The organism is Rhodovulum sp. YNF3179 (genome assembly GCF_050586465.1).
Classification (GTDB): domain Bacteria; phylum Pseudomonadota; class Alphaproteobacteria; order Rhodobacterales; family Rhodobacteraceae; genus CAJXYS01.
Map to the genome: position 1 here is coordinate 215,033 of NZ_JBOCEG010000006.1, position 53,510 is coordinate 268,542.

General features: G+C 69.0%; 59 protein-coding genes (2 of these 59 running past the window's edge). 32 read left to right on the forward strand and 27 right to left on the reverse strand.

The window, feature by feature from the left end:
- A protein-coding gene (locus ACQ5SP_RS12710; protein ID WP_430938756.1) for a UbiA family prenyltransferase crosses the window boundary here: on the forward strand, positions 1-1,090 show its 3' portion. The gene continues 272 nt to the left of window position 1, outside the view; the window shows 1,090 of its 1,362 coding nt (coding positions 273-1,362); the start codon falls outside the window, past its left edge; its stop codon occupies positions 1,088-1,090.
- 9 nt (positions 1,091-1,099) lie between these two features.
- Here the strand turns inward: ACQ5SP_RS12710 and ACQ5SP_RS12715 are convergent, their stop codons facing one another.
- From ACQ5SP_RS12715 to ACQ5SP_RS12725, 3 genes are read right to left on the reverse strand one after another with little or no spacing between them, the layout of a single operon-like run.
- Positions 1,100-1,837 carry an SDR family NAD(P)-dependent oxidoreductase gene (locus tag ACQ5SP_RS12715; RefSeq protein WP_430938757.1) on the reverse strand — a complete coding sequence of 246 codons (738 nt, stop codon included), beginning with the start codon at positions 1,835-1,837 and terminating at the stop codon, positions 1,100-1,102.
- Positions 1,834-3,150 carry an FAD-binding protein gene (locus ACQ5SP_RS12720; protein WP_430938758.1) on the reverse strand — a complete coding sequence of 439 codons (1,317 nt, stop codon included), beginning with the start codon at positions 3,148-3,150 and terminating at the stop codon, positions 1,834-1,836. Before ACQ5SP_RS12720 ends, ACQ5SP_RS12715 begins: the two co-directional genes overlap by 4 nt.
- A complete protein-coding gene (locus ACQ5SP_RS12725) occupies positions 3,131-4,156 on the reverse strand; it encodes a lysylphosphatidylglycerol synthase transmembrane domain-containing protein (protein WP_430938759.1) in 1,026 nt (341 codons plus the stop codon). Before ACQ5SP_RS12725 ends, ACQ5SP_RS12720 begins: the two co-directional genes overlap by 20 nt.
- 179 nt (positions 4,157-4,335) lie before the next feature.
- Between ACQ5SP_RS12725 and ACQ5SP_RS12730 the strand changes: the two genes are divergently transcribed.
- The 4 genes from ACQ5SP_RS12730 (at position 4,336) to ACQ5SP_RS12745 (ending at position 7,594) form a co-directional block, all read left to right on the forward strand.
- Positions 4,336-4,884, forward strand: coding sequence for a YeeE/YedE thiosulfate transporter family protein (locus tag ACQ5SP_RS12730; RefSeq protein WP_430938760.1), 549 nt, complete (start codon positions 4,336-4,338; stop codon positions 4,882-4,884).
- A gap of 3 nt (positions 4,885-4,887) precedes the next feature.
- The gene (locus ACQ5SP_RS12735; protein WP_430938761.1) at positions 4,888-5,478 is read left to right on the forward strand and encodes a YeeE/YedE thiosulfate transporter family protein; all 591 of its coding nucleotides are present in this window, start codon (positions 4,888-4,890) and stop codon (positions 5,476-5,478) included.
- A gap of 116 nt (positions 5,479-5,594) precedes the next feature.
- Positions 5,595-6,587 (forward strand): XdhC family protein, encoded by a 993-nt coding sequence (locus ACQ5SP_RS12740; RefSeq protein WP_430938762.1) that lies wholly within the window; start codon positions 5,595-5,597, stop codon positions 6,585-6,587.
- Positions 6,587-7,594, forward strand: coding sequence for a molybdopterin-binding protein (locus tag ACQ5SP_RS12745; RefSeq protein WP_430938763.1), 1,008 nt, complete (start codon positions 6,587-6,589; stop codon positions 7,592-7,594). Before ACQ5SP_RS12740 ends, ACQ5SP_RS12745 begins: the two co-directional genes overlap by 1 nt.
- A gap of 120 nt (positions 7,595-7,714) precedes the next feature.
- Here ACQ5SP_RS12745 and ACQ5SP_RS12750 read toward each other — a convergent pair whose 3' ends face one another.
- A complete protein-coding gene (locus ACQ5SP_RS12750; RefSeq protein WP_430938764.1) occupies positions 7,715-8,416 on the reverse strand; it encodes a DUF899 domain-containing protein in 702 nt (233 codons plus the stop codon).
- Between the two features lie 191 nt (positions 8,417-8,607).
- Between ACQ5SP_RS12750 and ACQ5SP_RS12755 the strand changes: the two genes are divergently transcribed.
- The 4 genes from ACQ5SP_RS12755 (at position 8,608) to ACQ5SP_RS12770 (ending at position 13,376) form a co-directional block, all read left to right on the forward strand.
- Positions 8,608-9,093 carry a (2Fe-2S)-binding protein gene (locus tag ACQ5SP_RS12755; RefSeq protein WP_430938765.1) on the forward strand — a complete coding sequence of 162 codons (486 nt, stop codon included), beginning with the start codon at positions 8,608-8,610 and terminating at the stop codon, positions 9,091-9,093.
- A gap of 71 nt (positions 9,094-9,164) precedes the next feature.
- Positions 9,165-11,540, forward strand: a complete 2,376-nt coding sequence (locus tag ACQ5SP_RS12760; protein WP_430938766.1) for a xanthine dehydrogenase family protein molybdopterin-binding subunit — start codon at positions 9,165-9,167, stop codon at positions 11,538-11,540.
- Positions 11,541-11,554: 14 nt separating this feature from the next.
- A complete protein-coding gene (locus ACQ5SP_RS12765; RefSeq protein WP_430938767.1) occupies positions 11,555-12,346 on the forward strand; it encodes an FAD binding domain-containing protein in 792 nt (263 codons plus the stop codon).
- A 100-nt stretch (positions 12,347-12,446) separates the two neighbouring features.
- On the forward strand, positions 12,447-13,376 hold the full coding sequence (locus ACQ5SP_RS12770) for a hypothetical protein (RefSeq protein WP_430938768.1): 930 nt from the start codon (positions 12,447-12,449) through the stop codon (positions 13,374-13,376).
- A 6-nt stretch (positions 13,377-13,382) separates the two neighbouring features.
- On the opposite strand, the gene ACQ5SP_RS12775 is transcribed toward ACQ5SP_RS12770, so the two are convergent.
- Genes ACQ5SP_RS12775 through ACQ5SP_RS12785 form a run of 3 tightly spaced genes read right to left on the reverse strand, consistent with a single transcriptional unit; the run spans position 13,383 to position 15,122 of the window.
- Positions 13,383-13,814 (reverse strand): DUF6691 family protein, encoded by a 432-nt coding sequence (locus tag ACQ5SP_RS12775; protein WP_430938769.1) that lies wholly within the window; start codon positions 13,812-13,814, stop codon positions 13,383-13,385.
- Positions 13,814-14,239, reverse strand: coding sequence for a YeeE/YedE family protein (locus ACQ5SP_RS12780; RefSeq protein ID WP_430938836.1), 426 nt, complete (start codon positions 14,237-14,239; stop codon positions 13,814-13,816). Before ACQ5SP_RS12780 ends, ACQ5SP_RS12775 begins: the two co-directional genes overlap by 1 nt.
- 19 nt (positions 14,240-14,258) lie before the next feature.
- Positions 14,259-15,122, reverse strand: coding sequence for an MBL fold metallo-hydrolase (locus tag ACQ5SP_RS12785; RefSeq protein WP_430938770.1), 864 nt, complete (start codon positions 15,120-15,122; stop codon positions 14,259-14,261).
- Between the two features lie 139 nt (positions 15,123-15,261).
- Here ACQ5SP_RS12785 and ACQ5SP_RS12790 point away from each other — a divergent pair, with 139 nt between their 5' ends.
- The 3 genes from ACQ5SP_RS12790 to ACQ5SP_RS12800 all read left to right on the forward strand — a co-directional run bounded on the left by ACQ5SP_RS12790 (position 15,262) and on the right by ACQ5SP_RS12800 (position 16,198).
- On the forward strand, positions 15,262-15,582 hold the full coding sequence (locus tag ACQ5SP_RS12790) for an ArsR/SmtB family transcription factor (protein ID WP_430938771.1): 321 nt from the start codon (positions 15,262-15,264) through the stop codon (positions 15,580-15,582).
- 72 nt (positions 15,583-15,654) lie between these two features.
- Complete coding sequence (locus tag ACQ5SP_RS12795) at positions 15,655-15,975, forward strand: TraR/DksA family transcriptional regulator (RefSeq protein ID WP_430938772.1); 321 nt, start codon at positions 15,655-15,657, stop codon at positions 15,973-15,975.
- Positions 15,976-15,985: 10 nt separating this feature from the next.
- Positions 15,986-16,198 carry a hypothetical protein gene (locus tag ACQ5SP_RS12800; RefSeq protein WP_430938773.1) on the forward strand — a complete coding sequence of 71 codons (213 nt, stop codon included), beginning with the start codon at positions 15,986-15,988 and terminating at the stop codon, positions 16,196-16,198.
- Between the two features lie 9 nt (positions 16,199-16,207).
- On the opposite strand, the gene ACQ5SP_RS12805 is transcribed toward ACQ5SP_RS12800, so the two are convergent.
- Positions 16,208-17,431: an acyl-CoA dehydrogenase family protein gene (locus tag ACQ5SP_RS12805; protein WP_430938774.1), complete on the reverse strand. Its 1,224-nt coding sequence runs from the start codon at positions 17,429-17,431 to the stop codon at positions 16,208-16,210.
- A gap of 84 nt (positions 17,432-17,515) precedes the next feature.
- On the opposite strand from ACQ5SP_RS12805, the gene ACQ5SP_RS12810 reads away from it, so the two are divergent.
- The 3 genes from ACQ5SP_RS12810 to ACQ5SP_RS12820 all read left to right on the forward strand — a co-directional run bounded on the left by ACQ5SP_RS12810 (position 17,516) and on the right by ACQ5SP_RS12820 (position 19,956).
- Positions 17,516-18,553 carry a phosphotransferase family protein gene (locus ACQ5SP_RS12810; protein ID WP_430938775.1) on the forward strand — a complete coding sequence of 346 codons (1,038 nt, stop codon included), beginning with the start codon at positions 17,516-17,518 and terminating at the stop codon, positions 18,551-18,553.
- Positions 18,550-19,134 (forward strand): hypothetical protein, encoded by a 585-nt coding sequence (locus tag ACQ5SP_RS12815; protein ID WP_430938776.1) that lies wholly within the window; start codon positions 18,550-18,552, stop codon positions 19,132-19,134. The genes ACQ5SP_RS12810 and ACQ5SP_RS12815 overlap by 4 nt, the downstream gene beginning before the upstream one ends.
- 99 nt (positions 19,135-19,233) lie before the next feature.
- Positions 19,234-19,956, forward strand: coding sequence for an alpha/beta fold hydrolase (locus tag ACQ5SP_RS12820; protein ID WP_430938777.1), 723 nt, complete (start codon positions 19,234-19,236; stop codon positions 19,954-19,956).
- Here the strand turns inward: ACQ5SP_RS12820 and phaZ are convergent.
- Entirely contained in the window at positions 19,953-21,206 is a 1,254-nt protein-coding gene (gene phaZ / locus ACQ5SP_RS12825; protein ID WP_430938778.1) for a polyhydroxyalkanoate depolymerase, read from the reverse strand. The genes ACQ5SP_RS12820 and phaZ overlap by 4 nt on opposite strands.
- A 106-nt stretch (positions 21,207-21,312) precedes the next feature.
- Between phaZ and phaC the strand changes: the two genes are divergently transcribed.
- The 4 genes from phaC to phaR all read left to right on the forward strand — a co-directional run bounded on the left by phaC (position 21,313) and on the right by phaR (position 25,029).
- Positions 21,313-23,112 (forward strand): class I poly(R)-hydroxyalkanoic acid synthase, encoded by a 1,800-nt coding sequence (gene phaC, locus ACQ5SP_RS12830; protein ID WP_430938779.1) that lies wholly within the window; start codon positions 21,313-21,315, stop codon positions 23,110-23,112.
- Positions 23,113-23,239: 127 nt separating this feature from the next.
- Entirely contained in the window at positions 23,240-23,695 is a 456-nt protein-coding gene (locus tag ACQ5SP_RS12835; protein WP_430938780.1) for a phasin, PhaP, read from the forward strand.
- A gap of 201 nt (positions 23,696-23,896) precedes the next feature.
- Positions 23,897-24,325 carry a phasin family protein gene (locus tag ACQ5SP_RS12840; protein WP_430938781.1) on the forward strand — a complete coding sequence of 143 codons (429 nt, stop codon included), beginning with the start codon at positions 23,897-23,899 and terminating at the stop codon, positions 24,323-24,325.
- Between the two features lie 128 nt (positions 24,326-24,453).
- Entirely contained in the window at positions 24,454-25,029 is a 576-nt protein-coding gene (gene phaR / locus ACQ5SP_RS12845) for a polyhydroxyalkanoate synthesis repressor PhaR (protein ID WP_430938782.1), read from the forward strand.
- A 27-nt stretch (positions 25,030-25,056) separates the two neighbouring features.
- Here phaR and ACQ5SP_RS12850 read toward each other — a convergent pair whose 3' ends face one another.
- The 13 genes from ACQ5SP_RS12850 to secG form a co-directional block, all read right to left on the reverse strand.
- Positions 25,057-26,421 carry a glutamine synthetase family protein gene (locus ACQ5SP_RS12850; RefSeq protein WP_430938783.1) on the reverse strand — a complete coding sequence of 455 codons (1,365 nt, stop codon included), beginning with the start codon at positions 26,419-26,421 and terminating at the stop codon, positions 25,057-25,059.
- 10 nt (positions 26,422-26,431) lie between these two features.
- Positions 26,432-27,115: a type 1 glutamine amidotransferase gene (locus ACQ5SP_RS12855; RefSeq protein WP_430938784.1), complete on the reverse strand. Its 684-nt coding sequence runs from the start codon at positions 27,113-27,115 to the stop codon at positions 26,432-26,434.
- 67 nt (positions 27,116-27,182) lie between these two features.
- Positions 27,183-28,529: a glutamine synthetase family protein gene (locus tag ACQ5SP_RS12860; RefSeq protein WP_430938785.1), complete on the reverse strand. Its 1,347-nt coding sequence runs from the start codon at positions 28,527-28,529 to the stop codon at positions 27,183-27,185.
- Positions 28,530-28,535: 6 nt separating this feature from the next.
- Positions 28,536-29,342, reverse strand: coding sequence for an ABC transporter permease (locus ACQ5SP_RS12865; RefSeq protein WP_430938786.1), 807 nt, complete (start codon positions 29,340-29,342; stop codon positions 28,536-28,538).
- Positions 29,339-30,223 (reverse strand): ABC transporter permease, encoded by an 885-nt coding sequence (locus tag ACQ5SP_RS12870; RefSeq protein WP_430938837.1) that lies wholly within the window; start codon positions 30,221-30,223, stop codon positions 29,339-29,341. Before ACQ5SP_RS12870 ends, ACQ5SP_RS12865 begins: the two co-directional genes overlap by 4 nt.
- Before the next feature lie 77 nt (positions 30,224-30,300).
- Positions 30,301-31,026, reverse strand: a complete 726-nt coding sequence (locus ACQ5SP_RS12875; protein ID WP_430938787.1) for a transporter substrate-binding domain-containing protein — start codon at positions 31,024-31,026, stop codon at positions 30,301-30,303.
- A gap of 38 nt (positions 31,027-31,064) precedes the next feature.
- Positions 31,065-31,865, reverse strand: a complete 801-nt coding sequence (locus ACQ5SP_RS12880) for an ABC transporter ATP-binding protein (protein WP_430938788.1) — start codon at positions 31,863-31,865, stop codon at positions 31,065-31,067.
- A 78-nt stretch (positions 31,866-31,943) separates the two neighbouring features.
- Positions 31,944-32,702: a phosphate/phosphite/phosphonate ABC transporter substrate-binding protein gene (locus tag ACQ5SP_RS12885; RefSeq protein ID WP_430938789.1), complete on the reverse strand. Its 759-nt coding sequence runs from the start codon at positions 32,700-32,702 to the stop codon at positions 31,944-31,946.
- A gap of 5 nt (positions 32,703-32,707) precedes the next feature.
- Positions 32,708-33,154, reverse strand: a complete 447-nt coding sequence (locus ACQ5SP_RS12890) for a TerB family tellurite resistance protein (RefSeq protein WP_430938790.1) — start codon at positions 33,152-33,154, stop codon at positions 32,708-32,710.
- A 46-nt stretch (positions 33,155-33,200) separates the two neighbouring features.
- Complete coding sequence (locus tag ACQ5SP_RS12895) at positions 33,201-33,503, reverse strand: DUF1330 domain-containing protein (RefSeq protein ID WP_430938791.1); 303 nt, start codon at positions 33,501-33,503, stop codon at positions 33,201-33,203.
- A gap of 19 nt (positions 33,504-33,522) precedes the next feature.
- The gene (locus ACQ5SP_RS12900) at positions 33,523-34,227 is read right to left on the reverse strand and encodes a hypothetical protein (RefSeq protein ID WP_430938792.1); all 705 of its coding nucleotides are present in this window, start codon (positions 34,225-34,227) and stop codon (positions 33,523-33,525) included.
- Between the two features lie 7 nt (positions 34,228-34,234).
- Positions 34,235-35,878: a CTP synthase gene (locus ACQ5SP_RS12905; protein ID WP_430938793.1), complete on the reverse strand. Its 1,644-nt coding sequence runs from the start codon at positions 35,876-35,878 to the stop codon at positions 34,235-34,237.
- Positions 35,879-36,044: 166 nt separating this feature from the next.
- Positions 36,045-36,419, reverse strand: coding sequence for a preprotein translocase subunit SecG (gene secG / locus ACQ5SP_RS12910; RefSeq protein ID WP_430938794.1), 375 nt, complete (start codon positions 36,417-36,419; stop codon positions 36,045-36,047).
- Positions 36,420-36,595: 176 nt separating this feature from the next.
- On the opposite strand from secG, the gene ACQ5SP_RS12915 reads away from it, so the two are divergent.
- Together ACQ5SP_RS12915 and ACQ5SP_RS12920 are read left to right on the forward strand one after the other, a co-directional pair.
- On the forward strand, positions 36,596-37,891 hold the full coding sequence (locus ACQ5SP_RS12915; protein ID WP_430938795.1) for an adenylosuccinate synthase: 1,296 nt from the start codon (positions 36,596-36,598) through the stop codon (positions 37,889-37,891).
- Positions 37,892-37,900: 9 nt separating this feature from the next.
- Positions 37,901-38,131, forward strand: a complete 231-nt coding sequence (locus ACQ5SP_RS12920; RefSeq protein ID WP_430938796.1) for a DUF2842 domain-containing protein — start codon at positions 37,901-37,903, stop codon at positions 38,129-38,131.
- A gap of 61 nt (positions 38,132-38,192) precedes the next feature.
- Here ACQ5SP_RS12920 and ACQ5SP_RS12925 read toward each other — a convergent pair whose 3' ends face one another.
- Positions 38,193-40,103, reverse strand: coding sequence for a hypothetical protein (locus tag ACQ5SP_RS12925; protein WP_430938797.1), 1,911 nt, complete (start codon positions 40,101-40,103; stop codon positions 38,193-38,195).
- A gap of 140 nt (positions 40,104-40,243) precedes the next feature.
- On the opposite strand from ACQ5SP_RS12925, the gene ACQ5SP_RS12930 reads away from it, so the two are divergent.
- Complete coding sequence (locus ACQ5SP_RS12930) at positions 40,244-40,909, forward strand: thiamine diphosphokinase (RefSeq protein ID WP_430938798.1); 666 nt, start codon at positions 40,244-40,246, stop codon at positions 40,907-40,909.
- A 3-nt stretch (positions 40,910-40,912) separates the two neighbouring features.
- On the opposite strand, the gene ACQ5SP_RS12935 is transcribed toward ACQ5SP_RS12930, so the two are convergent.
- On the reverse strand, positions 40,913-42,286 hold the full coding sequence (locus tag ACQ5SP_RS12935) for an L-serine ammonia-lyase (protein WP_430938799.1): 1,374 nt from the start codon (positions 42,284-42,286) through the stop codon (positions 40,913-40,915).
- 187 nt (positions 42,287-42,473) lie between these two features.
- Between ACQ5SP_RS12935 and rpiA the strand changes: the two genes are divergently transcribed.
- The 7 genes from rpiA to ACQ5SP_RS12970 all read left to right on the forward strand — a co-directional run bounded on the left by rpiA (position 42,474) and on the right by ACQ5SP_RS12970 (position 49,598).
- On the forward strand, positions 42,474-43,262 hold the full coding sequence (gene rpiA / locus ACQ5SP_RS12940; protein WP_430938800.1) for a ribose-5-phosphate isomerase RpiA: 789 nt from the start codon (positions 42,474-42,476) through the stop codon (positions 43,260-43,262).
- A gap of 6 nt (positions 43,263-43,268) precedes the next feature.
- Entirely contained in the window at positions 43,269-44,627 is a 1,359-nt protein-coding gene (gene gor, locus ACQ5SP_RS12945; RefSeq protein WP_430938801.1) for a glutathione-disulfide reductase, read from the forward strand.
- 63 nt (positions 44,628-44,690) lie between these two features.
- On the forward strand, positions 44,691-45,851 hold the full coding sequence (hflK, locus tag ACQ5SP_RS12950) for an FtsH protease activity modulator HflK (protein ID WP_430938802.1): 1,161 nt from the start codon (positions 44,691-44,693) through the stop codon (positions 45,849-45,851).
- On the forward strand, positions 45,851-46,741 hold the full coding sequence (gene hflC / locus ACQ5SP_RS12955; RefSeq protein WP_430938803.1) for a protease modulator HflC: 891 nt from the start codon (positions 45,851-45,853) through the stop codon (positions 46,739-46,741). Before hflK ends, hflC begins: the two co-directional genes overlap by 1 nt.
- Entirely contained in the window at positions 46,738-46,932 is a 195-nt protein-coding gene (locus tag ACQ5SP_RS12960; protein ID WP_430938804.1) for a DUF2065 domain-containing protein, read from the forward strand. Before hflC ends, ACQ5SP_RS12960 begins: the two co-directional genes overlap by 4 nt.
- 91 nt (positions 46,933-47,023) lie before the next feature.
- Entirely contained in the window at positions 47,024-47,935 is a 912-nt protein-coding gene (locus tag ACQ5SP_RS12965) for a hypothetical protein (protein WP_430938805.1), read from the forward strand.
- A gap of 235 nt (positions 47,936-48,170) precedes the next feature.
- Positions 48,171-49,598 carry a Do family serine endopeptidase gene (locus tag ACQ5SP_RS12970; RefSeq protein ID WP_430938806.1) on the forward strand — a complete coding sequence of 476 codons (1,428 nt, stop codon included), beginning with the start codon at positions 48,171-48,173 and terminating at the stop codon, positions 49,596-49,598.
- Positions 49,599-49,665: 67 nt separating this feature from the next.
- Here the strand turns inward: ACQ5SP_RS12970 and ACQ5SP_RS12975 are convergent, their stop codons facing one another.
- On the reverse strand, positions 49,666-50,199 hold the full coding sequence (locus ACQ5SP_RS12975; RefSeq protein ID WP_430938807.1) for a peptidoglycan-binding domain-containing protein: 534 nt from the start codon (positions 50,197-50,199) through the stop codon (positions 49,666-49,668).
- 71 nt (positions 50,200-50,270) lie between these two features.
- Positions 50,271-50,630, reverse strand: a complete 360-nt coding sequence (locus tag ACQ5SP_RS12980; protein ID WP_430938808.1) for an OB-fold nucleic acid binding domain-containing protein — start codon at positions 50,628-50,630, stop codon at positions 50,271-50,273.
- Between the two features lie 143 nt (positions 50,631-50,773).
- Here ACQ5SP_RS12980 and ACQ5SP_RS12985 point away from each other — a divergent pair, with 143 nt between their 5' ends.
- Together ACQ5SP_RS12985 and ACQ5SP_RS12990 are read left to right on the forward strand one after the other, a co-directional pair.
- The gene (locus ACQ5SP_RS12985; RefSeq protein ID WP_430938809.1) at positions 50,774-51,097 is read left to right on the forward strand and encodes a 2Fe-2S iron-sulfur cluster-binding protein; all 324 of its coding nucleotides are present in this window, start codon (positions 50,774-50,776) and stop codon (positions 51,095-51,097) included.
- Positions 51,097-51,837 (forward strand): FG-GAP repeat domain-containing protein, encoded by a 741-nt coding sequence (locus ACQ5SP_RS12990; protein WP_430938810.1) that lies wholly within the window; start codon positions 51,097-51,099, stop codon positions 51,835-51,837. Before ACQ5SP_RS12985 ends, ACQ5SP_RS12990 begins: the two co-directional genes overlap by 1 nt.
- 66 nt (positions 51,838-51,903) lie before the next feature.
- Here ACQ5SP_RS12990 and purD read toward each other — a convergent pair whose 3' ends face one another.
- Complete coding sequence (gene purD / locus ACQ5SP_RS12995; protein WP_430938811.1) at positions 51,904-53,169, reverse strand: phosphoribosylamine--glycine ligase; 1,266 nt, start codon at positions 53,167-53,169, stop codon at positions 51,904-51,906.
- Between the two features lie 73 nt (positions 53,170-53,242).
- Here purD and xseA point away from each other — a divergent pair, with 73 nt between their 5' ends.
- Positions 53,243-53,510, forward strand: the 5' portion of a protein-coding gene (xseA, locus tag ACQ5SP_RS13000; RefSeq protein ID WP_430938812.1) for an exodeoxyribonuclease VII large subunit. Its footprint extends 1,310 nt past the window's final position; 268 of the gene's 1,578 nt are visible here — the first part of the coding sequence; its start codon is at positions 53,243-53,245; its stop codon lies beyond the right edge, outside the window.

Sequence of the window (53,510 nt, forward strand, 5' to 3'; positions counted from 1 at the left end):
CGATGCGCGCATGGCGACGGCGCTGCGTGACGCGATGGGACTGGATGCCGAGGTCATGGCCTCCGACGGCGCAACGCATCTGCGCGGGGCCGCGCGGCGCCGGGCGCTGGACGCCGCCTTCGGCCGCGACGGCTATGACTACATCGGTCCGCCGCGCCGTGATGACGGGCCTGGCCCTGCCCAATCCGCCGGCTGGCAGTGGCGGGCTCTTCTCCGGGCGCTCCGGCCGCACCAGTGGGTCAAGAACGTCCTTCTGCTGCTGCCGCTGATCGCGGCGCATGACTTCGGGTGGAGCCTGCTCGGCCCGGTCCTGCTGGGGATGGTGGCGTTCTCCGCCGCGGCCTCGTCCATCTACATCGTCAACGATCTTCTCGACCTCGAAGCGGACCGGCTGCACCCGACCAAGCGCCACCGTCCCTTTGCGGCGGGGGCGGTTCCGATCGCCGTCGGCATGATCGCTGCCGCGTTGCTGGCGCTCGGCGCGCTGGGACTGGCGCTGGCCATCGGCCCGGCGCTTCTGGGGGTGCTCGCGCTCTATATGGGGCTGTCGCTCTCTTATTCCCTGCGGCTGAAACGCATGCGCTGGGTGGATATCGCGACGCTGGCGGGGCTCTACACCATCCGGGTGCTGGCGGGCGCCGTCGCGGCGGGCGTTCCGGCGACGGGGTATCTCATCGCCTTCATCTACCCGATCTTCATCACGCTGGGCTGCGTCAAGCGGCTGACCGAGCTGACCCTCGCCACCAGCGACGAGAGGTTGCCGGGGCGCGGCTATGGCCGGCCCGACCGCGGCGACCTGCTGAACGTCGCGGGGCTGGGCACCTTCGGCGCGCTGCTGGTTTTTTTCCTTTACGGTTTCAGCGAGACGGGCACCGAACTCTATCCGCGCCGATGGCTGCTCTGGCTGGCGCTGGTGCCGGTGGCGGCCTGGTTGATCCGCATGGTCTGGCTGGGCTGGACGGGCAAGCAGGATTACGACCCGATCGTTTTCGCGCTGCGCGACCGCTACGGGCTTGCGCTGATCTTCTTCACGCTGACGCTCATGTTCTACGCCGCCGGGCTGGTCTGGCCCGACTGGATGCGGCCCTGACCCGGGCGCTCAGATCGAGAGTTTCTTGAAGATCGGCTCCGGGATGCTGCGGATCACGGCCATGATCCAGCGCCAGAAACGGGGCGTGTAGATCACGTTGCGCCGTTTCTCGACGGCCCGCCAGATGTCGTCGGCGACGGCCTCGGGTTCCGCGACGAGGAACATGCCCTCGATGCCCCAGGTCATGGCGGTGTCCGTGAAGCCCGGCTTGACGGTGACCACATGCCCACCGGCCCGCGTCAGCCGGTTCCGCAGACCCGAGAGATAGGTGTGAAACCCCGCTTTCGCCGCGCCGTAGACGTAGTTGCCGATCCGCCCGCGGTCCCCCGCGACCGAGCCCACGCCGACGACCGTGCCGCCGCCGCGCGCCTCCATCAGCGGCGCGAGGCCCTGCAGGAACCGGGCCGGCCCGGTGAAGCTGTCGGTGACCACGCCCTCGATCAGCGCCGGGTCGGCGTCGATCTTGGCCTGCGGGGGCATCGAGCCGACGAAAACGGCGGCGCTGATCTGCCCCTCGGTTCCGCCGAGCCGGTCGAGGATCGGCCCGAAGCTGTCCGCGTCGCGCGCATCGAAGCGCACGGCCTCCGCCGCGGGGGCGCCGCGCAGGCGGCAGTCCTCGGCCATCAGGGCCAGTTCCTCCAAATCCCGTCCGGCCAGCAGAACGGCGCGCCCCTCGGTGGCGAGCCGCCGGGCAAAGGCGCGCGCCATGGACGAGGTCGCGCCGAGGATGATCCAGGTCTCACTCATGTCGCCTCCCTCAGCCGGAGCCGCCGCACCAGGTCGGTGGCGAAATGGCCCGCGGGATCGACCTCGGCCGCGGCGGCGGCGAAGTCGGGCAGGTCCGGGTACATGCCGGCCAGGCGCTCGGGTGCGGCCAGCGCATCCTTGGCCAGGTAGAGCCGCCCGCCCGCGTCGCGTGCCAGTCCCTCCAGCCCCGCGATCAGGGCGCGCGCCGGCGCGCGGTTGGGAAAGTCGACCGCCAGCGTCCAGCCCTCCATCGGGAAAGAGAGGTGCCCGGCCCGGCCGGGTCCCATGCGTTTCAGAACCGCCAGCGGCGAGGCCAGGCCGGCCGTGCCGATCCGGTCCAGCATCTCGCGCAGCGTGTCGGTCGCCGCGGGCGGCACCACGCATTGAAACTGGTGGAAGCCCGGCTTTCCGTAAAGACGGTTCCAGTCATGCAGGCGGTCGAGCGGGAAGAAGAAGCGTTCGAGCGGGCGGGCGACGCTGCGCCCCCCTGCCGGCACGCGCCGCCAGTAGACGGCGTTGAAGGCCCGCACGACCGGGCCGGAGAGCAGCGCGCGCGGTGCGTCCAGCGGCACGCGGCGCGCGGCCCCGGGTGCGTGGCCGGCGTCGTGCGGGGCGATGCGGCCTTCCTCGAATATCCCGCGCCCGAGCGCCGCGCCGCGGGCGGTGGCGTCGATCCAGCCAACGGAGTAGGGCGCGTCCGAGTCCTCGAAATGGCCGAGGAACTCGTCCAGCGTCTCGATCCGGCGCTCGCGCACCCGCATGGTGGTCGAGGGGCAGGGGATCAGCCGGATCCTCGCCGAGAGGATGACGCCGGTCTGCCCGACGCCGCCGATCGTGGCCCGCCAGAGCCTCGCGTCGCTGTCGGCCGTGAGCGTCCGGCGCCCGGCGGGGGTCAGCAGGTCGATGGCGACGACGTGCTGGCCGAAGCTGCCGGCGACATGGTGGTTCTTGCCGTGCACGTCGTTGGCGATCGCGCCGCCAAGCGTGGCAAAGCCGGTGCCCGGCATCACGGCCGGCAGCCAGCCGCGCGGGGCGAAGACGCGGGCGATCTCGCCGATGGTCGCACCGGCCTCGGCCTCGAGGATGCCGGTCTCGGGATCAAACCCGATCAGCCGGTCGAGCCGGGTCATGTCGATGCTGCGCCCGCCATGGTTCAGGGCCGCGTCGCCGTAGGACCGGCGGTTGCCCATCGCCGGGGCGGGGGTCTCGGTCATCAGGCGGTGCAGCGTTGCCCGGTTTTCCGGGCGCGCGATCTCCTCGGCGGCGCGGAGCGCCCGGCCCCAGCCGGTGGTTTCAGCGCGGTTCCAGCGCATGGGCTCCCCTCCTGGCATGGGCCTCGGCCAGCGGGAAGACCGCCATGCCGATCCCGATCGCGAACCAGAGCGTGGTGACGCGGATGATCGCCGTCGCGGGCAGGCTGACCTCGAGCGGGATGCCCTCGAGGCTGAGCAGCGCGATCATCGCTGCCTCGGCTCCGCCAAGCCCGCCGGGCGCCCCCGTTGCCCCGCCCGCGAGCGTGGCGAAGATGAAGATGGCCGTAGCCGTCCAGAAGCCCGTGTCGGCGCCCATCCAGACCAGCAGCAGGTAAAAGGCATATCCCTCGGCCGCCCAGCCCACGAGCCCGAGCGCCAGCGCCCCCAGCGCCACCGGGGCCGGGGTGAAGCGGTCGAGCGACAGCGCCGCGCGGCGGATCCGGCCGAAGATCCGGGGCCAGAGCCCGAACAGCTTCCAGGCGCGGGTCACCGCCCAGCGGAAGAGCCGCGGGCGCGTGACCGTGACGGCCACCGCGACGGCGAGCAGCGCCACCGGCACCGCCCCGGCGATGCCCGTGGCCGAGAACGCCAGCGCCGCGCCCAGCATCAGCCCCATCGCGGCAAGGTCGGCGGCGCGGTCGACCAGCACCAGGGGCGCGGTGCGTTCCAACGGCCAGCCGGTTTCGCGGCGGATCCAGCGCATCCGTACCAGCTCGCCCACGCGGCCGGGCGTGACCGTCATGGCGAAGCCGCCGAGGAAATGCCGGAGGTCCTGCATGAGCGTCGTCCCGAGCCCGAGTCGACCCGCGTAGACATGCCAGCGCACCCCGCGCAGCAGGTAGTTGACCAGCGACAACACGAGCAGCGCGGCCATTTCCGCCGGGCCGAGCCGGGCCAGTTGGCGGGTGGTCTCTTCCCAGCCGGTGACGGCGGCAAGCCCCGCCAGCCCGCCCAGGAACAGCAGCGCCAGCCCGCCCAGCAGGATCGCGTCGCGGCGCGCGGTTCCGGCGGGCAGGGCGGCCGCGGGGGCGGCGGCGCTCTCGTCTCTGGTCTCGGCCTGTTTCATCGGCTCCCGGGTATCAACTGAATTGGGCGACAATATGATGTTGTTTCGGATTTGTGGACAATCCCGTGCCGGTGCCCGTGCCGGCGCGGACCCGCGCGTGCTTGATGCAGATCAAGGCAGCATACATGCGCAGATCATTACATTGCCGTATAGATATTCTTGCGAATGTGGAGATGCACATGACTCTATCGTGGAAATCGGGCGGCGTCTTGCTCGGTGTCGTCTTCTTCCTTGCGGTGCTTCTCGTCAAGCCGATCGGGGTCTCGACCCAGTTCGTGATCTTCGACGGGATCCTGTGGAACGCCGTCGACAGCGCGGTGGTGACCCAAACCGCCGAGGGCGTCACCTCGTCCAACGCCTACCTGGCGAAGTCGGACGGCAAATACGCCAAGGCGGTCGCGAACCCGCTGAATTACAGCTTCGTCTTCGTGATCGCGATGATGCTCGGCGCGGCCGTGTCGGTCTGGGCCCGCGGCGGTCTCGACCGGGCCGAACGGACCATGCCCGCGCTCTGGCGGGCCAATTTCGGCGACGGGGCCGGAAAGCGCTATCTCGCGGCCTTCATCGGCGGTTTCGTGGTGCTCTACGGTGCGCGTCTCGCGGGGGGCTGCACCTCGGGGCACATGATGTCGGGCATGATGCAGACATCGATCTCGGGCTACATCTTCGCGCTCGGGGCCTTCGCCGCCGCGATCCCGACCGCAATGATGCTCTACAAGGAGGGCTGAGACATGGAAATCCTTCTCGCGATCGTGATCGGCGCGGCCTTCGGCGCGGTGCTGGACCGGATCGGGGCCTCGAACCCGACGGTGATCGGCAAGATGCTGAACCTGACCAGCCTGAAGCTGATGAAGACCATCCTGCTGGCGATCGGCACGGGATCGATCCTGATGTTCGGCGGCCAGATGCTGGGTCTGGTCGACGTGGCCCACATGTCGGTCAAGACGGCCTATGTCGGCGTCTTCATCGGCGGTCTGCTGCTCGGCGCGGGCTGGGCGGTGGCCGGGTTCTGCCCGGGCACCGGGCTCGTCGCGGCGGCCTCGGGGCGCAAGGACGCGCTCTTCTTCATCGCCGGCGGATTGCTGGGCGCGGCCGCCTACATGGCGAGCTTTCCCTGGGTCGAGTCGACCGGCGCCCTGCAGGGCGTGCTGGGGGGCAAGGTAACCATCGGGGCGGTGCCCGGATCGGGTTATGATGGCCTCTTCTCGGCCCTGCCGGGCGATATCGCCGGGCTGGTCATGGGGGCGGCCTTCGTGGTCATCGCCTTCGCCCTGCCGGAACGGCTGAACCCGCGCGGCGAGAGGCTCGCCCGCGCGCACTGATCTCCCCGTCGCGCAAGCGACCCCTGGGGCCGTGCATGCCACGGCCCCTTTTTTCATGTGCCTTTCCGCTGGCGTCCGCCCGGCGCCGGCCCCATATTCCGGGGAGGGAGGCACATATGAGCACGGCAGATTTCGATCGGATTCCCGAGCAGGCGCTGGACTGGCACCGGGCCGGCGCCGGCGCGGCGCTGGCCACGGTGGTCGAGACCTGGGGCTCGGCGCCGCGGCCGGTGGGCAGCCAGCTCGCGATCTCGGGCGCGGCGGAAATCGCCGGATCCGTCTCGGGCGGCTGCGTCGAGGGCGCGGTGGTCGTCGAGGCGCTGGAAGCGCTGGAGGACGGCACCCCGCGCATCCTGGAATTCGGCGTCTCGAACGAGGAAGCCTTCGCCGTTGGCCTGGCCTGTGGCGGCACGATCCGCGTCCTGGTGGACCCCGTCGGCGGCGCCCGGGGACTGTCCGAGCGGATGCTGGCCGATCTGGTGGCGGCGCGCGCGGCGCGCCGCCCGGCGGCGCTGCTGATCGACACGCAAGGCTGGGACCGGCGCCTGACCGAGGGGCCAGGCGACCCGCTGGAGCAGGAGATCCGGTCCCGGTTCCGGTCCGACAGGTCCGGCTTCGAGGGCGACTGGTTCATCGGCATTCACAACCCGCCGCTGCGGATGGTCGTCGTGGGCGCGGTGCATATCGCGCAGCCGCTCATGCAGATGGCGCGGCTCGCGGGCTACGACGCGACGCTGGTCGACCCGCGCGAGACCTTCGGGTCGGCCGAACGCTTCCCGGGCGAGACGCTGGTGGACGACTGGCCCGACGCGGCGCTGCGGACCCACGGGCTCGATACGCGCACCGCCGTGGTGACGCTGACCCACGACCCCAAGCTCGACGATCCCGCGATCATGGAGGCGCTGCGCTCCGACATCTTTTATCTCGGCTGCCTCGGCTCGACCCGAACCCATGCCAAGCGGGTCTCCCGCCTGCAGGAGGCCGGGTTCAAGACTGCCGAGATCGCGCGCATCCACGCGCCGGTGGGCCTCGATATCGGTGCGAAATCCCCGGCCGAGATCGCGATCGCCGTGATGGCGGAAATCACGCAGACGCTGAGGCGCGGCTGATGGAGTTCGGCCCGGTCCCCGTGCGCGACGCGACCGGCGCTGTGCTGGCCCATTCGCTGATGCTGGAGGGCCGCAGGCTGCGTAAGGGCCGTGTGCTGGCCGAGACCGACATCGCCGCGCTCGCCGCCGCTGGCATCGCCGAGGTCACCGTCGCGCGGCTCGGCCCGGGGGATGTCGGCGAAGACAGCGCCGCCGGGCGCATCGCGGCCGCGCTCGCGCCCGCGCCGGCCGAGGCCGGGCTGCGCCTGACCGAGCCCTTCACCGGCCGCGTCAACCTGCATGCCGAGCGTCCGGGCGTCCTGGGGCTCGACCGGGCGGCGGTCGACCGGCTGAACGCGCTGGATCCGGCGGTGACGCTGGCCACGCTGCCGCCGCTGGCGCGGGTGACGCCGGGGATGATGGTCGGCACGGTGAAGATCATTACCTACGCGGTACCGGGCGACGTGGTGGCCCGGGCCGAGCGGCTGGCCGATGCCGCGCTGACCGTGCATCCCGTGACGCTGCGGAGCGCGACCCTGATCCTGACCGCGACGCCGGGCCAGCCGGACAAGCTTGCCGAAAAGGGGCGCCGGGCGGTGGCGAGCCGGCTGGACGCGCTGGGCATCGCGCTGCTGGCGAGCCCGCTCGTGGCCCATTGCACCGCCGAGCTGTCGGCGGCGCTTGCCGCGGCGGAGGGAGACCTGGTGCTCGTGCTGACGGGATCGGCCACCTCGGACCCGAACGACGTCGGGCCGGCGGCGCTGGTCGCGGCGGGCGGGCGGCTGACGCGCTTCGGCATGCCGGTCGATCCGGGCAACCTGCTCTTCCTGGGCGGGCTCGGCGGGCGCCCGGTGATCGGGCTGCCCGGCTGTGCGCGATCCCCGGCGCTGAACGGGGCGGACTGGGTGATGGAGCGGATCGCCTGCGGGCTTGCCGTCACCGATGCCGATATCGCCGCGATGGGGGTTGGCGGGCTGCTGACGGAAAGCCCGGCCCGGCCGCACCCGCGCGACCAGCGCCCCGGCTGAGCGGCGACCGGACCTCGCCGGCGCGCGCGGTTTTTTGCCCGGCGTGTCGCGCCCGACCCGCGGCCCCAGGGGAACCGCTGCAATCAGGCGGTATCGATCCCCGCGGCTGGCCGCACCGGGCTACGCGCCGCGCGGGTGGCGGCGGACCCACGCCATCGGGAAGGGCAGGTCCGCCTCGTCGCGGCCATGCGGCATCAGATCCAGCAGGCCGTAGGCGGCGTTGAGCGGTTCCAGCCCGCGCGCATAGGCGGAATAGCAATGGTAAACGCTGCCATCCGCATCGCGTTCGAAGGCCGAGAAGCCGGGGGCCTCCGCCCCGGGGGCGCCGCCCTGCTGGTAATTGTAGCTCACGTCGCCGGCCGCGATCTCGTCCGCGGGGAAGGTCACGCCCATGTCCCGGCTGAAGGCGCCGTCCACCGCCGATACCCAGGGAATGGCCCAGCCCATCTGCCGGCGATAGGCCTCGAGCTTGGAGACCGGCGCGTTCGAGACCAGCACCAGCGCCACGTCACGCGCCGCCAGATGCGGCACGAGCCGGTCGAGATTGTCGGCCCAGAAGGAACAGATCGGGCAGCCCTCGGTCCAGTCCGGGGCGAACATGAAATGGTAGACGGCCAACTGCGTTGACCCGGCGAAAAGATCGAACAGCCTGAGCGGCCCGTCCGGTCCGTCGAAGCGGTAATCGGCCTCGACCCGCACCCGCGGCAGCGCGCGCCGTGCCGCGGCCAGCTGGTCGGCCGCGCGCGTCAGCGCCTTTTCCTCTTTCAGAAGCTCGGTCCTGGCGGCTGTCCAGGTTTCTCGATCCACGGTCTCGCGTGACATCGGCATACTCCTTGCACTCATACCGGGCACGGGCCACGTGCCGTGCCACCCATCATGTTGCGCACGCCCCGAGGTAACGTCAACATGGACGGCCGGGGGCGAGGACCGAAAGCTGCGCCCCACCCGAAAAGACCGGTTCTCAAGCCGCTCGAGCCGTGCTTAACTTCGTGCAAATCTCAAGGGAGGACTTCATGACATCCGTAACGATGACCGTGAACGGCAAATCCGTTTCCGGCGAGGTCGAAGGCCGCACGCTGCTGGTGGATTTCCTGCGTGAAGGCCAGGGGCTCACCGGAACGCATGTGGGCTGTGACACCAGCCAGTGCGGCGCCTGCGTCGTGCATGTGGATGGCGAACCGGTCAAAGCCTGCTCGGTCTTCGCCGCCGAGGCCGATGGCGCCGAGGTCACCACGATCGAGGGCATGGCCAACCCGGACGGGTCGCTCGGCACGATCCAGCAGGCCTTCCAGGACCATCACGGCCTGCAGTGCGGCTTCTGCACGCCGGGCATGGTGATGTCCGCGGCCGCGCTCCTGCAGGAGAACCCCAAACCGAGCGAGGCCGAGATCCGCGACTATCTCGAGGGCAATATCTGCCGCTGCACGGGCTATCACAACATCGTCAAGGCGATCATGGCGGCCAGCGGTCAGGACGTGAGCGCCGTCGCGGCCGAGTAAGGATTTTCGAGGAGAATTCTTGAGGCATCGGTTCCGGCAGGACTCCAGGTGCCCACAGGGAGGAGAAAAAAATGCCGAAAGATCATGGAATTGGTGCCAGTCCGACGCGCCGCGAAGATGTCCGTTTCCTGACGGGCCGAGGCAAGTATACCGATGACATCGCCCTTCATGGACAAACCTACGCGGTCTTTGCCCGCAGCCAGGTCGCCAATGGTGTCATCAAGTCCATCGACACGTCCGAGGCCGAGGCCATGCCCGGCGTGCTGGCGGTGTTCACTGGCGAGGATTTCGTCGATGTCGGCGGAAACCCGGCCGGCTGGCAAATCAACAGCCGCGACGGCCAGCCGATGAAGGAACCCAAGCGCCCCGTGCTGGCCCATGGCAAGGTGCGTCACGTGGGCGATGCCTATGCCGCCGTCATCGCCGAGACCGAGGAACAGGCCCGCGACGCCGCCGAGGCCATCGTCGCAGAGATCGACGAAGAGCCCGCCGTCGTGGATATGGGCAAGGCACTGGCCGATGGCGCGCCGCTGGTGCATGACGAGATCGGCACCAACCAGTGTTTCGACTGGGGTTGGATCGAGGACAACCGTGCCGCCACGGACGAGGCGATCAAGAACGCCCCGCATGTCACCACGCTGGAACTGGTCAACAACCGGCTGGTGCCCAACGCGATGGAACCGCGTGCCTCGACGGCCGACTACGACCCCGGCACGGGCGAGTACACGCTCTACACGACCTCACAGAACCCGCACCTGACGCGGCTGCTGATCTCGGCCTTCGTTCTGGGCATTCCTGAAAACAAGCTCAAGGTGGTGGCCCCCGACGTGGGCGGCGGCTTCGGGTCGAAGATCTATCACTACGGCGAGGAGGCATTGGTGCTGGCCGCCGCCAAGAAGATCGGGCGCCCCGTGCGCTGGACGGCAAGCCGCAGCGAAAGCTTCCTGACCGACGCCCATGGTCGTGACCACGTCACGAAAATCGAACTGGCCTGTGAAAAGGATGGCACATTCATCGCTTTCCGGACCGAGACCATGGCCAATGTCGGCGCTTACCTGTCGAACTTTTCGACCGCGACGCCGACCTTCCTGCACGGGACGCTGATGGCGGGCAACTATGCCGTGCCCAATGTCTATGTGAACGTGAAGGCGGTCTTTACCAACACGGCACCGGTCGATGCCTATCGTGGGGCCGGGCGGCCCGAGGCGACCTATTCGCTGGAGCGCGTGATCGACATGGCCGCGCGTGAGCTGGGGATCGACCCGCTGGAGATCCGGCGCAGGAACTTCGTGCAGCCCGACCAATTCCCGTTCACCAGCGCCGCCGGGCTGGAATACGATACCGGCAATTACGGCGCGCTGGTCGACAAGCTGGAAGAGATGATCGACCGCGACGGCTTCGAGGCGCGCCGCAAGGCAAGCGAGAAGAACGGCAAGCTGCGCGGCCTCGGCGTGAACACCTACATCGAGGCCTGCGGCATCGCCCCGTCCAACCTCGTAGGCGTGCTGGGGTCACGGGTCGGCCTTTACGACGCCGCGACCGTACGGGTGAATGCCACTGGCAACATCGCCGTCATGGTGGGGGCCCACAGCCACGGGCAGGGGCATGAAACCGCCTTCCCGCAGGTGGTGGCCGACATGCTGGGCATTGATGAAAACAGCGTCGAGATCGTCCATGGCGACACGTCCAAGATCCCCTTCGGAATGGGCACCTACGGGTCGCGGTCGCTGGCGGTCTGCGGCTCGGCCGTGGTGCGCGCGACCGAAAAGGTGATCAACAAGGGCAAGAAGATCGCCGCGCACATGCTGGAAGCCTCCGAGGCGGATATCGAATTCGCCGACGGCCAGTTCAGCGTGGCCGGCACGGACAAGTCGGTGGGCTTCGGCGAGGTGGCGCTCAAGGCTTATATCCCGCATGACTTCCCGCTCGAGGATCTCGAGCCGGGGCTGGAGGAAACCGCCTTCTACGATCCGGCGAACTTCACCTATCCCGCCGGCGCCTATGCCTGCGAGGTCGAGGTCGATCCCGAAACCGGCAAGGTCACGGTTTGCAGCTTTGCCGCGGCGGATGATTTCGGCAACGTGATCAACCCGATGATCGTCGAGGGCCAGGTTCATGGCGGGCTTGCCCAGGGGATCGGGCAGGCCCTGATCGAGGGCACGGTCTATGATGAGAACGGGCAGCTTCTGTCCGGCACCTACATGGATTACGCCATGCCGCGGGCCGACGACTTCCCGATGTTCAAGGTGGACCATTCCTGCCAGACACCCTGCACCCACAACCCGCTCGGGGTGAAGGGCTGCGGCGAGGCCGGGGCCATCGGGTCGCCGCCGGCGATCGTCAACGGGGTGATCGATGCGCTGCAGCGCGGCGGCATCGACGTGACCCATATCGACATGCCGCTTTCGCCGGGCCGGGTCTGGCAGGCGATCAACGGCGCACAGTAAGGAGGAGCTGACCCATGTATAACTTCGATTTGATACGGCCCTCCACGCTGGAGGAGGCGGTCAAGGCGCTGGGCCAGGACGAGGCCCAGGCGCTGGGCGGCGGCCAGACGCTGATCCCGACGCTGAAGCAGCGCCTCGCCATGCCGGAGACCCTCGTCAGCCTGTCCGGCATCGACGCGATCAAGGGGGTCTGCGTCCATGACGACGGACGCCTGTCCATCGGGGGCGGCACGACCCATGCCACCGTCGCCCGCGAGGCGGCGGCGCATTACCCGGGGCTGGCCGCGCTGGCGGCCAGTATCGGCGACCCGGCGGTCCGCGCGCGCGGCACCATCGGCGGCAGCCTGGCCAATAACGACCCCTCGGCCTGTTACCCGGCGGCGGCGCTGGGGTCCGGTGCGACCATCGTGACCAACGCGCGCGAGATCGCGGCGGACGACTATTTCCAGGGCATGTTCACGACGGCGCTCGACGACGGCGAGATCATCACCGAAGTGCGTTTCCCGGTGCCCGAGGCCGCGGCTTACCAGAAGTTCGAACAGCCGGCCTCGCGCTTCGCGCTGGTGGGGGTGTTCGTCGCCAGATACGCCGACGGCGTCCGGGTCGCTGTGACCGGGGCCAGCGAGGAAGGCGTCTTCCGCTGGTCCGAGGCCGAGGCGGCCCTGTCGTCGAATTTCGCCGCCGACGCGCTGAAGGACCTGTCAGTGCCCGCCGACGGCATGATCGGGGACCTGCACGGAACGCCGGATTACCGGGCGCATCTCGTGAAAGTGCTGACCGGCCGCGCGGTCGCGGCCGCGTCCTGAGACTCGAGTTCGGGGGCCGCCCAGGCGGCCCCCGGCTGACCGGACGGCCCGGCAGGATCGGGCTTACAACCTGCGGGCCGCCCCTTTACGGGAGAGGCCCATGCGCTTTGTGATTTCCGTTTTCCTTGCCGCGCTGCTGCTCGCGGCGCCCCCCGCCCGGGCCGCGGACCCGGTGCCGGGCCAGGACGATGCCGGGTTCGTTTCCGCCGTCGAGACCTGGCTGGAGGGCGACGAGGCCGCGGCGCTGCCGGTGCTGGCCGATCTCGCCGCCGAGGGCAACACGGCCGCGCAGATGCTGCTGGCGCTTGTTGACAAGATGCCCGAGCTGCAGGGCCCCTGGCTTTCCGACCGCTCGCGCGACGAGCGGGTGGCGCTCCTGCGGGCGCCGGGCGGCATGTCTGGCAAGAGCTGGATGCGGGCCGCGGCGGCAGAGGCGCCGCTCGCCCGGCTCTGGGTGCAGCTCTGGTCGCCGGATGCCCCGGCGTCGCTTGCGCTGGGGTTCGCGCGGGCGGGCGAGGCGCGCGCCGCCCGCGAGGCGCTCGTCTTCGCGGCCGCGCGCCAGGCCGGTGGCTTCGACGCGATCGCCGACGATCCGGACTACCCGGCCGGGATGCGCTACCTGGTCTGGAAGGACTGGCGCGCGGCCGGGCAGGGGGACCGCGTGGCCGATGACGCGGCGCGGCTGTCCCCGGGAGATCCGCAGCGGGTCGTCGCCGGGCTCGATTGGGATGCCGGCGCCTGGCCGGACGGGCACGTGCTGGCGGCCCCGCTCGAGGCGCTCTGCGCCGGGATCTGTCCCGATGCCGCGGCGGACTGTGCGCGCGCGGGGCTCGCGCGTCTCGGCGGGTACGAGGTGCTGGCCCAGCTCGGCACGCCGGCGGCGGTGCTGATCCCCCGGGCGCGCTTCCTCGACAGCGCGAAGGGGCGCGAGACGGTGCTCAGGCGGATGCTGCTGTCGGGCCGGGAGCGTCCCGCGCCGGGCGAGAGCTGTCTCGACGGGCGCCTGGCCGCCGAGGCGGCCAGGTACTGAGGGGGTTCAGGCGGGTTTTGCCGCGGTCATGCGGGCCTTGACGGGGACCGCGATCAGCATGCCCGCGATCATGGAGCCGACGAAGACGAAGCCGTCGATCCCGTTATAGGACAGCGCCGCGAGCGACGGCCCCGGGCAGAGCCCGGCCAGCCCCCAGCCGGCGCCGAACATCACCGAGCCGAGCACGAGGTTGCGCCCGACCCGCGGCTCGGGCCGCTCGGGGATCAGGTTGCCGAGGGCGGAGCGGTGGCGCCGCTCGGCGATCTGCCAGGCGATCAGCATCGGCAGGATCGCGCCGCCCATCACGAAGGCCAGCGTCGGGTCCCAGTTGCCGAACACGTCGAGCCAGCCCTGGACCTTGGCGGTGTCGGTCATGCCGGACAGCATCAGCCCGACGCCGAAGGTGCCGCCCGCGAGAGCCGCGAAGAAATTCCGCATCAGATCACCCCCAGGATGTGCTTGAAGAGCATGACGGTCACGCCGCCCGCCCCGATGTAGAAGACCGTGGCGACCATGCCGCGCAGCGAGAAGCGCGAGATTCCGCAGACGCCGTGGCCGCTGGTGCAGCCATTGGCGATGCGCGTGCCGACACCCACCAGCAGCCCCGCCGCGATCAGCACGATCCAGTTGCCGGTGAGATGGGTCTCGGGTGCGCCGACGAAGACGGCGAAGAGGGCGGGCACGAAGACGAGCCCGCCGATGAAGCTCAGCCGTTCCATCGCGGTCACGTAGCCCGAGCCGTCCACCAGCCCGCCGAGAATGCCGCTCGCGCCCATGACCCGGCCGTTGACGAGCAGGTAGATCGCGGCCGAAAGGCCAATGACCAGCCCGCCGGCCAGGCCGTAGAGCCAGTCCGTTTGAATGAAGTCCAGAATGTTCATGTCAGAGCCTGTTTACCGGAACCTTGAGGTAGGTGACGCCATTGTCCTCGGCCGGCGGCATATCGCCGGCGCGCATGTTCACCTGCAGCGACGGGATGATGAGCTTCGGCATGCCGAGGGTGGCGTCGCGTTCTGTGCGCATGCGGACGAAATCGTCCTTGGTCTTGCCCGCGCCGACATGGACGTTCTGCGCCTTCTGCTCGCCCACGGTGGATTCCCAGGCATATTCGTCGCGGCCGGGGGCCTTGTAGTCATGGCAGACGAAGATGCGCGTCTCGTCGGGCAGCGACAGGATTTTCTGCACCGAGTCGTACATCTGCTCGGCCGAGCCGCCGGGGAAGTCGCAGCGCGCGGTGCCGAAATCGGGCATGAAGATCGTGTCGCCCACGAAGGCCGCGTCGCCAATGACATAGGTCATGCAGGCGGGCGTGTGGCCCGGCGTGTGCAGCACGTCGCCGCGCATCTGCCCGATGTGGAAACTGTCGCCTTCCTCGAAGAGCGCGTCGAACTGGCTGCCGTCGCGCTGGAACTCGGTGCCGGCGTTGAAGACCTTGCCGAAGGTGTCCTGTACGATGGTGATGTTCTTGCCGATGCCCGTCTTGCCGCCCAGCTTTTCCTGCAGGTAGGGCGCGGCCGACAGGTGGTCGGCATGGACATGGGTCTCGATGATCCACTCGACCTCGAGGCCCTCGCGGGTCACGAAGTCGATGACCGCGTCGGCCGAGCGCGTGTCGGTGTGGCCGGACGCGTAGTCGAAGTCCAGAACCGAGTCTATGATCGCGCAGCTCCGGCCGGCCGGATCCTTGACGACATAGGATACGGTGTTCGTGGCCTCGTCGAAAAATGGTGTCACTTCAGGGGACATGGTCAGCCTCCTTTTCCCGTTCGCAGCCCAGATATAGCATCCAGATTATACATTGCAATATTGAGATGTGTTGCAATTCGATTGACTTCGGCGCATATGATAGCATGTTGACGCGCGTGAACAGAGAAGGAGGCGGACGATGCCGCTCGATCAAGATCCGAATTTCTCCGACGAGATGTTCGAACAGGCCAACGAGGCGGCCGCCCTGATGAAATCGCTCTCGAACCCGGGCCGTCTCATGACCCTGTGCCTGCTGATCGAGGGAGAGAAGAGCGTGGCCGAACTGGCCGACCGCCTGGGCACCAAGCAGCCGAACGTCTCGCAGCAGCTCGCACGGCTGCGCCTCGAGGGGCTGGTCGCCCCGCGCCGCGACGGCCGGACGATCTATTACTCGATCGCCGACGAGCGTGTGCGCCCGGTGCTCGAGGGCCTGCACGCGGCCTTCTGTCCCCAGCAGTGAGTTGACCTGCATCAAGGCGGGCGCCGCGCCTGCCTGCGTAGCTGGGGGCCAGGCAACAGGAGAGACACGCCCATGACCACCCCGCTGCATGTCCGCCGCGAACAGCTGGCCGCCCGCATGGCCGAGCTCGACGAGCATCTCCACGAGATCGAGGAAGAGCTGGACGCGACCCCCAACGCCGATGCCGAGGAGCGCGCCACCGAGCGCGAGGGCGACGAGGTGCTGGAAGGCATGGGGCTGTCCGGTCTTCGCGAACTGCGTATGATTCAGGCAGCCATTGCCCGAATTGACGACGGTAGCTATGGAACCTGCACCAAATGCGGTGATCCGATTTCCGAGGAGCGGCTCGATCTGATACCCTATACCCCGTTCTGCCGCAATTGTGCGCGCTGAGGGAGGGATCATGTCATTCGAAAATCTCAAGGCAAGTGTGCGCCTGCTGATGCAGGAAATGGTCAATCGACCGGACGACGCCCACATCCTGCAGGAGCAGCTGCGCGAGAAGCTGGCGGAGATGCGGGATCTTGGCCTGCCGCTGCCCGAAGACCTCGTTCAGCTTGAAAAATACCTCGAGGACGAGGAGGGCGAGGTGCCCTTCGACAACGTCCCGCTCTGATCCGGCGGTTCAGCCGTCACGATAGGGGCGCAGTTCCGCGCGGGCGACCTGTCGCCTGTGCACGGCGTCCGGCCCGTCCGCCAGGCGCAGCGTCCGCAGATGCGCCCATTGCCGCGCGAGCGGCGTGTCCTGGCTGACGCCGGCGCCGCCGAACATCTGCACGGCCGCGTCCGTGACCTTCAGCGCCATCTCGGGGGCGACGACCTTGATCTGGTGGATCCAGGGCGCGGCGGCCCTTGCATCGCCCTGGTCCATCATCCACGCGGCCTTGAGGCAGAGCAGGCGGGCCTGTTCGATCTCCATTCTCGATTGCGCGATGATGTCGTAATTGGCGCCGAGCCGGGCAAGCGGCTCTCCGAAGGCCGTGCGGTCAAGCGACCGGCGGCACATCAGTGCCAGCGCGGCCTCTGCCTGCCCGATGGCGCGCATGCAGTGATGGATTCGCCCCGGCCCGAGCCGCCCCTGCGCGATCTCGAAGCCGCGCCCCTCGCCCAGCAGCAGGTTCTCGGCCGGAACGCGCACGTCGGTGAACCGGATATGCATGTGTCCGTGCGGCGCGTCGTCATGGCCATAGACCTCCATCGCGCGCAGCTTCTCGATGCCCGGCGTGTCGGCGGGCACGACGATCATGGAATGGCGCCGGTGGCGCGGGGTATCCGCGTCGCCGGTGTGCACCATGACGATGTAGACCGCGCAGCGCGGATCGCCGGCGCCCGTCGCCCACCATTTCTCGCCGTTGAGCACGTAGGCGTCGCCGTCCCGGACGCAGGACATGGCGATATTCGTGGCGTCCGACGAGGCCACGTCCGGTTCGGTCATCAGGTAGGCCGACCGGATTTCGCCGGCCAGAAGCGGCGCGAGCCAGCGTGCCTGCATGTCGGGCGTGCCGTAGCGGGCGAAGACCTCCATGTTGCCGGTATCCGGGGCGTTGCAGTTGAAGACCTCGGGCGCGAGATGGCTCTTGCCCATCTCCTCGGCCAGGTAGGCGTATTCCACCGTGGTCAGGCCGGGGCCGCGCGCGGGGTCGGTCAGCCAGAGGTTCCAGAGCCCGCGGTCGCGGGCCGTGGCCTTGAGCCCCTCGAGGATCTCGGCCTGGCGGTCGGTATAGGCCCACCGGTCGCCCTTGGGCACCTCGGCCAGGAATTCGGCGTCCAGCGGCATGATTTCGTCCCGCACCATCGCCGCAACGCGCGCATGGAGCGGGCGCAGCCGCTCCGTCATGCCAAGGTCCATCCCGGCCTCCTCCCTCCGCTTCGGGGGGACGAAAGCAGCGCCCCCGCCGCTTGTCAATCGGCACCGGGCCGCTAGCATGGCGCCATGACCAGCGCGGCGGACCGGCTCGACCCGACCCTACTCGGCCCCTATCTCGAGGCGCGGATACCCGGTTTCCGCGGGCTTCGCGACATCGAGAAATTCGCCACCGGCCAGTCGAACCCCACCTACCGGCTGACCGCCGAGAGCGGCACCTGTGTCCTGCGTGCCAAGCCGCCGGGAAAGCTGTTGAAATCGGCCCACCAGGTGGAGCGGGAATACCGCGTCATGGCGGCGCTGGCGGGCAGCGCCGTGCCGGTGCCGCGGGTGCATCACCTCGCCACCGACGCCGAGTCGCCCATCGGCCGGGCCTTCTTCGTGATGGACGACGTCGCCGGGCGGATTTTCTGGGACCCGGCGCTGCCGGCCCAGACGCCCGAGGCGCGCGGCCGCGTCTACGACGCGATGAACGCAACGCTCGCGGCGCTCCACTCCGTCGACGTCGCGGCGGTGGGGCTGGCGGATTTCGGCAGGCCGGGCAACTACTTCGCGCGCCAGACCGCGCGGTGGGTGGCGCAATACCACGCCGCGGCGCGGGCGCCGCTGGCGGACATGCTCTGGCTGGCCGACAGGCTGCCGGACCGCCTGCCGCCGGATGACGGGCAGGTGGCCCTGGTGCATGGCGATTTCCGGATCGACAACATGATCTTCGCCCCCGACGCCCCGCGGGTCGCGGCGCTGCTGGACTGGGAGCTGTCGACGCTCGGGCACCCGCTGGCCGACCTGGCCTATCAGTGCATGCAGTGGCGGATGCCCCATGACGGCGGAATGCAGGGGCTTGGCGGCCTGGACCGTGCGGCGCTCGGACTGCCGTCGGAGGCCGACTACGTCGCGCGCTACTGCGACCGGCGCGGGATCGACGGCATCGATGACTGGCCGGTCTACCTGGGATTCGCCTTTTTCCGGCTGGCCGCGATCCTCGAGGGGGTGGTGCGGCGCGCCGCCGACGGCAACGCCTCCAATCCCGGGACCGCGCGGCGTTACGGCGCGGCGATCCCGGTCCTGGCGCGCATGGGCCGCGCCGTCCTGGAGGAGGGCGCATGAGCGGCATCTGGCGGTTCCGCCCGGCTGGCCGGGGCGACGAGATCGTCCTGCGGCTCGGGGAGGGGCGGCTCGCGGCCGAGACGGCGGACGGCGCCGCGCTCTGGACGGTGCCGCTGGCAGAGGTCGACGCGATGCGCTTCACCGACCAGCGGCTCGGGCGGAACCGCCGCATGGGGCTGGCCCTGACCGCGGGCGACGCGACCTGCCGGGTCGCCGTCGCGGGCGGCGCCGGGCCGCGGGTTGCCGATCCCGACCGTGCCCGGTTCCTCGACCTGACCCGCGCCGTGCTCGGGAGGGTGGCGCCGGAGACCCCGGTGCGCCTCGGCGAGGATCGGCGCACCCGCGTGGCGCTGCTGGTGACCGGCGGCGCGGCGATGCTGGGCGGGCTGGCGCTCGGCGGGGGGGCCGTGCTGGCGGGGCTGCCCGGCGGCCAGCTCTTCGCCCTCGGGGTGCCGGCGGGGCTGTTGGTGGTGTCGGGCGCGGCGCTTGTCGTGACGCACCAGCCCGGTGCGCGGCGCCCCGTGGTGACCGCGGCGGACCTGGCCGCCGCGCTGGGCGACCCGCCCCGGTCCGGGGAGTAGCCAGGCCGCGCGGCGCGCGCTAGCATCATGCCACGTCAAGAGGAGGGCGCCGGGTGCGCGTGAGAGGGGCACAGAGGCTTGGACCGGGCAGGGCGGCGCATGGATGAGCCGCTGGTCCTGCTGCCCGGCATGATGTGCGACGCGCGGCTCTTCGGGCCGCAGATCGCCGCGCTTTCGGCGACCACGACCTTGCACCTGGGGCGTTTCACGCGGGGCGAGACGATCGAGGACATGGCCGCCCAGGCTTTGGCCGCGGCCCCGGCGCGCTTTGCGCTGGCCGGCCATTCCATGGGCGCGATGGTCGCGATGGAGATGCTGCGCCGCGCACCCGAGCGGGTCTCGCGGCTGGCCCTGATGAACACCAGCCCGCTGGCCGAGACCCCTGCCGCCGCCGCGGCGCGCGAGCCGCAGATCGCGCGGGCGCGGGCCGGCCACCTCGAAGAGGCGCTGGGCGGGGCGATTGGCCCGGAAGGCCTGGCGCCGGGCGCGCGCCGGGCCGAGGTCATGGACCTGTTGCGCGACATGGCACGGCGGCTGGGCCCGGAGGTCTTCGTCCGGCAGGCGCGGGCGATGCAGCGCCGCCCCGACCAGCAGGCGACGCTGCGCCGTGCGAAGGTGCCCGTGCTGATCCTCTGCGGCGAGATGGAGAGCCTCTACCCGGTGGTCCGTCACGAACTGATGGCGGCGCTGGTACCGGGGGCGGAGCTGCAGGTCATCGCCGGCGCGGGGCATGCGCCGAGCCTGGAACAGCCGCGCGCCGTCACCGAGGCGCTGGCGCGATGGATGCGGCTGCGGTCGCTGGCAGGCGTGCGGCAGGCCTAGCCGGCCGCGACGGCCGCCTTGCGGCCGGAATTGGCGTCGATGAAGTCCAGCACCAGCGGCCGGATGTTGTTGCGCCAGGACTTGCCCGCGAAAATGCCGTAATGGCCGGCCTTGGGTTCGACATGGCTGGCCTTCATGCTGTCGGGCAGACCGGTCAGCAGGTCGAGCGCGGCGACGCACTGGCCGGGGGCCGAGATGTCATCCTCCGCGCCCTCGACCGTCTTGACGGCGGTGCGCGTGACCTTGCCCATATCGACCGGCTTTCCCGCGACCGTGAAGGCGTTCTGCGCGATTTCGCGTCCCTTGAAGATTCGCTCCACCGTCGAGAGGTAGAATTCCGCCGGCATGTCCATCACGGCGAGGTATTCGTCGTAGAAGGTGTTGTGGCGGTCGTGATCCCCGGCCTCGCCCTTGGCGGCGCGCAGGATCTGGTCGGTGAAGGCTCGGCTGTGGGTCTCGGCGTTCATCGACATGAAGGAGGCGAGTTGCAGAAGCCCGGGATAGACCATCCGCCCGACACCCGCGTATTTGAAGCCGACCCGCTGGATAACCATGTGCTCGAGCTGGCCCATGGTGACGCGGCGGCCGAAATCCGTGACCTCCGTCGCGTTGGCGTCGGGATCGATCGGCCCGCCGATGAGGGTCAGGGTGCGCGGCTGATCGTCGGGATACTGCTCGGCCAGGTAGGCCGTCGCGGCGAGCGTCAGCGGCGCCGGCTGGCAGATCGCGATCACATGGGTGTCGGACCCCAGTTCGCGCATGAAATCGACGAGGTAGAGCGTGTAGTCCTCGATATCGAATTTTCCAGCCGAAACAGGTATATCGCGAGCGTTGTGCCAGTCCGTCACGAAGACTTCGCAATTCGGCAGCAGGCTGAGAACGGTCTTGCGGAGCAGCGTGGCGTAATGCCCCGACATCGGCGCCACAAGCAGCACCCGCCGTTTCATCTGCTTGCGGCCGTTGACGCGGAAATGGATCAGGTCGCCGAACGGTCGTTCCATGATGGTGGCGACGTTCACGACATATTCGCGCCCGTTGGTGACCACCGTGTCGATTCCCCAGTCGGGCTTGGCCACCATGCGCGCGAAACTGCGCTCGGTGACTTCGCCCCAGGCCGCGGCGGTGGCGAACCAGGGGTTCGGGATCATGCCGATATTCGGGTAGGAGCAGAGCGCCTTGGCGGTCGCGCCGAGCCACTGGTTGGTGATGCGCGCACTCTCCATCAAGTCGTAGGTCGCCAGGTATTTCATTGTCCCTCGCCGCAGCGTCGTCGGGGCGGTGTGTTTGTATCGTCGCTTTCCCCGACCGGTTATCATCATTATAGTGCAGGTGCAGCAATTGGGGTCAATGGCGATTATGACAAGTGAATCTGAAAAGGATCTGACCAATCTCGACCGTCTGAACGAGAACATCGCCAAGATGGAAGAGTTGACCCAGCGACTCGTCGCGGCCCTGTCGCGGCGCCAGCCGCACGATCCGGGGCTGCATGGGCCGGGGCATGATCTCTACATGAAGGCGGCCGCCGCCTACATGGCCGAGATGATGTCCAACCCCGCCAAGATGCTGGAACACCAGGTCTCTTTCTGGGGCAAGTCGCTCAAGCACTGGGTCGAGGCACAGCAGGCGCTGCAGTCGGGCGATCTGCGTGCGCCCGAGGATCCGGGCCCGCATGACCGGCGCTTCAAGAGCGATCTCTGGGAAACGCACCCCTACTTCAATTTCATCAAGCAGCAGTACCTGATGTCGTCCGAGGCGATCCAGAACGCCGTGCGCGACATCGACGGGCTGGACGAGGGCGACAAGCGCCGGGTCGAGTTCTTCTCGCGCCAGATCATCGAGATGATGTCCCCGGCCAACTATCTCGGCACGAATCCCGAAGCGCTCAAGCGCGCGGTCGAGACCGAGGGCGAGTCGCTCGTCCGGGGGCTCGAGAACCTGGTGCGGGACATCGAGGCGAATGACGGCGAGCTGCTTGTCACGCTCTCGGATCCGGAAGCCTTCGAGGTCGGCACGAATCTCGCCACCAGCGAAGGCTCGGTCGTCTTCCGCAACCGCATGTTCGAGCTGATCCAGTACGCGCCCAAGACCGAAACCGTGCACCGCACGCCGCTGATCATCTTCCCGCCCTGGATCAACAAGTTCTACATCCTCGATCTGAAGGAGCGGAACAGCCTGATCAACTGGATCGTCGAGCAGGGCTTCACGCTCTACGTCGTTAGCTGGGTGAACCCGGACGCCTCCTACGGCGATGTCGGCATGGAGACCTACGTGCAGGAAGGGTTCCTGAGTGCGATCGACGAGGTCCGCAAGATCACCGGCGAGGATCAGGTCAACGTGGTGGGCTACTGCATCGGGGGCACGACCCTGGCGCTGGCGCTGGCCTACATGCAGAAGAAGGGCATCAAGTCCGTGCGCTCGGCCACCTTCTTCACAACGCTGACGGATTTCAGTGACACGGGCGAGATGGGCGTGTTCCTCGACGACGATTTCGTGGACGGGATCGAGCGCGAGGTTTCCGAGAAGGGGTATCTTCATTCCTTCTTCATGTCGCGCACCTTCTCCTATCTCCGGGCGAGCGACCTGGTCTACGGCCCGGCGATCCGATCCTACATGATGGGGGAGGCCCCGCCGGCCTTCGACCTGCTGTACTGGAACGGCGATTCGACCAACCTGCCGGGGCGGTTCGTGGTCGAATACCTGCGCAAGCTCTGCCAGGACAACGCGTTCGCCGAGGGCAAGATGGAGCTTCTGGGCGAGACCCTGAGCCTCAAGGACGTGAAACTGCCGCTCTGCGCCGTGGCCTGCGAGACCGATCACATCGCGGAATGGCGGGCCTCCTTCGACGGCATCAAGCAGATGGGCAGCCGGAACAAGTTCTTCATCCTCTCGGAATCGGGCCATATCGCGGGCATCGTGAACCCGCCGACGAAGAACAAGTACGGCCATTACACCAGCGAGGCGAAGATGGCCGAGCTCGTGCCGGAGGAGTGGCGCGCCGGGGCGGAGTTCCACGAGGGGTCCTGGTGGCCCCGCTGGAAGGCCTGGCTCGCGCGGCGGTCCGGCGCGCAGGTGCCCGCACGCCAGCCCGGCGGTCCCGACCATCCGGTTCTGGCACCGGCCCCCGGCACCTACGTGACGGCCGATCCGAACGCCTGAGCTCCTGTCCCGGACCGTCCCGGATCCCCATCGCTGCAGCGCAGAAATTTTTCTTGAAACGCTGCGCTGCAGCAGTTATGTATCCTGCAGTTGCAGAAAAGCATTCGCACCCGCAGGAGACACGACCATGGCCAAGACCACGGATTTCACCAAAGCCTTCACCGACATGATGGGCGCTTTCCCGGCCGACTTCTCGGCCATGAACGACAGCTTCAAGCACGCCGCCAGCTTCGGCGAGAAGATGTCGAAGGTCGCGCTGACCGCCGCCGAGCAGTCGGCCGACATCTCGAACAAGTGGACCAAGGACAGCCTCGCCAAGATGGCCGACCTGACCAAGGCGCAGGAAGATCCGGCCGGCTACGGCAAGGCCGCGACCGACTTCGCCTCCGCTTCGGTCGAGATGGCCGCCGAGAACATGGCCGCCTTCGCCGAGGTCGCCAAGAAGGTTCAGATGGAAAGCGTCGAGCTGATGATGGCCTCGGGCAAGGAAGCGTCCGAAGAAGCCACCGCAGCGATGAAGAAGGCCACCGCCGACGTCACCGCCGCCACCAAGAAAGCGGCGAACGCGTCGAAGGCCGCCTGATCCAGGCGCCATTGCATGGACTGCGCCCGTGTCCTCCCACACGGTCGGCAGACGGGAAAACGGGCCGCAGGGCCCGTTTTTTTGTGCCTGCAGGGAAAAATGCTGCGCTGCAGAAAAAATACTTGAAATGCTGCGGCGCAGCATTTATCTAGGGGTCAGACGCCGGGACACCGGCATGAAGACGACCCAGGAGAGACAGAGATGACCAAGACGCAAGACTTCACCAAGACCTTCACCGACATGATGGACGCCTTCCCGGGCGACATGACCGCCATGAACGACATGTTCCGCAACACCGCCCAGTTCAGCGAGAAGATGTCCAAGATCGCGCTCACCGCCGCCGAGCAGTCGGCCGAGATCTCGAACAAGTGGACCAAGGACACCCTGTCCAAGATGTCCGAGGTGACCAAGGCCCAGGAAGAGCCGGCCGACTACAGCAAGGTCGCGACCGACATCGCGTCTTCCTCGGTCGAAACCGCTTCCGAGAACATGGCCGCCTTCGCCGAGATCGCCAAGCGCGTCCAGATGGAAACCATCGAGCTGATGCTGGCCGCCGGCAAGGACGCCACCGAAGAGGTGACGGCCACCGCGCAGAAAACGACCCGCGCGGCCACCAAGAAGGCCAGCTAAGCGCATTTCCAACGGTATCGCCGGCCCCCTCCCAGCCGGCGATCCACTCTGGGGCAGGCCGCGCGCCTGCCCTTTCTTTTTGCAATCGGCTGGCCTAGGATCGCTGCGCTGCAACATCAGAGGCCGTCATGACCGATACCGAGTCGCCGCTGCTCATCAAGCGTTACGCCAGCCGCCGCCTCTACAACACCGAGACGAGCGATTACGTCACCCTCGAGGATATCGCGCGGTTCATCCGCGACGGCCGCGAGGTGCAGATCGTCGATCTGAAGACCGGGGACGACCTGACCCGGCAGTATCTGCTGCAGATCATCGCCGAACATGAAAGCCGGGGCGACCATGTGCTGCCGGTCAACGTGCTGACGGACCTCGTCCGATCCTACACCAGCCAGGCCCAGAGCATCGTGCCCCAGTTCCTCGCCGGCTCTTTCGACATGCTGCGCGAGAGCCAGGAACAAATGATGGAGAACTTCAAGTCGATACCGAATCCCATGTCCTCGGCGATGGGCGGTTTCGAAGAGATGCAGCGCCGCCAGCAGGAATTCCTGTCGAACATGCTGGGCGGCTTCGGCCCGACCGCCGGCGGCACCGGCCCCGCATCCGAGGACAGCGCGGCCGGCGACAAGCGCAAGGACGACGATCTCGACGAGATCAAGAAGCAGCTGGCCGAACTGCAGTCCAAGCTTGCCGATCTCAAGAAATAGGCGCCGGGCGGGCGCTGCCCGCGCGGCTCAGACGTTGAGGAGCAGGTGCTCGCGTTCCCAGGGGCTGATGACCTGCAGGAACTCGGCGTATTCGGTTTCCTTGACGATGCGGTAGACGCGGCAGAACTCCTCGCCCAGAACGCCCTGGAGCGCCTCGGCCTCGGAGAAGAGCGCGAGCGCATCGCCGAGCCCGCGCGGGATGTTCTCGTCGCCGCTATAGGCGTCGCCCCGGAGTTCGGCCTCGGGCGGGCGTTCCTCGACCAGGCCCAGATAGCCGCAGGCCAGGCTGGCCGCGATGCCGAGATAGGGATTGCAGTCCATGCCGGCCAGGCGGTTCTCGACCCGGCGCCCGTCGGGGTCAGAGATCGGCACGCGAATCCCCGTGGTGCGGTTGTCGCGCCCCCATTCCAGGTTGATCGGCGCGGCGAAATCCGGGACGTAGCGGCGGTAGGAATTCACGTAGGGCGCCAGGATCGCGATCACCGAGGGCAGGTGGGCCTGCAGCCCGCCGATGAAATGGGCGAAGGCCGGGGTCTCTTCGCCGGCCTCGTCGCTGAAGATGTTGCGCCCCGTGGCGATCTCGGTGACCGAATGGTGAACATGCATCGCCGAGCCCGGCTCGTCCTGGATCGGCTTGGCCATGAAGGTCGCATAGCAGTCGTGGCGCAGCGCCGCCTCGCGGATCAGCCGCTTGAAGTAGAAGATCTCGTCGGCGAGCTTCACCGGATCGCCGTGGCGAAGATTGATTTCCACCTGCCCGGCGCCGCCTTCCTGGGTGATGCCGTCGATCTCGAGCCCCTGCGCCTCGGCGAAGTCGTAGATGTCGTCGATCACGGGGCCGTATTCGTCCACCGCGCTCAGCGAATAGGCCTGGCGCGCGGCGGCCCGGCGCCCCGACCGCCCCATCGGCGGCTCGATCGCCTTGGCCGGATCGGTGTTCTTGGCCACGAGGAAGAATTCCATCTCGGGCGCGACCACGGGTTTCCACCCGCGATGACGATAGAGATCGACCACCCGCTTGAGCACGTTGCGCGGCGCCACCGGGATCGGATTGCCGGCGCGGTCGGAAATGTCGTGGATGATCTGCAGCGTGATGTCCGCGGTCCAGGGCGCCGCGGTGGCGGTCGTGTAGTCGGGCGTCAGCGTCATGTCGGGCTCGGTGAAGCCCTGTTCGCCGGCGGCTTCCGCCCAGTCGCCGGTGATGGTCTGGTAGAAGATCGAATCCGGCAGGTGGAACCGCGTGGATTTCGCGAATTTCGAAGCCGGCATCGCCTTGCCCCGCGCGACCCCGGCGAGATCGGCGACCACGCATTCGATCTCGTCGACACGCCGGCCGGCGACATAGGCCTTAGCGGCCTCGGGCAGTTTTTCGTACAGGTCGTCGAGGGACATGGCTTCGGCCTCAGCTGCGGGGGCGTTTGAAGAATTCGGCGAAACGGTCTGCGATCGCGGCGGCGTCGGTCGGCTGGCCTAGGGCCGCGCGCGCCGCGTCGAGGCGGTCGTCGGGCACCAGGCCGCGGCCGCGATGCGCGATCAGCCCGTCGAGGAAGGCGTCGGTGAATTCGGGATGGGCCTGCACCGTCAGCGCCCGGTCGTCCCAGGCCAGCGCGGCGTTCTCGCAGAAATCCGAGGTCGCCAGCAGCGTGGCGCCCGGCGGCCGGGTCACCACCTGGTCCTGGTGCCAGGCATTGAGCGCCAACGTGCCGTCATCGGCGAAGCGATAGCTGTGATGGCCGACGGCCCAGCCGCCGTCGAACTTCTCCACCCGGCCGCCGAGCGCCTGGGCGATGATCTGGTGGCCGAAGCAGACACCCACCATCGGCACGCCGGTCTCGAAGGCGGCGCGGATGAATTCCTCGAGCGGCGCGATCCACGGCAGATCCTCGTAGGCGCCGTGCCGGGAGCCGGTGATCAGCCAGCCATCCGCGTCGTGGACGCTGTCGGGGAATTCCATGTCGACCACGGCCCAGGCGGCGAAGTCGAAGCCGTACCCGTCGAGAAGCCTCTCGTAGAGCTCCGGGTAGTCGCCATATGTCGGGAGCAGCTCGGGCGGCAGGTGTCCGGTCTGCAGGATTCCGATTTTCATGAATGTCTCGTAGGTATGTGTGCCCGGATGCTACCAGCCCCGGAACAGCGCCCGCAAGACCCGGCGCTCAGACCGAGTCGAGATAGCTGGCGAACTCGAAATCGGTCCAGCGCTCTTCGAAGCGGCGCAGCTCCTGGCGCTTGCAGCGCACCAGGTTGGAAACCAGCGTCTGCGGGAAGATCCGCGCGATCAGCGGGCTCTGCTCGAAAAGCTCGATCGCCTCGCGCCAGCTGAAGGGCAGCCGGTCGAAATCCTGGTCGTAGGCGTTGCCCGTCATCGGGGGCGGCGGGTCGGTGGCGTCCTCGATCCCGGCAAGCGCGGCGCCCAGCACGCCGGCCAGCACGAGATAGGGGTTCGTGTCGCCGCCGGCGACCCGGTGCTCGATCCGGCGCGCGGCGTTGGCGCCGCCGGGGATGCGGATCGCCGCCGTGCGGTTCTCGTAGCCCCAGCAGACCTGGGTCGGCGCGTGGGAATGCGGCTCCACCCGGCGGTAGGAGTTCATGTGCGGCGCGAAGAGCAGCGTCTGGTCGCGCATCGCCGCCAGGCAGCCCGACACCGCGTGGCGCAGCGTGTCGGAGCCCTTCGGCGTGCCGTCGTCGAAGATGTTGTTGCCGTCGCTGTCGAGCACCGAGAAATGCATGTGCAGCCCGTTGCCCGCATGGTCCGTATAGGGCTTGGCCATGAAGGTCGCGGCCATCTCGTGCTTGCGCGCCAGCCCCTTCACGGCGAGCTTGAAGAGCCAGGCATCGTCGGCGGCCTTCATCGCGTCGGCCTCGTGGGAGAGGTTGATCTCGAACTGGCCGAGCCCGCTTTCGGAAATCGCCGAGTCGGCGGGAATGTCCATCGCCGCGCAGGCCTCGTAAAGCTCGGTGAAGAAGGCGTCGAAGACGTCGAGCCCGTTCAGCGACAGCACCTCGCGTGCCTGCATCTGGCGGCCCGAATAGGGGTTGATCGGTGGCTCGGGCCGGCTGGAGCCGTCATCGACCAGGTAGAATTCCAGCTCCGTCGCCACGACGGGTGTCCAGCCGCGCGCGGCGTAGCGGTCCAGCACCATCCGCAACGCCCGGCGCGGGTCGCCGGCGAAGGGGGCGCCGCCTTCTTCGAACATCCACATCGGCAGCAGCGCCGAGGGCGCGCCCAGCCAGGGCGTGGGCACCAGCCCGCGTTCCGTGGGCCGCAGCACCCCGTCGGCATCCCCCGAGGCGAAAACAAGCGGGCTGTCCTCGATATCGTCGCCCCAGATATCCACGTTGAGCGCCGAGAGCGGCATCCGTGCGCCGTCGCGCAGCGCCTTGCGGCCGTTCGCGACCGGCAGGCGCTTGCCGCGCGACTGTCCGTTGACGTCGGCCACGACGACCCGGATCGTCTTGATCTCGGGGTGACGGTCCAGCCAGTTTTCCTGTTCGGTGACCATGGAACCTCAGCGGATGTATTGCGGGCGGATGCGCAGGCGCCGCCGCGCGGCCTGCGGCAGGTGGCGGTTGAGCCGCCGGTTGATCAGCCCGAAAAGCGCGATGATGCAGAGCGTCAACAGGATGAAATACCCCGCTAGGATCGGGTAGGGGACGAAGGGGTTGAAGGTCTTGTCGGCGAAATAATTGGCATAGTAGAGCGCGTCGCCCTTCTGCTGCAGCGCCGGGAAGCTCGAGAAATAGACCAGCGTGGTCGCGTGGAACAGGAAGATCGCCTCGTTGGTATAGGCCGGCCAGGCCAGCCGCAGCATGGTCGGCCAGACGATCCGGCGGAACCTCGACCAGCCCGAGAGCCCGTAGGCGTCCGCCGCCTCTACGTCGCCCTTGGGGATCGAGCGCAGCGCGCCGTAGAAGATCTCGCCGGAATAGGCGGCGGTGTTGAGAAAGAGCACGATCAGCGCGCCGAGCCAGGCCGCGGTGAAGGATTCGAAGATCGCGAATTGCGACTTGAGCGTCAGGAAGAGCGCATAGGCGAAAAAGAACTGGATGAAGAGCGGCGAGCCGCGGAAGACGAAGATGAACCATTCCGAGCTCTTGCGCACCAGCCGGTTCGGCGCCCCCTTGCCGACCGCCACCGCGATGGCGAGGAAGAACCCGAAGAACAGCGCCAGAGCGCCGAAATAGACGTTCCAGATCAGTCCCGATCCGATCAGCGTGAAATGCTCGCAGAGCGTGTAGCCCTCGCGCGGGAGCAGCCGCTCGCCGATCCCGACCGAGCGCAGCCCGTAGTCCTGGACCGTCTCCCAGCAGCTCATGCGCCCGCCTTTCGCAGCGCCTCGCCCCCGGTGGTGGCCTGACCGCGGTTGAGCCGGACCGTCAGCCGCTCGAGCAGGATCTCCGAGATGCGCGTGAGCCCGAGGTAGAACACCAGCAGCGCCAGGAAGTACCAGGCGCGCCAGTCGCCATGCGGGTAGTCGGTGAAGCGCGGGTTGGCGGTGCCGCCCAGTTCGCGGGCCCAGTAGACGATGTCCTCCACGCCGAGAAGGAACAGCAGCGGCGTGGCCTTCGTCAGCACCATCCAGAGGTTCGACAGGCCCGGCAGCGCGTAGACCCACATCTGCGGGACCAGGATGCGCCAGAAGGTCTGGCGGTGCGACATGCCGTAGGCCTCGGCGGTTTCCAGCTGGGCGCGCGGCACGGCGCGCATGGCGCCGAAGAGCACATTGGCGGCGAAGGCGCCGAAGACGATGGCGAAGGTCAGCGCGGCCAGGAAGAAGCCGTAGGTTTCATGGATCCATTGCGGCGCGTTGCCCAGCGGCAGCTTGGCCGCCTGGCAGACCACGAAATCGTTGCCCTGCCGGATGGGCTCGTCCCAGTCGGGGCACTTGATCTTGTGGCGGATCCACTCGAAGGCCTGGTCGAGCGCGATGACGAAGAACAGGAAAAACGCGATGTCCGGCACGCCCCGGACCACCGCGATATAGCCCTTGCCGATCCAGCTGACCGGCCAGATGCGCGAGCGCGCCGCCATCGCGCCGCCGAAGCCGAACATCAGCGCCGCCGGCGCGGTGAGCGCCAGCAGCACCAGCACGATCACGACCGACACGTAGAGGTTCGCATGCTTGCCCGTGGTCAGGTAGCAGGCGAACCAGCGGACCGTGTCGAGCGTGTCGGGATCTGTGCAGAAGCTGAATATGGCGGGTCACTCCCCGGCAGGCGGGCGGGCCGGGGTCCCGTCCAGACTGTTCGGACGGGGCCCCGGCGAAATCAGGATCAGCAAGCCGGCCAGGTGCTGCTGACTTCCCACTTCTCGATCAGCGTGTTGAGGCTGCCGTCGCACTTCATTTCCTCGATCACGGCGTCGAAGGTGGCGCGCAGCTCCTGGTCGCTCTCGCGGATGCCCATGCCGACGCCGCCGCCGAGCGGCACGTCCGGGCCGACGAACATCAGCTCGGCTTCCTCTGCGGCGATCGGGGACAGGTAGGACTTGTCGGCCAGCACCGCGTCGGCCTCGCCGTTCTTGACCGCGGCCACGGTTTCCTCGGGCGTGGCGTATTCCACCAGCGTGGCGCCCGTCTCGGACACGTAGCCGGCCTGGATCGTGCCGGTCTGCGCCGCGATCACCCCGTTGGAGAGGTCGATGCCCTCGGACATGCCGAGATAGGCCGACGGATCGGGCGGGGTGTAGGCCTGGGTGAAGTCGATCACCTCGTCACGCTCGTCGGTGATCGACATGCCGGCGATGATGGCGTCGTAGTTGCCCGAGACCAGGTTCGGGATGATCGAGTCCCAGTCATTGGTGACCCACTCGCAGTTCAGCGCGGCGCGCGCGCAGAGCTCGTCGCCCAGGTCGCGCTCGAAGCCGTCGATCTCGCCGTCGTCGTTGATGAAGTTCCAGGGGGCATAGGCGCCCTCGGTGCCAAGGCGCACCACGTCCTGGGCCAGTGCCGTGCCGGCCGACAATGCCAGCACGGTGGTGGATAGGATGAGTGTCTTCATTGGATATCTCCCTTTTTGCTTGAAGATCGGGCTGGCCGTCAGTGGGCCATTGTCGAACTGAGAAACTGGCGCAGCCGCTCCGATTTCGGCGACCCGAAGAGGGTCTCGGGCGGTCCCTCTTCCTCGATCAGTCCCTGGTGGAGGAACACGACGTAGTCGGACACATCACGCGCCATGCGCATGTCGTGGGTGACGATCATCATGGTGCGGCCCTCTGCGGCCAGGTCCTTGATGACGCGGACCACTTCCTGTTCCAGCTCGGGGTCGAGCGCCGAGGTGGGTTCGTCGAACAGAAGCGCCGCGGGCTCCATCGCCAGCGCGCGCGCGATCGCCGCGCGCTGCTGCTGCCCGCCCGAGAGCTGTGCCGGGAAGGCATCGGCCTTGTCGCCGATGCCGACCTTTTCGAGGTAGCCGCGTGCCGCCTGCGCCACCTCGGCCTTGTCGCGGCCGAGGACGGTGACCGGGGCCTCCATCACGTTCTGCAGGATGGTCATGTGGGACCACAGGTTGAACTGCTGGAAGACCATGCTGAGATTGGTGCGGATGCGCAGCACCTGCTTGCCGTCGGCCGGGTGGCGGTCATGGCCCGTCCCGCGCCATTTCACCGGTTCGCCGTCGAAGAGGATCTCGCCGGACTGGCTATCTTCCAGCAGGTTGGCGCAGCGCAGGAGCGTGGATTTCCCGGATCCCGAGGAGCCGATCAGCGACACCACGTCGCCGCGATGCGCGACGACGTCGACACCCTTGAGCACCTCCAGTTGGCCATAGGCCTTGTGGAGCTCGCGGATCTCGATGACGGGTGTGTCTTCTGTCCTGTCCTGCACGCGTTTGGCCGGCACTCTTCCACCTTGTGTCTGGCCCCGTAGTAGGGAGCAAAAGACCCCCGATTGCAACGGAGAATCGCGGCGCCCGCGACGTCAGCCCCGCCCGCTGCCGGGGGGTGGCGGGTTTGGAACGCGCAGATAGCTCTCGGCGGGGATATCGACCGTGCCCCGCAGCTGCAGCAGCGCCCGCGAGCCCGGGTCGAGCGATGCGATCCCCTCCGCAAGCGCTGCCTGCAGGACGGCCACGGGCCCGCCGGGCCGCGTGATATAGGGCAGGGCGGGGGTGGGCAGCGTTCGCTCTACCTCGCGCAGATCCGCCGCGAACCCGTCGAAGCGCCGGATCAGCGCCCAGCTCACCGCGTCGAGCGCGGCGATGTCGGCCGCGCCGCCGGCCACGGCCCGGGCGGAGTCGCGGTGGCTGCCGCTGCGCAGCATCCGCGCGAAGCGAAACCCGTGCAGCGCGGCGTGGAACTGCGGCGCCGCGTAGCCAGATTGGGACATCGGCTCGTTATAGGCGAGCTTGGCGCCCCGGAACGCCCGGAAGCCGCGCCGGTCGTCGGCGCGGGCCACCAGGACGCTGTTATAGAACCCCGGCGGGCAGCCTGGCAGCCCGTGATCGGGCGTGGCGACCAGCGCGACCCGGTCCTGCAGGGCGGCGCGGAAGGGAAAGCCGCAGGTCTGCGCCAGCAGCAGTCCCGGGTCGGTCCAGAGGTCGAACGGCGCCGTGTCGCGGTCGAGCCCGTCGGGCGCATCGATGCCGGCGGCGCGCAGCCGGTCGCGGATCGCCGCCCAGAGCCTGTCATTGGCCGCCCGGGTCTCGGGGCGGTCATACATGGGCAGCCCGGCGATCACGGGGGTCAGTCCGACTGGCGGTCCATGACGCGCTGGCGCGCCAGCGCGCTGTCGCGGTCATTGATGCCGAGCAGGTTCGCCACGAGCCGCAACAGCCCGTCTTCCTCGTGGTCGCGGATGCCGTCGGCCAGCACCACGTCCCAGAGCGCCTCGACCACCGCCGCGCGATCCTCGTAGGGCACGGCGTCCTTGATTTCGCGGGTGAAGCGAACCGTGTCCGGGGCCTCGGCCTCCAGCCGTTCCGCCTCGCCCCGCAGTTTCGCCGCCTCGAAGGGCGTCAGGTCGTAGCGCGCGGCAAGGATGCGGTCGATCCGCTCGATCTCGGCCTGGGCATAATCGTGGTCCGACCGCGCGATCCGCACCAGCAGCGCGGCCAGCGCGAGGCGCGCATCCTCGGGCCGCAGCGTTTCGGTATCGGGGTGCGAAAGGCGTTTGAGAAGCTGTGCGAACATGGCGAGCCATATAGTCCCTTGCTCGGCGGATGCCAATGGCGGCCGGTCAGGCCGCGGGCGGCGCCCAGCCTTCGACCAGCACGAGATCGGCGACCGAGACCGGGTCGCGGAGCGCCTTCGCGGCCTGGTATTCCGGCGAATGATAGCAGTCGCGGGCGGCCTCGACGCTGGGGAACTCGATCACCACGGTGCGCGGGCGCCCCCCGCCCTCGAGCTGTTCCTGCGCGCCGCCGCGCACCAGGAACCGCGCGCCGTATTTCTCGAAGGCGACCGCGTTGGCCTGGCGGTATTGCTCGTAGACCTGCGGATCGTCGACCGTCACGTGCCCGATCCAGTATCCCTTTGGCATGGCTGTCCTCCCCGCCCGCTCAGAACAAGAGCGCGGCCTTGCTGTAAATGATGTCGTCGATGGCGATCCCGCCGGGATCGCGGTTCTGGATCACCATAGCCGCGATTCCCGGCCCGGGACCATCCCGACGATAGCCGAGCTCGCGTATGCCCGTGGTCGTCGCGTGGGCGTGGCGGCCGATCTCGCGCCCGTCGCGGGCGTAGAACCGGATGGTGACGGCGGCCGGCACCCTGCCGCGCCCGCCGAGCGGGTCGGCATAATCGCTGTGGATGCGCAGCCCCACGGCGCCCTGGTCGGCGTCGAAGAGCACCGCGACGGCGCCTTCGCCGCGGGCCCCGAGCGCGGGAAACCCCGCCCGGCCCAGCGGGAACAACGCGTTCGAGCCGAAACCGCGATGAAAGGCGACCGCCAGGCTGCGCCCGGCCGCGCCCGCGCGGATCGCCAGCGGTGGCCGGGGCGTGCCCGTGACGCGGTCGTGACCCTCCGCCCCGGCCGCGATGCGCTGCCCGGCGAGGCGCTCGCCCAGCGTCGCGCCGTCCGTGCGGTACGGGGCGTTCAGGTTGAGACCCGGTTCCGGGCGCCGCGGCAGCCGCTCGAAGGTGATCCGCCCGTCGAGTTGACGCGCAAGATCACCATAATCCGCGGTGACAACGCCCTGCGCCGATGCCGGCAGGCAGACCCCCAGCAGCGCCAGGGTCAGCAGAACCGCCCCGCAGCGCATCATGGCGGGCTCAGACCAGCCGCGACTGTTCCACCGCGGCACGGATGAAATCCGCGAAAAGCGGATGCGGCGCGAAGGGCTTGGACTTGAGCTCGGGGTGGAATTGCACGCCGATGAACCAGGGATGATCGGCGTATTCGACGATTTCCGGCAACCGCCCGTCGGGAGAGACCCCGGAAAAGCGCAGGCCCACCGACTCGAGCTTCTCGCGGTACTTGATGTCCACCTCGTAACGGTGACGGTGACGCTCGTGAATCTCGCCCGTGCCGTAGATGCCGGCCACGCGGCTGCCCTCGGCCAGGATCGCCGTGTAGGAGCCGAGCCGCATCGTGCCGCCCTTGTCGTCCTCGACCCTGCGCGCCACCTTCACGTCGCCCTGCACCCATTCCTTCAGGTGATAGACCACCGGCGTGAAACGCTTGCGCCCGGCCTCGTGGTCGAACTCCTCGGAGCCGGCATCCTCGAGCGACGCGAGGTTCCGGGCCGCCTCGATCACCGCCATCTGCATGCCCAGGCAGATCCCGAGATACGGGATGCCGCGCTCGCGCGCGAACTGCGCGGCGCGGATCTTGCCCTCGGTGCCGCGTTCGCCGAAGCCCCCGGGCACGAGGATCGCCTGGAAATTCTCGAGATGCGGGGCAGGGTCCTCGCGCTCGAAGATCTCGGCGTCGATCCACTGCGCCTTGACCTTCACGCGGTTGTGCATGCCGCCATGGGTCAGTGCCTCGGCGATGGATTTATAGGCATCCTCGAGCTGCGTGTACTTGCCGACGATGGCGATGTTGACCTCGCCCTCGGCGTGGAAGATGCGGTCGTAGACGTCTTCCCAGCGGCGCAGGTCCGGTTTCGGCGCGGGGCTGATCTGGAAGGCGTCGAGCACCGCCTGGTCGAGCCCCTCGCGGTGATAGGCCAGCGGCGCCTCGTAGATCGATTTCAGATCCATCGCCGCGATCACCGCCTCGGGGCGGACATTGCAGAAAAGCGCCAGCTTCTCGCGTTCCTTGACCGGAATTTCCTGTTCGGACCGGCAGACCAGGAGATCCGGCGCGATGCCGATCGAGCGCAGCTCCTTGACCGAGTGTTGCGTGGGCTTGGTCTTGAGTTCGCCGCTCGCGGCGATGAACGGGAGCAGCGTCAGATGCATGAAGATGCATTGCCCGCGGGGCTGTTCCTGCGCGAATTGCCGGATCGCCTCGAAGAAGGGCAGGCCCTCGATGTCGCCGACGGTCCCGCCGATCTCGCATAGCATGAAGTCGACCTCGTCCTCGCCGACATGCAGGAAATCTTTGATCTCGTTGGTGACGTGCGGAATGACCTGGATCGTCTTGCCGAGATAATCCCCGCGGCGCTCCTTCTCGAGCACGTTGGAATAGATTCGTCCCGAGGAGACGGAATCGGTCGCCCGCGCCGCGACGCCGGTGAACCGTTCGTAATGCCCGAGGTCGAGATCGGTTTCCGCGCCGTCGTCGGTGACGAAGACCTCGCCATGCTCGAACGGGCTCATCGTGCCGGGATCGACGTTGAGATAGGGGTCGAGTTTCCGAAGCCGGACCGAGTAGCCGCGGGCCTGAAGCAGCGCCCCGAGCGCGGCAGAGGCGAGCCCCTTGCCGAGGCTGGAGACGACGCCACCGGTAATGAAAATATAGCGCGCCATGTTGTCTGGCTTCCCCCGTGATAGAACTGCTCGGCGGCCGCGAGATTCCAGTTCCCGCACCACACATCACGGGAGTTAAGGTATAGAGGATTCGGGCCGCGGGTGCAAGCTGCCGGCCGCAAGATGCTGTAAGCGACCGGCGCGTGAAATCAACAAGTTGTGGTTGTCAGTCGGCCCGCGGCGGCGGCAGGGGCGCATCGCCGGTGGTGGGCGGAAGCAGGCTGCCGCCGTCCGGCGTGACCGGCGTCGGGGCCGGGGCGTCGTCGGCGGGCTGTTCGGTGCCCATCCGGTCGATCACCGACTCGTCGGCCGTCTCGGACGCCGCGATGACCGTCAGCGTGATCGAGGTGGCGAGAAAGGCGATGGCGAAGGCCCAGGTCAGCTTGCCGAGCGCCGTGGCCGCGGCGCGGCCGGTCATGACGCCGCCGCCACCGCCGCCGCCGCCGATGCCGAGACCGCCACCCTCCGAGCGCTGCAACAGCACCACGCCGATCAGGCAGAGCGCGAGGATCAGGTGGATGACGAGGATGACGTTTTCCATCGCGGGCGTCCCGGTTGTTCGAAGTGTCGGCGTCGATGCGCCTATCTAGGCGGATCGGGCCGGGGCCGCAAGGGGGCGCGGGGCAGGCGATGCCCCGCGGCCGACCGGATTTTCCGGTTTCGGCGGGCGCGCCGTACGGCTATACGGGCACGGGTTTTTCGCAGGAGAGAACGCAGATGGCCAATGTCGTGGTGGTCGGCGCCCAGTGGGGCGACGAGGGCAAGGGCAAGATCGTCGACTGGCTGAGCGAACGCGCCGACGTGATCGCGCGCTTCCAGGGCGGGCACAATGCCGGGCATACGCTGGTGATCGGCGAGGATGTCTTCAAGCTGCATGCGCTGCCCTCTGGCGTGGTGCGCGGCGGCAAGCTGAGCGTGATCGGCAACGGCGTCGTGCTGGATCCCTGGCACCTGGTGCGGGAAATCGCGGGCCTGCGGGACCAGGGGGTGACCATCACGCCCGATACGCTGATGATCGCCGAGAACACGCCGCTCATCCTGCCCCTGCATGGCGAGCTTGACCGGGCCCGCGAGGAAGCCGCGCGCCCGGGCGCCAAGATCGGCACCACTGGACGCGGCATCGGCCCGGCCTACGAGGACAAGGTGGGGCGCCGGTCGGTGCGGGTCGCGGACCTCGCCGACGCCGCCACGCTGGAGGCGCGGGTCGACCGCGCGCTCACCCATCACAACGCCTTGCGCAAGGGGCTGGGCATCGATCCCGTGGACCGCGCCGGGCTGATCGCGGGCCTGACCGAGATCGCGCCGGAAATCCTGCAATACGCCGGGCCGGTCTGGAAGGCGATGACCGAGAAGCGCAAGGCCGGCAAGCGGATCCTCTTCGAGGGCGCGCAGGGCGCGCTCCTGGACATAGATTTCGGCACCTATCCCTTCGTCACCTCCTCCAACGTGATCGCGGGGCAGGCGGCGACCGGCACCGGGATCGGGCCCGGTGCGATCGACTACGTGCTGGGCATCGTGAAGGCCTACACCACCCGCGTGGGCGAGGGGCCGTTTCCGACCGAGCTGAACGATGACGACGGCCAGCGCCTGGGCGAACGCGGCCACGAGTTCGGCACCACCACGGGCCGCAAGCGCCGCTGCGGCTGGTTCGACGCCGTGCTCGTGCGCCAGACCTGCGCGGTCTCGGGCGTCAACGGCATCTCGCTGACCAAGCTCGACGTTCTGGACGGGTTCGAGCGGCTCCGGATCTGCGTGGGCTACGACCTCGATGGCCAGCGGCTCGACTACCTGCCGACGGCGGCGGACGAGCAGGCGCGCGTCGTGCCCGTCTACGAGGACATGCCCGGCTGGTCGGAAAGCACCGCGGGCGCGCGCAGCTGGGCGGAGCTGCCGGCCGAGGCGATCAAGTATGTCCGCCGGATCGAGGAATTGATCCAGTGCCCGGTCGCGCTACTCTCCACGTCACCCGAGCGGGACGACACGATCCTCGTCACCGACCCCTTCGCCGACTGACGGAGCCCAATGGCCTTGCGTCACAAGACCCGAAAGCGCTTGTCGCTGCTGCTGCTGGTGGTCTGGCTGCCCGCCTATATCGTGGCCGCCGTCACCATCATGAACTGGCTGGGCCGCCCGCCGATCGCGGTGGAGCTTCTGGTCTATGTCGGGCTGGGGTTCCTCTGGGCGCTGCCGTTCCGCGCGATCTTCCGCGGGGTGGGCCAGCCGGACCCGGACGACGAAACGGGAACGGAGTGACCGCGCGGGCCACTCCGTCTTCCCGGAACGAAAGCGAACGTTGGGAATGGGCGGCACCCGCTCAGCGGGTGCCTGTCCGCGCCTCCTGCACGAAGCGCGAATCCTCGGTGATGACGAACTGACCGTCCTGGACCCGGCGGATGCGGCCTTCGCGCAGCAGCTTGCCGAAGGATCGCAGGCCCGCCTCGCGGGTGAAATCCCCGCTCTTCATATGCGCGATCTTCGACATGACCTGCGCACGTGAGAACCGGGCACGGCCCTCGACATGGGCTGTATAGGCGGCCGCGGCCTCGAGCAGTTCGGGCAGCGAGCTGGCGCCGATCCGGTCGGCGAACTCCTGGAAGCTGCCGCTGTCCTCGAGCGCGGCATCCTCCGCGGCGACGTCCTCGAGCTCGGCGGTGACGCGGCGCGGGCGGATCGGGCCGCCGGTGCGTGCCTCGGGTTCGGCCTCGCTCTCGTCGATCCGCTGCTCCGAGACCAGCACCAGCGGCGCGGGGCGGTCGCGGCCCGTGGCACGGGCGCCCGTCGCACGTTCCAGGTCCTCGCGATAGGCGTCGAGATCGGCCGTCTCGTCCGGCGTTTCGCTGAGACCCGGCGTGCCCTCGTGCTTGAGCTGGCGGTCCGCCCAGGTCGCGGCCACGGCGGCCTTGAGCTGGGCGAAGGCGTTCTGCTTGCGCGCCGTCTCGGGTCCGCTGAGCTTGCTGTTCGTGGTCTCCAGCAGCCGGTCGAGCGCGGCTTCTTCCTCCTCCAGCCCGTCGGCGTCGAAGGCGGACCGGGCCACGGGCGCCGCGGCATCCGCGTCTGCGTCCTCGTCCGGGCGATCGCCGGCTTCGGCGGCGTCCAGCGCCGCGGGCGTGGAGCCCTCGGCGTCCGTTTCGGACAGGTCCGCGTCCGCAGAAACCTCTTCGGCGTCATCCTCCGTGTCCTTGGCCATCGCCGGCTCGGTCATCGGTTCCGCGGCCAGGTCCTCGGTCTGCCGCGCGTCGGCCTCGGCCAGGGGTTGTGCCTCTTCGCTGGCCGTGCTGTCGGTCGGCTCCGGCTCCGGTTCCGAGTCATGCTCCGGTGCGGGATGGGCGAACTGGCTGAGCCGCGCGCGGGCGCGCTCGGCGGCGGCACGGGCGCGTTCGGAAATGCCCTGATGCTCGTCCCCGGCCGCCGTGTCGGCACCGGTTTCGGGCGCGGCGTCGGGCGCCGCGTCCCGCGTATCGGGCGCGCTATCCTCGGCCGTCGGCTCCGTCGCATCCGGCGCGGTATCCGCGTCCGCGGCCCGGACCCGGGCGAGGGTGGTCAGAAGCAGGGCGTCGGCATCCTCTGCCTCGGTATCCTCGGCATCCTCTGCGGCCTCGGGGGTGTCGGCATCGGCCGCGGGTGCGGTGGTGTCCGGCTCTGCCTCCGCGGCGAGGTCAGGCCAGTCGGCGGCGTCGTCCGCATCCGCATCCGCGTCAGCATCCGCGAAGATCGGGGCGTCGCCGCCCGGGGTGACCGTATCGTCATCGTCCGACGGGGCGGCCATGATGTCGGGTTCGGGAGCGGGCTCCGGCGCCGCCGCGGCGGCCTCGGTGTCGCTCTCGAAGGCCGCGGCCGGCGTCGTGGCGCGGTCCTCGGCGGCCGCGCGGCGCATACGCTCGATCTTGCCGGCGACCGTGTCGTCATCGACCTCGGGGGCGGTCGCCGCGGCGAGACCGGCGCGCGACAGCGTCGGTTCCGGCGTTTCGTCACGCTCCTGGCGCAGGACGACGCCGTTCTCGCGCAGCTCGGCGGCCACGCGATGGCGAATCGACCGCTCGGCGATTTCGTGCAGCATCTCGGTATCGGGCTGCGGGGGTTCCGCGCCGAAATACCGGTCATCCGCCGACAGGTCGCGGAAATACTCCGCGATGTGGCGCATTGTGGTGAAGGGATCGTCGAAACCTTCCAGTGTGCAGGAGAAGGTTCCGTAAGAGACGGTGAGAATCTTGCTCGCACCAGCCATTACATGCTCGCTTTCTCCCCGACCCAGCCCAAGCAATCTACCATCGGGGATTTCCAATCGCCAAATGAAATCCGAATACTAGGCCCGAGTCTTGCAGCGATTCGTTGAGATTTGTTTCCGCATCGGACATCAATACAGCCATGTTCAGCCCTATTGTTCAGACCCGCCGGGGCGTGACCCTGATCGGCGGCGCCCGCACCGACCGCGACCAGGTAGAATCGGCGGTGGCCCTGGCGCCCGTGGTCGCGGCGGCCGACAGCGGAGCGCTGTCGGCGCTCGATCTCGGCTTCCCCCCGGTCGCCGTGATCGGCGACATGGACTCCCTCGACGAGCTTAGCACGACCCGGCTCGACCCGTCGATCGTGCACCGCATCCCCGAGCAGGAAACGACGGATTTCGACAAGTGCCTGCGCCATATCGCGGCACCGTTCATCCTGGGCGTGGGATTCACCGGCGACCGTCTCGATCACCAGATGGCGATGTTCAACACGCTGGTGCGCCAGCCCGGGCAGCGCTGCATCGTCCTGGGCGCGGACGACATCTGCTTTCACTGCCCGGCCAGCCTGGCTCTGGACCTGCCGGTCGGCACCCGCGTGTCGCTCTTCCCGATGGCGCCGGTCACGGGGCGCAGCGTCGGGCTGCGCTGGCCCATCGCGGGGCTGGCGTTTCGCCCCGACGGGCGGGTCGGCACCTCGAACGCGACGGTGGCGGAAACGGTCCTGCTGGAGATGGACGCCCCCGGCATGCTGGTCATGCTGCCGCGCGCGGCGCTGCCCGCCGCGATCCGCGCGCTGACGGCGCCCTGAGCCTCAGCAGTTGGGCACGTTGACGGCGAGCCCGCCGAGCGAGGTCTCCTTGTATTTCTCGCTCATGTCGGCGCCGGTCTGGCGCATCGTCTCGATGCAGGCGTCGAGCGAGACGAAATGATGTCCGTCGCCCCGCAGCGCCAGCGACGCGGCCGAGACCGCCTTGATCGCGCCGAGCCCGTTGCGTTCGATGCAGGGAACCTGGACGAGCCCCTTCACCGGGTCGCAGGTCATGCCGAGATGATGCTCCAGCGCGATCTCGGCGGCGTTCTCCACCTGCGCGGGCGTGCCGCCGAGGACCGCGGCCAGCCCCGCCGCCGCCATCGCGCTGGCCGAGCCGACCTCGGCCTGGCAGCCGGCCTCGGCGCCCGAGATCGAGGCGTTGTACTTCACCAGCCCGCCGATCGCCGCGGCGGTCAGCAGGAATTCCGGCACCCGCGAGGAATGCGCGCCCGGTACATGCGACAGCCAGTAGCGGATCACCGCCGGCACCACGCCGGCCGCGCCGTTGGTGGGGGCGGTGACGACCTGGCCGCCGGCGGCGTTCTCCTCGTTCACGGCCATGGCGTAGACGCTGATCCAGTCGTTGACGACATGGGGCGGTGTGACGTTGAGCCCGTGCTCGGCCTCGAGCTGGTCGTGGATCGCGCCCGCCCGGCGCCGCACGCCCAGGCCCCCGGGCAGCGTGCCCGTGCCCTCGAGCCCGCGCGCGATGCAGGCCTCCATCACCGCCCAGATCCGCGCCAGCCCGCGGTCGAGATCGGCCGCGCCGCCGCGTGCGAGCTCGTTGGCGCGCTTCATCTCGGCGATGGTCTTGCCGCTGTCGGCGGCCATCGCCAGCATCTCGTCGGCCGTCTTGAAGGGGTAGGGCACCGGCGGTCCTTCGTCGCTGTCCTTGCCGGCGGCCAGCTCGGCCTCGGTCAGCACGAAGCCGCCGCCCACCGAGTAATAGGTCTCGGACAGGAGCGTGTCGCCCTGCGCGTCGGTCGCCCAGAGGATCATGCCGTTGGCATGGCCGGGCAGCGCGCGGTCGTAATCGAAGACGAGATCGGTCTCCGGATCGAAGGCCAGCGCCGGCAGGCCGTCATTCTCGACCCGCTTTTCGGCGTGGACCCGCACCAGCATCTCCTCGGCGGCGTCGGCGTCGTAATCGGCCGGACGAAAGCCCGCTAGCCCGAGGATCACGGCGCGGTCGGTCGCATGCCCGTGGCCGGTGAAGGCCAGCGATCCGTGCAGCGAACAGCCCAGCCCGGCCGGGTTGAAGGGGCTGGCGCGCAGCAGGTCGAGAAATCGCGCCGCCGCCACCATCGGCCCCATCGTGTGCGAGGACGACGGCCCGATGCCGACCTTGAACATGTCGAAGACGCTCAGAAACATGGGCGTGGCCCCTCTTGCCGCTCGGGTTCTCTCTGGGGGAGGTGATGCCACGGGGCTTTTCCAAATGCGACCCTTGCCGCGCCGAAACGCCCGCTCCGGCACCGCGCGCGCCGTCCGGGCCAGTTCCCCCTCGCGCCCGCCGCGCAACTTTCCTATAAGCGGCGCGGAACAGGAACGGAGTCGCCCCATGACCGCAGAGCTGTCCCCCGTCGACATGGCCAAATACGTGGCCGCGAAACGCGCCGCGGAATTCGTCGAGCCGGGGATGCGGCTCGGACTCGGCACCGGATCGACCGCCGCCTGGCTGGTAAAGATCCTCGGCGAGAAGGTGCGCGGCGAAGGGCTGCAGATCACCGGCGTGCCGACCTCGTCGCGCACCGCGGCGCTGGCACGCGAGCAGGGCGTGCCGATCGCGACCCTCGAAGAGCTGAAATGGCTCGACCTGACCATCGACGGCGCCGACGAGTTCGACCCGAAGCTCAACCTGATCAAGGGGGGCGGCGGGGCGCTGCTGCAGGAGAAGATCGTCGCCGCCGCATCGGACCGGATGGTGGTGATCACCGATACCTCCAAAGAGGTCGAGACGCTCGGCGCCTTCCCGCTGCCGGTGGAGGTCATTCCCTTCGGCTGGGAGACGACCCGTGCGCTCATCGAGGAGACGCTGGGTACCGTCGACGTGGACGGCCGCGACGTCGTGCTGCGCATGGCCGGCGACGCGCCCTTCGTCACCGACGAGGGCAACCGTATCCTAGATCTGCATCTCAAGCGGATCGGCGATCCGCGCCAGCTGTCGCTGGCGCTGAACCAGATCCCCGGCGTGGTGGAAAACGGGCTCTTCATCGACATCTGCGATGCGGTGGTGATCGGCCATGGCGACGGCATGGTCGAGCTGCGGGACATCCAAGCCGGCACCGTGGTGCAGGAACAGGTCGAGGCCGAGGATCACGAGAACCTTTTCACCGACATAGCGGACTGAGCAGCGATGGATTTCGATTACGATCTCTTTGTCATCGGTGGCGGATCGGGCGGCGTGCGCGCGGCGCGTCTCGCGGCGGAGGGCGGCGCCCGGGTGGGGCTGGCCGAGGAATACCGGATGGGCGGCACCTGCGTGATCCGCGGCTGCGTTCCCAAGAAACTGATGGTCTTCGCCTCGTCCTTCTCGGTCGCGCTCGAGGATGCGGCCGGGTTCGGCTGGGACACCGGCAGCGGATGCCGGTTCGACTGGCCGGCCTTCAAGGCCAAGAAGGATGCCGAGATCGCCCGGCTCGAGGGCATCTACCGCCAGAACCTCGGCAAGGCCGGGGTCGAGATGCACGACGCCCGCGCCACCGTCGCGGACCCGCACCGGGTGACGCTGTCCAGCGGCGAGAGCTTCAGCGCGCGGCACATCCTCGTGGCGGTGGGGGGGCATCCCTTCAAGCCCGAGCTTCCCGGCGCCGAGCACGCGATGACCTCGAACGAGATCTTCGAGATGGACGACCTGCCGCGCCGCGCCATCGTGGTGGGCGGCGGCTACATCGCCTGCGAATTCGCCTGCATCCTGAACGGCATGGGCGTCGCGGTGCAGCAGTTCTACCGCGGCGCGCAGATCCTGCGCGGCTTCGACGACGAGATGCGCGGCCATCTCGCCGAGGCGATGCGCGCGCGCGGCGTCGACCTGCATGTCGGCACCGATATCGAGTGGATCGAGAAAGAGGGCGACGGCTTCCGCGTCAAGTGCACCGACGGCCGCGAATGCGAGACCGACGCGGTGCTCTTCGCCACCGGGCGGCGGCCGAACACGGCCGGGCTCGGGCTGGAAGAGGCGGGCGTGTCGCTGGGCCGGAACGGCGCGATCGAGGTGGACAAGTGGTCGCAGACCAGCGTGCCGTCGATCTACGCCGTCGGTGACGCGACCGATCGCGTGAACCTGACGCCGGTGGCCATCCGCGAGGGCGCGGCCTTCGTCGAGACGGTCTTCAACGGCAACCCGACCGCCGTCGATCACAGCCTGATCGCCAAGGCCGTTTTTGCCCAGCCCGAGCTCGGCACCATCGGCCAGACCGAGGAGGAGGCGCGCGACCAGCAGCCCGTAGACGTCTACGTGGCAGCCTTCCGGCCGATGCAGAACATCCTGGCCGGTCGCAACGAGCGGGTCTTCATGAAGCTCGTCGTCGCTGCCGCGGACCGCAAGGTCCTGGGCGTGCATATCGTCGGCCCGGGCGCGGGCGAGCTGATCCAGATGGCGGGCATCGCCGTGACCATGGGCGCCACCAAGGAAGACTTCGACCGCACGGTCGCGGTGCATCCCACGATGGCCGAAGAACTGGTGACAATGAAGGCACCGACCCGGAGCGCTTGATTTTTCGGCGCGAGTGAACAGTTTGGAACACAAGAACCTCAGGCAGAGGAGAGGAAGGGCAATATGGCCAGTAACAGTGGCGGACCCTGGGGCGGCGGCGGCGGTGGCCGCGGCGGCGGCAACGGCGACGATCGCCGGCCCGGCGGCGGCGGACGGCGACCCGGCGACGGCGACCAGCCCCAGATCCCCGAGATCGACCAGATCGTGAAAAAAGGGCAGGAGCAGCTCCGCGTCCTGATGGGCGGCGGCGGCGGCAACCGGCCGGGCGGGCCCGGCGGTGGCGGCGGCGGGCCGCTCTTTTCCAAGAGCACCCTGACGCTCGCCGGGATCGTGGCGGTGGGGCTCTGGCTCTTCGCCTCCGTCTACACCGTCCGGCCCGAAGAGCAGTCGGTCGAGCTGTTCCTCGGCGAGTTCTCGTCGGTGGGCCAGCCGGGCCTCAACTTCGCGCCCTGGCCGATCGTCACCCACGAGATCGTCAACGTGACCAGCGAGCGCGTCGAGACGATCGGCGCGGGCGGCTCGGGCCGCATGTCGCAGGGGCTGATGCTGACCGGCGACGAGAACATCGTCGACATCGACTTCCAGGTGGTCTGGAACATCAACGATCCGGCGCGGTTCCTGTTCAACCTGCGCGACCCGCAGGACACCATCAACGCGGTGTCGGAATCGGCCATGCGCGAGATCATCGCGCAGTCGCAGCTGGCCCCGATCCTGAACCGGGATCGTGGTCCGATCGCCGTGCGCCTGCGCGAAATGATCCAGTCGACCCTGAACGGCTACGACGCGGGCATCAACGTGGTCCGCGTGAACTTCGACAAGGCCGACCCGCCGAGCGAGGTCATCGACGCCTTCCGCGAGGTGCAGGCGGCCGAGCAGGAGCGCGACCGTCTCCAGAACGAGGCCGACGCCTACGCCAACACGGTGCTGGGGGCCGCGCGCGGTGAAGCCGCGCAGACCCTCGAACAGGCCGAAGCCTACCGCGCCCGTGTCGTCAACGAGGCGGAAGGTGAGGCGAGCCGCTTCACCGCCGTTCTCGAGGAATACGAGAAGGCACCCCAGGTGACCCGCCGGCGTCTTTACATCGAAACGATGGAGCGCGTGCTCGGCGACGTCGACAAGATCCTGCTGGAGCAGGGTCTCGGCGGCGAAGGCGGCAGCGGCGTCGTGCCCTACCTGCCGCTCAACGAGCTGCGGCGGAATACCAACGACGGAGGCTCGAACTGATGTCACGCACCACATTCATCCTGCCGGTCGTGGTCCTGCTGGTTGCGGCGGCCCTCTCGGCGATCTTCATCGTGGACGAACGCCAGAAGGTGCTCGTGCTCCAGTTCGGCCAGATCAAGGACGTCAAGGAAGACCCCGGTCTGGGCTTCAAGGTTCCGGTGATCCAGCAGGTCGTGCGCTACGACGACCGGATCCTGTCGATCGACACGCGCCCGCTCGAGGTGACGCCGCTGGACGATCGCCGGCTCGTCGTGGACGCCTTCGCGCGCTACCGGATCGAGGACGTGATCCGCTTCCGCCAGGCCGTCGGCGTGGGCGGCGTGCGCAGCGCCGAGAGCCGGCTGGAGCAGATCCTGAACGCCATGACCCGCGAGGTCCTGGGTTCGGTGAATTCCAACGAGATCCTGTCGGTCGACCGGGCCGCGCTGATGGAACGCATCCGCGAGGGCGCGTCGAACGAGTCCGAGAACCTCGGGCTGGAAATCGTCGACGTCCGGCTCAAGCGCACCGACCTGCCGGAACAGAACCTCGAGGCGACCTTCGCCCGGATGCGCGCCGAGCGGGAACGCGAGGCCGCCGACGAGATCGCCCGCGGCAAGGAAGCCGCGACGCGGATCCGCGCCCAGGCCGACCGGACCCAGGTCGAGCTGGTCTCGGAGGCCGAGAAAGAGGCCAACATCGTCCGCGGTGAGGCCGACGCCCGGCGCAACGCGATCTTTGCCGAGGCCTTCGGCCAGGACGAGGAGTTCTTCGAGTTCTACCGCTCGCTCGCGGCCTATGAAAAAGCGCTGCAGGGACAGAACTCGTCGATGGTCATTTCCCCGGAAAGCGAGTTCTTCAAGTACCTGAAGTCGCAGTCCGGGACCGCCGGGGCGCCTGCCGCGCAATGATCTCCGATCTCGTGACCGCACTCGGCCTCGTGGCCGTGATCGAGGGGCTGGTGCTTGCACTGGCCCCTCTGCGTTTCGAAGAGCTGCTGGCGTTCCTGCGCTCGCTCACGCCCGAGACCCGGCGCCTGATGGGCTTCGCCGCCATCTCCTTCGGCGTCTTCCTGATCGCGCTGGCCGGGCAGATCGGCTGACCGGTCCGCGGCCGGGGCGCATACCTCCTTGCAGCGGCTCGCAGACGGTGCTTGACTGCGCTGCGACGGCGTAAGCGGTATCGGAGTGCGTATGCGACATGTGAGTCTTCCAGGGGCGGCCGTTCTGGCGGCGCTCGCCTGGTCCGGACCGGCCCGCGCGGCCGACCAGACGGACAGCCAAGACCCTTGGATTGGCGCCGCCGCGGCGGTTTCCCATCAATTCGACAGCGACCTGGCGACCGGCGGCAGCATTTCCGTCACCCGCTGGAGCCTCGCGCCGCGGCTCGGTCGTGGCAACGGGCCGGGGGACGTCTTCGCACCGCTTTCGGTTGGAATGAGCCACTACGCCTTCGGGGCAGGCGGCGCGCTGGGCGCCGGGTCGGCCTGGGACGATATCGTCGATGTCCGGCTCAGCCTGCCGCTGGAGATCCGGCAGGGCGACCGGATGACCGCCCGCGTCATCCCGGGCATCGCCTATTCCGGCGAAACGGGCGTCGCGGCCGGGGACGCGACCACGGTGAGCCTGCTCGCCGGTCTCGAGTGGCGGCTCAGCGACAGGCTCTCGGTGGGGCCCGGGCTGCAATGGTCGACGGAACTCGAGGACGAGGACAGCCTGACCCCGGTGGTTTTCCTGGATTGGGCGGTGACCGACCGGCTGTCGCTTTCGACGGGGTCGGGGCACGGCGTGTCCCGCGGGCCGGGGCTGACCCTGACCTGGCAGGCTCGCGACGACCTCGCGGTCGCGTTCTCGGGGCGCTACGAGAAGCGCCGCTTCCGGCTGGACGGGGACGGGCCGGCGCGCGGCGGCGTCGGCCAGGACGCCGCGGTGCCCCTGATGGTCACGGTCAACTACGCCCCGACCGCCGCGCTGCGGGTCACGGGCTTTGCCGGGGTCAAGCTGAACGGCGCGCTGCGGATGGAGGACGCGTCCGGCGCGACGCTCTCCTCCTCCGAGTACGATCCGGCCCCGGTTCTGGGCGCGGCGCTGTCGTTGCGCTTCTGAAATCCGGCGCCGGTCCGGGCGCGCAATTCCTTTGGTTGAAACCGGCGCCGCCATGCAGACATAGTGGGGACGGTCACGCCAATTTGACCGGCTCGCTGCGGGAAACCGTTGAATTGTGACTTTCGAGCCAAACATCTGGGGCGTGAGCAGGCATCGGCGCGTGCGCCGGTGAAGACCGATCAAGGAGGACAACCAATTGAAACCCCGTACCACTAGCGTTGCAGTGCCGACGCGCATGCCGGTACGCGCCGCCGCGGCGCTGCTTCTGGGCCTCGCGCTCGTCATGGCGCAGGCGCTTGTCGCGACCGCGCGGCCGGCGCCCGACGGTTTCGCCGACCTGGTGGAGCGCGTCAGCCCCGCCGTGGTCAACATCACCACCACCACGACCATCGCGGCCAGCGATCAGCCCGGCCCGGTCGTCCCCGAGGGTTCGCCGCTCGAGGACTTCTTCCGCGATTTCATGGATCGCCAGCAGGATCGCCAGCGACCCCGCCGCGGCCAGGCGCTGGGCTCCGGTTTCGTGATCTCCGAGGATGGCTACATCGTCACGAACAACCACGTGATCGAGCAGGCCGACGAGATCCTGGCCGAGTTCCAGTCGGGACTCGAACTGAAGGCCGAGGTCGTCGGAACCGATCCGAACACCGACATCGCCCTCCTGAAGGTCCAGAGCGACGAACCGCTGCCCTTCGTCGATTTCGGCGACAGCGACATCATGCGCGTCGGCGAATGGGTGATCGCCATCGGCAACCCGCTCGGGCAGGGCTTCTCGGCCTCGGCCGGGATCGTCTCGGCGCGCAACCGCGAGCTCAGCGGCACCTATGACGATTTCATCCAGACCGACGCCGCGATCAACCGCGGCAATTCGGGCGGGCCGCTCTTCAACATGGACGGCGAGGTGGTCGGCGTGAACACCGCGATCCTCAGCCCGACGGGCGGGTCGATCGGCATCGGCTTCTCGATGGCCTCGAACGTGGTCACCAAGGTGGTCGCGCAGCTCAAGGAATACGGCGAGACCCGCCGCGGCTGGCTCGGCGTGCGGATCCAGGACGTGACCGACGACGTGGCCGAGGCGCTGGGCCTCGAGGGCGCGCGCGGCGCGCTCGTCACCGATGTCCCCGAGGGGCCGGCCATGGAGGCCGGTGTCGAGGCGGGCGACGTGATCCTGTCCTTCGACGGCGAGGAGGTCGCCGACACCCGCGAGCTGGTGCGGATGGTGGGCGATGCCGCTGTCGGCAAGACCGTCCGTGTCGTGGTGTTCCGCGACGGAGGCACCGAGACGCTGAATGTCACGCTGGGCCGCCGCGAGGAAGCCGAGGGCATGGCGCCCGGCGCAGAACCCGAGCCCGAGGGGCCGACCGAGAAGGAGATGATGGGGCTCAGCCTGTCGGACCTGACGCCGGATCTGCGCGAGCAGCTCGGCCTTGGCGAGGAGGCCACCGGCCTCGTCGTCACCGATGTGGACGAGACCAGCGAGGCCTATGAAAAGGGGCTGCGCGCCGGCGACCTGATCGCCGAGGCCGGCCAGCAGAAGGTCGCGACGGTCGCCGATTTCGAGGATCGCGTCGAGGCCGCCCGCGAGGCCGGCCGCAAGTCGCTCTTGTTGCTGGTACGCCGGCAGGGCGAGCCGCGTTTCGTGGCGCTGTCGCTCTCGGACGGGTGACCGGCCGGCCGTCGCCTTGAATGGATCTTGGAAAGGGCGCCCGCCGGCGCCCTTTTCTGTGCCCGGGTCAGTCGGGAACCGGCGTGACCACGAGACCGAGCGCCCGCGCGGTCTCGAGAGAGACCAGCCCCGAGTCGAGCCCGCGCGGCGCCTGGTAGCGTCGCACCGCCGCGCGTGTGCGGGCGTCCATCGCGCCGTCGATCGGCCCCGGGTAGAGCCCGCGCGCGGCCAGCGCGCGCTGGAGCGCCGCGACGAAGGCCGCGTCCATCTCCGCCGGGCAGGGCGTTTCGAACCGGAGCGTCCGGCGCGGCGCGACGATCTCCTGGCGGGTTTCGCTGCGATAGACCGGCGGCGCGGTGCGCCGCCCCGCGGCGTCGGTCTGGGGGGGACGGACCAGGACCTGCTCGGTCACCGTCTCGACCACCGCCGGGGCCGTGTCGCGCCCCCAGCAGCTGCCGGGCGGCGCGCCGGGCGGCCCGCCCTCGGCCGCCGTGACGATCCGGGGCGCGCCCGGCGGGGGCGCCGGCCGTTGCTGGGCATCGGGCTGGCAGCCGGCCAGCAGCCCGGCGACCATCCCGACGATGTATCTTGGCGGAATCACGGCGTGCGGCCCTCGCGCTGATGCGTCGGGGGCAGGCTACGCGCTGGCGCGCCCGGGCGGAAGCCTTGCCGTCAGCCCGGCGCGGTCAGCCGGTCGAGCAGGGGCGAGATGTCCTCGACCGTCTCGGCGATGACATGGGCGACGCCGGCCTCGCGCTGCAGCCGCCCCGTCACCCGCAGGAGCCGCCCGGCGATCACCGCCCGGCGGAACCGCTGGAAGGTCTTGGCCCAGACGATCACGTTGGCCACGCCGGTCTCGTCCTCGAGCGTGACGAAGACCACGCCCTTGGCGGTGCCCGGGCGCTGGCGCACCAGGACCAGCCCGGCGACGGTGACGCGCGCGCCGTCGGGCGGCTCGTCGAGACGTGCATGGGGCAGCGCCGCGGGCGGGCGCGGCCAGCGGCCGGGGGCAGGGGAAACCGGGCTGTCCATGAGAACGAAAATAGAACATGGCGTTGCCGGCGCAAGTCCGGAGTCTATCTCTGGCAAATGTTGCCCGGCTCGATTATGTGCGGTCTGACGACCCGGGCCTTCAGGCACCTGCGCGCGCCCGGACAGAGCGCAAGAGGAAAGACATGGCGAAGATCACCTATATCGAGTTCAACGGCACCGAGCATGTGGTGGACGTGCCCAACGGGCTGACCGTGATGGAAGGCGCCCGCGACAACAACATCCCCGGCATCGAGGCCGATTGCGGCGGCGCCTGTGCCTGTTCCACCTGCCATGTCTATGTCGACGCGTCGTGGGTCGGGAAGCTGCCGCAAAAGGACCCGATGGAAGAGGACATGCTCGATTTCGCCTACGAGCCCGATCCCGAGACCTCGCGGCTGACCTGCCAGCTCAAGGTGACCGACGATCTGGACGGTCTCGTTGTGCGCATGCCCGAAAAACAGATCTGATGGCCGGCCGGGCGCCGCGTCCGCGCCTGCGCGGCCTGGCCCGCGGCGCGGGCCTGGCCGCCGGCCTGTGGCTGGCAGGCGCCCTGGCCTCGGCGGCGCAGGACATCGCGGCCGCGGCCTACGACGCCCCGACCACGCGCTATGCCCATGGCGTGCTGGGCGACGCGATCGAGCATGGCGCGCTGGTGCTGACCCTGACCGACGGGCGCCGCAGCCGCATCGTCCTGCCCGAGACCCGCGTCTTCGAGGATACCGCGCCGCGCCTCGCCGATCTCGACGGCGACGGCGGGCCGGAAGTGATCGTGGTCGAGAGCGATCTCTCGCGGGGCGCCCGGCTCGCGGTCTACGACGCGGACGGCCTCGTCGCCGCGACCCCCTTCATCGGCCAGCGCAACCGCTGGCTCGCGCCGCTGGGCGTGGCCGATCTCGATGGCGACGGCGCCATGGAAATTGCCTATGTCGACAGGCCGCACCTGGCCCGGGTGCTGCGCGTCTGGCGCTTCGCGGAGGGCACGCTGCGCGCGGTGGCCGCGGCCCCCGGCCACACCAACCACCGGATCGGCGAGCGCCATATCTCGGGCGGCCTGCGCGATTGCGGCGCCGGGCCCGAGATCGTGACCGCGACCCCCGCCTGGACCGGCCTCCTGGCGACGCGCCTCCGGAAGGGCGTGCTCGAAAGCCGCGCCATCGCGCCGGCGGCGGGCGCGGCCGAGTTCGCCGCGGCGCTCGCCTGCCGCTGAGCCTCTCCAGGTGGTCGAAATATCCTCGGGGGTCCGGGGGCAGACAGCCCCCGGTCCGCGGCCCGCTCAGCCGAGCGCGCGCCAGCCGATGTCGCGCCGGGCATAGCCTTCGGGCCAGTCGATGGCATCGACCATCGCGTAGACGCGGTCGCGGGCCTCGGCGAGGCTCGCACCGCGCGCGGTGACGTTCAGCACCCGCCCGCCGCTGGCGACGAGCCTGCCGCCCTCGCGCCGCGTCCCGGCATGGAAGACCATCTCGCTGCTGGTCTCCGGCAGCCCCTCGAGGCCACGGATCTCGCTGCCTTTCTCGTAGGCGCCGGGATAGCCCGCGGCCGCCATCACCACGGTCATGGCGTGATCCTCGGCCCAGTGCACCCGGGCCGCGTCCAGCCGGCCCTCGGCGCAGGCCTGCATCAGGTCGAAGGCCTGCGCGCCGAGCCGCATCATCAGGACCTGGGCTTCGGGATCGCCGAAGCGGACATTGTATTCCACCAGCCGCGGCCGCCCGTCGCGGATCATCAGCCCGGCATAGAGCACGCCGCGATAGGGCGTGCCGCGCCGGGCCATCTCGGCCACGGTGGGCCTGACGATCTCGTCGAGCGCGCGCGCGGCGACCTCGGGGGTCATCACCGGGGCCGGCGAATAGGCTCCCATGCCGCCCGTGTTGGGTCCGGTATCGCCCTCGCCGATGCGCTTGTGGTCCTGCGCGGTGCCGATGGGCAAAACGGTCTCGCCGTCGCAGAGCACGAAGAAGCTCGCCTCCTCGCCGGTCATGAACTCCTCGATCACCACCTCGGCCCCGGCGCCCCCGAAAGCGCCGCCGAACATCTCGTCGATGGCGGCCTCGGCCGCGTCGACCGTTTCGGCCACGACCACGCCCTTGCCGGCGGCGAGCCCGTCGGCCTTGACCACGATCGGCGCGCCCTGCGCGCGGACGTAATCCTTCGCGGGCCCTGCCGCGGCAAACCGGGCCCAGGCTGCCGTGGGCGCGCCGCAGGCATCGCAGATTTCCTTGGTGAAGCTTTTCGAGGCCTCGAGCCGCGCCGCCGCCGCCGAGGGGCCGAAGACCGCGATCCCGGCGGCGTCGAGCGTGTCGGCCACGCCGGCGGCCAGCGGCGCCTCGGGGCCGATGACGACGAAATCGACCGCGTTCTCGGCGCAGAAATCCGCGACGACGCCCCCGTCCTCGATGTCTATGTCGGCGCATTCCGCGATCTCGTCGATCCCGGCATTGCCCGGCGCGCAGATCAGCCGGTCGCATTTCGGGTTCTGCAGGATCGCCCAGGCCAGCGCATGTTCGCGTCCGCCGCCGCCCAGTACCAGGATGTTCATCGCGCGCTCCCCCGCTTGGCCCCGCCGTTGGCGCGTTCTAAGGTGCCCCCGTGAGAGACGCAAGCGAGGCACGATGTCCGACCTGATCGAGGATGCCCAGCCCGGCATGAACGCCCCGGAATTCACCGTTGCCGAGATCTCCGGCGCCGTGAAGCGGATGATCGAGGGCGAATTCGGCCATGTCCGCGTCCGCGGCGAGGTCGGCCGGGTGATGCATGCGCGCTCGGGCCATGTCTATCTCGACCTGAAGGACGAGCGGAACGTGCTGGCCGGCGTGATCTGGAAAGGCCAGGCGCGCAAGCTGCGCGTCATGCCCGAGGAGGGCATGGAGGTCGTCGCGA

Coding starts and splice junctions, on each gene's coding strand:
- ACQ5SP_RS12715 (WP_430938757.1), bottom strand. CDS start 1,837: ATGAGTGAGACCTGGATCATCCTCGGCGCGACCTCGTCCATGGCGCGC.
- ACQ5SP_RS12720 (WP_430938758.1), bottom strand. CDS start 3,150: ATGCGCTGGAACCGCGCTGAAACCACCGGCTGGGGCCGGGCGCTCCGC.
- ACQ5SP_RS12725 (WP_430938759.1), bottom strand. CDS start 4,156: ATGAAACAGGCCGAGACCAGAGACGAGAGCGCCGCCGCCCCCGCGGCC.
- ACQ5SP_RS12730 (WP_430938760.1), top strand. CDS start 4,336: ATGACTCTATCGTGGAAATCGGGCGGCGTCTTGCTCGGTGTCGTCTTC.
- ACQ5SP_RS12735 (WP_430938761.1), top strand. CDS start 4,888: ATGGAAATCCTTCTCGCGATCGTGATCGGCGCGGCCTTCGGCGCGGTG.
- ACQ5SP_RS12740 (WP_430938762.1), top strand. CDS start 5,595: ATGAGCACGGCAGATTTCGATCGGATTCCCGAGCAGGCGCTGGACTGG.
- ACQ5SP_RS12745 (WP_430938763.1), top strand. CDS start 6,587: ATGGAGTTCGGCCCGGTCCCCGTGCGCGACGCGACCGGCGCTGTGCTG.
- ACQ5SP_RS12750 (WP_430938764.1), bottom strand. CDS start 8,416: ATGTCACGCGAGACCGTGGATCGAGAAACCTGGACAGCCGCCAGGACC.
- ACQ5SP_RS12755 (WP_430938765.1), top strand. CDS start 8,608: ATGACATCCGTAACGATGACCGTGAACGGCAAATCCGTTTCCGGCGAG.
- ACQ5SP_RS12760 (WP_430938766.1), top strand. CDS start 9,165: ATGCCGAAAGATCATGGAATTGGTGCCAGTCCGACGCGCCGCGAAGAT.
- ACQ5SP_RS12765 (WP_430938767.1), top strand. CDS start 11,555: ATGTATAACTTCGATTTGATACGGCCCTCCACGCTGGAGGAGGCGGTC.
- ACQ5SP_RS12770 (WP_430938768.1), top strand. CDS start 12,447: ATGCGCTTTGTGATTTCCGTTTTCCTTGCCGCGCTGCTGCTCGCGGCG.
- ACQ5SP_RS12775 (WP_430938769.1), bottom strand. CDS start 13,814: ATGCGGAATTTCTTCGCGGCTCTCGCGGGCGGCACCTTCGGCGTCGGG.
- ACQ5SP_RS12785 (WP_430938770.1), bottom strand. CDS start 15,122: ATGTCCCCTGAAGTGACACCATTTTTCGACGAGGCCACGAACACCGTA.
- ACQ5SP_RS12790 (WP_430938771.1), top strand. CDS start 15,262: ATGCCGCTCGATCAAGATCCGAATTTCTCCGACGAGATGTTCGAACAG.
- ACQ5SP_RS12795 (WP_430938772.1), top strand. CDS start 15,655: ATGACCACCCCGCTGCATGTCCGCCGCGAACAGCTGGCCGCCCGCATG.
- ACQ5SP_RS12800 (WP_430938773.1), top strand. CDS start 15,986: ATGTCATTCGAAAATCTCAAGGCAAGTGTGCGCCTGCTGATGCAGGAA.
- ACQ5SP_RS12805 (WP_430938774.1), bottom strand. CDS start 17,431: ATGGACCTTGGCATGACGGAGCGGCTGCGCCCGCTCCATGCGCGCGTT.
- ACQ5SP_RS12810 (WP_430938775.1), top strand. CDS start 17,516: ATGACCAGCGCGGCGGACCGGCTCGACCCGACCCTACTCGGCCCCTAT.
- ACQ5SP_RS12815 (WP_430938776.1), top strand. CDS start 18,550: ATGAGCGGCATCTGGCGGTTCCGCCCGGCTGGCCGGGGCGACGAGATC.
- ACQ5SP_RS12820 (WP_430938777.1), top strand. CDS start 19,234: ATGGATGAGCCGCTGGTCCTGCTGCCCGGCATGATGTGCGACGCGCGG.
- phaZ (WP_430938778.1), bottom strand. CDS start 21,206: ATGAAATACCTGGCGACCTACGACTTGATGGAGAGTGCGCGCATCACC.
- phaC (WP_430938779.1), top strand. CDS start 21,313: ATGACAAGTGAATCTGAAAAGGATCTGACCAATCTCGACCGTCTGAAC.
- ACQ5SP_RS12835 (WP_430938780.1), top strand. CDS start 23,240: ATGGCCAAGACCACGGATTTCACCAAAGCCTTCACCGACATGATGGGC.
- ACQ5SP_RS12840 (WP_430938781.1), top strand. CDS start 23,897: ATGACCAAGACGCAAGACTTCACCAAGACCTTCACCGACATGATGGAC.
- phaR (WP_430938782.1), top strand. CDS start 24,454: ATGACCGATACCGAGTCGCCGCTGCTCATCAAGCGTTACGCCAGCCGC.
- ACQ5SP_RS12850 (WP_430938783.1), bottom strand. CDS start 26,421: ATGTCCCTCGACGACCTGTACGAAAAACTGCCCGAGGCCGCTAAGGCC.
- ACQ5SP_RS12855 (WP_430938784.1), bottom strand. CDS start 27,115: ATGAAAATCGGAATCCTGCAGACCGGACACCTGCCGCCCGAGCTGCTC.
- ACQ5SP_RS12860 (WP_430938785.1), bottom strand. CDS start 28,529: ATGGTCACCGAACAGGAAAACTGGCTGGACCGTCACCCCGAGATCAAG.
- ACQ5SP_RS12865 (WP_430938786.1), bottom strand. CDS start 29,342: ATGAGCTGCTGGGAGACGGTCCAGGACTACGGGCTGCGCTCGGTCGGG.
- ACQ5SP_RS12875 (WP_430938787.1), bottom strand. CDS start 31,026: ATGAAGACACTCATCCTATCCACCACCGTGCTGGCATTGTCGGCCGGC.
- ACQ5SP_RS12890 (WP_430938790.1), bottom strand. CDS start 33,154: ATGTTCGCACAGCTTCTCAAACGCCTTTCGCACCCCGATACCGAAACG.
- ACQ5SP_RS12895 (WP_430938791.1), bottom strand. CDS start 33,503: ATGCCAAAGGGATACTGGATCGGGCACGTGACGGTCGACGATCCGCAG.
- ACQ5SP_RS12900 (WP_430938792.1), bottom strand. CDS start 34,227: ATGATGCGCTGCGGGGCGGTTCTGCTGACCCTGGCGCTGCTGGGGGTC.
- ACQ5SP_RS12905 (WP_430938793.1), bottom strand. CDS start 35,878: ATGGCGCGCTATATTTTCATTACCGGTGGCGTCGTCTCCAGCCTCGGC.
- secG (WP_430938794.1), bottom strand. CDS start 36,419: ATGGAAAACGTCATCCTCGTCATCCACCTGATCCTCGCGCTCTGCCTG.
- ACQ5SP_RS12915 (WP_430938795.1), top strand. CDS start 36,596: ATGGCCAATGTCGTGGTGGTCGGCGCCCAGTGGGGCGACGAGGGCAAG.
- ACQ5SP_RS12920 (WP_430938796.1), top strand. CDS start 37,901: ATGGCCTTGCGTCACAAGACCCGAAAGCGCTTGTCGCTGCTGCTGCTG.
- ACQ5SP_RS12925 (WP_430938797.1), bottom strand. CDS start 40,103: ATGGCTGGTGCGAGCAAGATTCTCACCGTCTCTTACGGAACCTTCTCC.
- ACQ5SP_RS12930 (WP_430938798.1), top strand. CDS start 40,244: ATGTTCAGCCCTATTGTTCAGACCCGCCGGGGCGTGACCCTGATCGGC.
- ACQ5SP_RS12935 (WP_430938799.1), bottom strand. CDS start 42,286: ATGTTTCTGAGCGTCTTCGACATGTTCAAGGTCGGCATCGGGCCGTCG.
- rpiA (WP_430938800.1), top strand. CDS start 42,474: ATGACCGCAGAGCTGTCCCCCGTCGACATGGCCAAATACGTGGCCGCG.
- gor (WP_430938801.1), top strand. CDS start 43,269: ATGGATTTCGATTACGATCTCTTTGTCATCGGTGGCGGATCGGGCGGC.
- hflK (WP_430938802.1), top strand. CDS start 44,691: ATGGCCAGTAACAGTGGCGGACCCTGGGGCGGCGGCGGCGGTGGCCGC.
- hflC (WP_430938803.1), top strand. CDS start 45,851: ATGTCACGCACCACATTCATCCTGCCGGTCGTGGTCCTGCTGGTTGCG.
- ACQ5SP_RS12960 (WP_430938804.1), top strand. CDS start 46,738: ATGATCTCCGATCTCGTGACCGCACTCGGCCTCGTGGCCGTGATCGAG.
- ACQ5SP_RS12965 (WP_430938805.1), top strand. CDS start 47,024: ATGCGACATGTGAGTCTTCCAGGGGCGGCCGTTCTGGCGGCGCTCGCC.
- ACQ5SP_RS12970 (WP_430938806.1), top strand. CDS start 48,171: ATGCCGGTACGCGCCGCCGCGGCGCTGCTTCTGGGCCTCGCGCTCGTC.
- ACQ5SP_RS12980 (WP_430938808.1), bottom strand. CDS start 50,630: ATGGACAGCCCGGTTTCCCCTGCCCCCGGCCGCTGGCCGCGCCCGCCC.
- ACQ5SP_RS12985 (WP_430938809.1), top strand. CDS start 50,774: ATGGCGAAGATCACCTATATCGAGTTCAACGGCACCGAGCATGTGGTG.
- ACQ5SP_RS12990 (WP_430938810.1), top strand. CDS start 51,097: ATGGCCGGCCGGGCGCCGCGTCCGCGCCTGCGCGGCCTGGCCCGCGGC.
- purD (WP_430938811.1), bottom strand. CDS start 53,169: ATGAACATCCTGGTACTGGGCGGCGGCGGACGCGAACATGCGCTGGCC.